The 57671-nt window shown below is 63.7% G+C and carries 51 protein-coding genes, 1 tRNA gene and 1 pseudogene (2 of these 53 cut by a window edge); 31 read left to right on the top strand and 22 right to left on the bottom strand.

The genetic code is table 11. The features are described 5' to 3' along the window. On the bottom strand, nt 1-1565 hold the 5' portion of the coding sequence (locus CK227_RS22300) for an amidohydrolase (RefSeq protein ID WP_245318011.1). The gene continues 76 nt to the left of window position 1, outside the view; 1565 of the gene's 1641 nt are visible here — the first part of the coding sequence; the start codon lies at nt 1563-1565; the stop codon falls past the left edge of the window. A 75-nt stretch (nt 1566-1640) separates the two neighbouring features. On the opposite strand from CK227_RS22300, the gene CK227_RS22295 reads away from it, so the two are divergent. From CK227_RS22295 to CK227_RS22200, 20 genes are all read left to right on the top strand, one after another. Continuing rightward, nucleotides 1641-2528 (top strand): LysR substrate-binding domain-containing protein, encoded by an 888-nt coding sequence (locus CK227_RS22295; RefSeq protein WP_095770769.1) that lies wholly within the window; start codon nt 1641-1643, stop codon nt 2526-2528. A gap of 150 nt (nt 2529-2678) precedes the next feature. Continuing rightward, a complete protein-coding gene (locus tag CK227_RS22290; protein ID WP_095770768.1) occupies nt 2679-3773 on the top strand; it encodes an ABC transporter ATP-binding protein in 1095 nt (364 codons plus the stop codon). Between the two features lie 70 nt (nt 3774-3843). Next, nucleotides 3844-4956 carry an ABC transporter substrate-binding protein gene (locus CK227_RS22285; protein ID WP_095770767.1) on the top strand — a complete coding sequence of 371 codons (1113 nt, stop codon included), beginning with the start codon at nt 3844-3846 and terminating at the stop codon, nt 4954-4956. Nucleotides 4957-4975: 19 nt separating this feature from the next. Further along, nucleotides 4976-5809: an ABC transporter permease gene (locus CK227_RS22280; RefSeq protein WP_095770766.1), complete on the top strand. Its 834-nt coding sequence runs from the start codon at nt 4976-4978 to the stop codon at nt 5807-5809. Then, on the top strand, nt 5809-6615 hold the full coding sequence (locus CK227_RS22275) for an ABC transporter permease (RefSeq protein WP_095770765.1): 807 nt from the start codon (nt 5809-5811) through the stop codon (nt 6613-6615). The genes CK227_RS22280 and CK227_RS22275 overlap by 1 nt, the downstream gene beginning before the upstream one ends. Before the next feature lie 102 nt (nt 6616-6717). Continuing rightward, a complete protein-coding gene (locus CK227_RS22270) occupies nt 6718-7437 on the top strand; it encodes an SDR family NAD(P)-dependent oxidoreductase (RefSeq protein WP_245318009.1) in 720 nt (239 codons plus the stop codon). A 168-nt stretch (nt 7438-7605) separates the two neighbouring features. Further along, a complete protein-coding gene (locus CK227_RS22265; protein WP_095770763.1) occupies nt 7606-8013 on the top strand; it encodes a DUF3168 domain-containing protein in 408 nt (135 codons plus the stop codon). A 173-nt stretch (nt 8014-8186) separates the two neighbouring features. Then, a complete protein-coding gene (locus tag CK227_RS22260; RefSeq protein ID WP_095770762.1) occupies nt 8187-8486 on the top strand; it encodes a hypothetical protein in 300 nt (99 codons plus the stop codon). 70 nt (nt 8487-8556) lie between these two features. Next, a complete protein-coding gene (locus tag CK227_RS22255) occupies nt 8557-9222 on the top strand; it encodes a response regulator transcription factor (RefSeq protein WP_019857144.1) in 666 nt (221 codons plus the stop codon). A 40-nt stretch (nt 9223-9262) separates the two neighbouring features. Beyond that, on the top strand, nt 9263-10633 hold the full coding sequence (locus CK227_RS22250; RefSeq protein ID WP_179296344.1) for an ATP-binding protein: 1371 nt from the start codon (nt 9263-9265) through the stop codon (nt 10631-10633). A 208-nt stretch (nt 10634-10841) separates the two neighbouring features. Further along, the gene (locus CK227_RS22245; RefSeq protein ID WP_095770945.1) at nt 10842-11279 is read left to right on the top strand and encodes a hypothetical protein; all 438 of its coding nucleotides are present in this window, start codon (nt 10842-10844) and stop codon (nt 11277-11279) included. A gap of 186 nt (nt 11280-11465) precedes the next feature. Further along, complete coding sequence (gene ccmI, locus CK227_RS22240) at nt 11466-12605, top strand: c-type cytochrome biogenesis protein CcmI (RefSeq protein WP_095770760.1); 1140 nt, start codon at nt 11466-11468, stop codon at nt 12603-12605. 7 nt (nt 12606-12612) lie between these two features. Continuing rightward, nucleotides 12613-13056, top strand: a complete 444-nt coding sequence (gene ccmE / locus CK227_RS22235; RefSeq protein WP_010915048.1) for a cytochrome c maturation protein CcmE — start codon at nt 12613-12615, stop codon at nt 13054-13056. A gap of 5 nt (nt 13057-13061) precedes the next feature. Then, the gene (locus tag CK227_RS22230; protein WP_095770759.1) at nt 13062-15053 is read left to right on the top strand and encodes a heme lyase CcmF/NrfE family subunit; all 1992 of its coding nucleotides are present in this window, start codon (nt 13062-13064) and stop codon (nt 15051-15053) included. Next, a complete protein-coding gene (locus CK227_RS22225) occupies nt 15050-15517 on the top strand; it encodes a cytochrome c-type biogenesis protein (RefSeq protein ID WP_095770758.1) in 468 nt (155 codons plus the stop codon). Before CK227_RS22230 ends, CK227_RS22225 begins: the two co-directional genes overlap by 4 nt. 132 nt (nt 15518-15649) lie before the next feature. Beyond that, nucleotides 15650-17200, top strand: a complete 1551-nt coding sequence (locus tag CK227_RS22220; RefSeq protein WP_095770757.1) for a Do family serine endopeptidase — start codon at nt 15650-15652, stop codon at nt 17198-17200. Nucleotides 17201-17555: 355 nt separating this feature from the next. Next, nucleotides 17556-18230 carry a response regulator transcription factor gene (locus CK227_RS22215; protein WP_027046649.1) on the top strand — a complete coding sequence of 225 codons (675 nt, stop codon included), beginning with the start codon at nt 17556-17558 and terminating at the stop codon, nt 18228-18230. A 131-nt stretch (nt 18231-18361) separates the two neighbouring features. Further along, nucleotides 18362-19843 carry a HAMP domain-containing sensor histidine kinase gene (locus CK227_RS22210; protein ID WP_095770755.1) on the top strand — a complete coding sequence of 494 codons (1482 nt, stop codon included), beginning with the start codon at nt 18362-18364 and terminating at the stop codon, nt 19841-19843. After that, nucleotides 19843-22803, top strand: a complete 2961-nt coding sequence (locus CK227_RS22205) for a bifunctional [glutamine synthetase] adenylyltransferase/[glutamine synthetase]-adenylyl-L-tyrosine phosphorylase (RefSeq protein WP_095770754.1) — start codon at nt 19843-19845, stop codon at nt 22801-22803. The genes CK227_RS22210 and CK227_RS22205 overlap by 1 nt, the downstream gene beginning before the upstream one ends. Before the next feature lie 139 nt (nt 22804-22942). After that, the gene (locus CK227_RS22200; protein WP_095770944.1) at nt 22943-23413 is read left to right on the top strand and encodes a hypothetical protein; all 471 of its coding nucleotides are present in this window, start codon (nt 22943-22945) and stop codon (nt 23411-23413) included. 45 nt (nt 23414-23458) lie between these two features. On the opposite strand, the gene CK227_RS22195 is transcribed toward CK227_RS22200, so the two are convergent. Continuing rightward, nucleotides 23459-25780 carry a PAS domain-containing sensor histidine kinase gene (locus CK227_RS22195; RefSeq protein ID WP_095770753.1) on the bottom strand — a complete coding sequence of 774 codons (2322 nt, stop codon included), beginning with the start codon at nt 25778-25780 and terminating at the stop codon, nt 23459-23461. Nucleotides 25781-25977: 197 nt separating this feature from the next. Then, entirely contained in the window at nt 25978-28620 is a 2643-nt protein-coding gene (pepN, locus tag CK227_RS22190; RefSeq protein WP_095770752.1) for an aminopeptidase N, read from the bottom strand. 151 nt (nt 28621-28771) lie between these two features. On the opposite strand from pepN, the gene CK227_RS22185 reads away from it, so the two are divergent. Both CK227_RS22185 and CK227_RS22180 read left to right on the top strand, forming a co-directional pair. Beyond that, nucleotides 28772-31078, top strand: coding sequence for a xanthine dehydrogenase family protein molybdopterin-binding subunit (locus CK227_RS22185; RefSeq protein ID WP_095770943.1), 2307 nt, complete (start codon nt 28772-28774; stop codon nt 31076-31078). Next, nucleotides 31075-32034 (top strand): DMT family transporter, encoded by a 960-nt coding sequence (locus CK227_RS22180; RefSeq protein WP_095770942.1) that lies wholly within the window; start codon nt 31075-31077, stop codon nt 32032-32034. Before CK227_RS22185 ends, CK227_RS22180 begins: the two co-directional genes overlap by 4 nt. Here CK227_RS22180 and CK227_RS22175 read toward each other — a convergent pair whose 3' ends face one another. The 3 genes from CK227_RS22175 to CK227_RS22165 are packed head-to-tail and all read right to left on the bottom strand — an operon-like array spanning nt 32035 to nt 34477. Further along, nucleotides 32035-32847: a helix-turn-helix transcriptional regulator gene (locus tag CK227_RS22175; RefSeq protein ID WP_095770751.1), complete on the bottom strand. Its 813-nt coding sequence runs from the start codon at nt 32845-32847 to the stop codon at nt 32035-32037. A 58-nt stretch (nt 32848-32905) separates the two neighbouring features. Continuing rightward, entirely contained in the window at nt 32906-33781 is an 876-nt protein-coding gene (locus tag CK227_RS22170; RefSeq protein WP_179296330.1) for a uracil-DNA glycosylase, read from the bottom strand. 51 nt (nt 33782-33832) lie between these two features. Continuing rightward, the gene (locus tag CK227_RS22165; protein WP_095770750.1) at nt 33833-34477 is read right to left on the bottom strand and encodes a hypothetical protein; all 645 of its coding nucleotides are present in this window, start codon (nt 34475-34477) and stop codon (nt 33833-33835) included. Between CK227_RS22165 and CK227_RS36815 the strand changes: the two genes are divergently transcribed. From CK227_RS36815 to CK227_RS22155, 3 genes are all read left to right on the top strand, one after another. After that, complete coding sequence (locus CK227_RS36815; protein ID WP_179295755.1) at nt 34476-34634, top strand: hypothetical protein; 159 nt, start codon at nt 34476-34478, stop codon at nt 34632-34634. The genes CK227_RS22165 and CK227_RS36815 overlap by 2 nt on opposite strands. A 63-nt stretch (nt 34635-34697) precedes the next feature. Beyond that, nucleotides 34698-36377: an electron transfer flavoprotein-ubiquinone oxidoreductase gene (locus tag CK227_RS22160; RefSeq protein WP_095770940.1), complete on the top strand. Its 1680-nt coding sequence runs from the start codon at nt 34698-34700 to the stop codon at nt 36375-36377. Between the two features lie 137 nt (nt 36378-36514). Next, the gene (locus tag CK227_RS22155; protein ID WP_095770749.1) at nt 36515-37111 is read left to right on the top strand and encodes a DUF922 domain-containing protein; all 597 of its coding nucleotides are present in this window, start codon (nt 36515-36517) and stop codon (nt 37109-37111) included. A gap of 141 nt (nt 37112-37252) precedes the next feature. Here the strand turns inward: CK227_RS22155 and CK227_RS22150 are convergent, their stop codons facing one another. The 5 genes from CK227_RS22150 to CK227_RS22135 all read right to left on the bottom strand — a co-directional run bounded on the left by CK227_RS22150 (nt 37253) and on the right by CK227_RS22135 (nt 40925). Then, on the bottom strand, nt 37253-38329 hold the full coding sequence (locus CK227_RS22150) for an endonuclease/exonuclease/phosphatase family protein (RefSeq protein ID WP_245318006.1): 1077 nt from the start codon (nt 38327-38329) through the stop codon (nt 37253-37255). Between the two features lie 66 nt (nt 38330-38395). Then, complete coding sequence (locus CK227_RS22145) at nt 38396-39859, bottom strand: AMP nucleosidase (RefSeq protein WP_245318004.1); 1464 nt, start codon at nt 39857-39859, stop codon at nt 38396-38398. Between the two features lie 116 nt (nt 39860-39975). Further along, entirely contained in the window at nt 39976-40170 is a 195-nt protein-coding gene (locus CK227_RS22140) for a hypothetical protein (protein ID WP_095770747.1), read from the bottom strand. A 35-nt stretch (nt 40171-40205) separates the two neighbouring features. Then, entirely contained in the window at nt 40206-40361 is a 156-nt protein-coding gene (locus tag CK227_RS36810; protein ID WP_167514750.1) for a hypothetical protein, read from the bottom strand. A gap of 222 nt (nt 40362-40583) precedes the next feature. Beyond that, nucleotides 40584-40925: a DUF2147 domain-containing protein gene (locus CK227_RS22135; RefSeq protein WP_095770746.1), complete on the bottom strand. Its 342-nt coding sequence runs from the start codon at nt 40923-40925 to the stop codon at nt 40584-40586. A gap of 438 nt (nt 40926-41363) precedes the next feature. On the opposite strand from CK227_RS22135, the gene CK227_RS22130 reads away from it, so the two are divergent. Continuing rightward, entirely contained in the window at nt 41364-41630 is a 267-nt protein-coding gene (locus CK227_RS22130; RefSeq protein ID WP_010915070.1) for a sel1 repeat family protein, read from the top strand. 428 nt (nt 41631-42058) lie between these two features. Beyond that, a complete protein-coding gene (locus CK227_RS22125; RefSeq protein WP_095770745.1) occupies nt 42059-43180 on the top strand; it encodes a branched-chain amino acid ABC transporter substrate-binding protein in 1122 nt (373 codons plus the stop codon). 80 nt (nt 43181-43260) lie between these two features. Here CK227_RS22125 and CK227_RS22120 read toward each other — a convergent pair whose 3' ends face one another. From CK227_RS22120 to CK227_RS22090, 7 genes are all read right to left on the bottom strand, one after another. After that, nucleotides 43261-45246: an acetyl/propionyl/methylcrotonyl-CoA carboxylase subunit alpha gene (locus CK227_RS22120; RefSeq protein ID WP_095770744.1), complete on the bottom strand. Its 1986-nt coding sequence runs from the start codon at nt 45244-45246 to the stop codon at nt 43261-43263. Nucleotides 45247-45421: 175 nt separating this feature from the next. Next, nucleotides 45422-45790, bottom strand: coding sequence for a hypothetical protein (locus CK227_RS22115; RefSeq protein ID WP_095770743.1), 369 nt, complete (start codon nt 45788-45790; stop codon nt 45422-45424). 120 nt (nt 45791-45910) lie between these two features. Next, the gene (locus CK227_RS22110; RefSeq protein WP_095770742.1) at nt 45911-46441 is read right to left on the bottom strand and encodes an O-acetyl-ADP-ribose deacetylase; all 531 of its coding nucleotides are present in this window, start codon (nt 46439-46441) and stop codon (nt 45911-45913) included. Nucleotide 46442: 1 nt separating this feature from the next. Further along, nucleotides 46443-48050 (bottom strand): carboxyl transferase domain-containing protein, encoded by a 1608-nt coding sequence (locus tag CK227_RS22105; RefSeq protein WP_095770741.1) that lies wholly within the window; start codon nt 48048-48050, stop codon nt 46443-46445. Between the two features lie 2 nt (nt 48051-48052). Continuing rightward, the gene (locus CK227_RS22100) at nt 48053-49216 is read right to left on the bottom strand and encodes an isovaleryl-CoA dehydrogenase (protein ID WP_095770740.1); all 1164 of its coding nucleotides are present in this window, start codon (nt 49214-49216) and stop codon (nt 48053-48055) included. Between the two features lie 73 nt (nt 49217-49289). Beyond that, a complete protein-coding gene (locus CK227_RS22095; protein ID WP_095770739.1) occupies nt 49290-49931 on the bottom strand; it encodes a TetR/AcrR family transcriptional regulator in 642 nt (213 codons plus the stop codon). Between the two features lie 83 nt (nt 49932-50014). Next, on the bottom strand, nt 50015-50299 hold the full coding sequence (locus CK227_RS22090; protein ID WP_095770738.1) for an acylphosphatase: 285 nt from the start codon (nt 50297-50299) through the stop codon (nt 50015-50017). Nucleotides 50300-50479: 180 nt separating this feature from the next. On the opposite strand from CK227_RS22090, the gene CK227_RS22085 reads away from it, so the two are divergent. After that, the gene (locus CK227_RS22085; RefSeq protein WP_095770737.1) at nt 50480-51001 is read left to right on the top strand and encodes a MarR family winged helix-turn-helix transcriptional regulator; all 522 of its coding nucleotides are present in this window, start codon (nt 50480-50482) and stop codon (nt 50999-51001) included. A gap of 5 nt (nt 51002-51006) precedes the next feature. On the opposite strand, the gene CK227_RS22080 is transcribed toward CK227_RS22085, so the two are convergent. Continuing rightward, the gene (locus CK227_RS22080; protein WP_095770736.1) at nt 51007-52119 is read right to left on the bottom strand and encodes a pyridoxal phosphate-dependent aminotransferase; all 1113 of its coding nucleotides are present in this window, start codon (nt 52117-52119) and stop codon (nt 51007-51009) included. A 505-nt stretch (nt 52120-52624) separates the two neighbouring features. Between CK227_RS22080 and CK227_RS37345 the strand changes: the two genes are divergently transcribed. Continuing rightward, nucleotides 52625-52789: a hypothetical protein gene (locus CK227_RS37345; protein ID WP_245318002.1), complete on the top strand. Its 165-nt coding sequence runs from the start codon at nt 52625-52627 to the stop codon at nt 52787-52789. 28 nt (nt 52790-52817) lie between these two features. Here CK227_RS37345 and CK227_RS22070 read toward each other — a convergent pair. Next, nucleotides 52818-52908 (bottom strand) — tRNA-Ser (locus CK227_RS22070). A 319-nt stretch (nt 52909-53227) separates the two neighbouring features. On the opposite strand from CK227_RS22070, the pseudogene CK227_RS22065 reads away from it, so the two are divergent. Next, a pseudogene (locus CK227_RS22065) lies at nt 53228-53416 on the top strand (site-specific integrase); the annotation flags it as partial. Nucleotides 53417-53528: 112 nt separating this feature from the next. On the opposite strand, the gene CK227_RS22060 reads toward CK227_RS22065, so the two are convergent. Further along, a complete protein-coding gene (locus CK227_RS22060) occupies nt 53529-54428 on the bottom strand; it encodes an alpha/beta hydrolase (protein WP_095770735.1) in 900 nt (299 codons plus the stop codon). Nucleotides 54429-54533: 105 nt separating this feature from the next. Further along, complete coding sequence (locus CK227_RS22055) at nt 54534-56564, bottom strand: lytic transglycosylase domain-containing protein (protein ID WP_095770938.1); 2031 nt, start codon at nt 56562-56564, stop codon at nt 54534-54536. A gap of 301 nt (nt 56565-56865) precedes the next feature. Between CK227_RS22055 and dapA the strand changes: the two genes are divergently transcribed. Next, nucleotides 56866-57671 carry the 5' portion of a 4-hydroxy-tetrahydrodipicolinate synthase gene (dapA, locus tag CK227_RS22050; protein ID WP_095770937.1) on the top strand. Its footprint extends 76 nt past the window's final position, so 806 of the gene's 882 nt are visible here — the first part of the coding sequence; the start codon lies at nt 56866-56868; the stop codon falls past the right edge of the window.

The following is a 57671-nucleotide window of genomic DNA, read 5'->3' as shown; positions in this document are numbered from 1 at the left end:
CAGTCGCGGCCGCGCGCCGTGGTGACATATTCCGGCCAGCGGAAGTTGATCGGCGGTTCGTAGTCGCAGAGCGGCGCGATCCAGTTTGTGCCGCCAATTCCGCCGCCGGTGCGGGTGACGAACTCGTCCATCGCCGCATCGCGGGCCTTTCCGTCCTCGAGCATGCGCAGCGCCGCCAGCGCGACCGTTTTGGCCGCACAGGCAACCATCGGATCGATCGTCGCTGAAATGCCGCCCAGCGCATTCATCACCCAGGAGGGATAGGCATGGCCGTTGGCCGAACGCAGCGCCGGACGGGCGACGTAAAAGCGTGCGGTCGGCGCATGCCAGCTCATGTCGGTGTAGTCGTCGGAGGTCGAATTCAGCTGCGAAGGCGGCAGGTCGCGGCGCAGGATCGCTTCCGCCTCCTGTGGTGCGATCAGCCGCTCCAGCTCGTCGATGAACGGGTTCTCGGTCGCGGTACCACCGGCATTGACCTGGATTTCGCGCCCGATCGCCCTGGCGGCCTCGTCCCAGCGTGGCGGCCCGACCGTCGACAGCGCTTCATAGGCGATCTCGGCCATGGCGTGATTGGCCAGCCCGGGCCGCGACTTCGATACCCAGTGGCGCTCATAACGGCAGCCGCCGATCGCGGCGGCCGCCGCCGCATTTCGGTCCAGCACGGCGGTGACCTGCTCGGCCATCCGAAGCGTCGGCACGCGGATCATGTACTGGATCTCGGCCAGCCCTGCCGGCAGATTGTCGGCCGTGGCCTGGCCCGCCGTCAGGATCGCCTCGCTGATCGACCAGCCGCCCTGATGCGGCAGCATGGAATCGCGCAGCGCCTTGGACGCCATGTACATCGTCATCAGCGCGTCGTTGGCGCCCGGCGCGCGGACCGCCGAATGCGCCTGCGGGATCGGTGCGCCATCGCCTGCGCGAACCCAGTTTTCGGGTTCGTCGCAAACAAAGCGGTAGATCATGGCGTAGGCTGCTCCACAATGCGTGTCCCAGCGCGCGGTGTTGCAGAGCGGCAGCATGTAGAAGGGGTGGAAGGAGATCATGCCGGCAAGGCCGTCATAATAACCCTTGGCCGCATGGATAGGTTTCGAGCCGCGCACCTTTTCGGCCGGCTCGCCGGTAAAGCGCAACGTGCCTGGAATGCCATGGTGCTGCATCGCCGCCTTGGTGGCCAGCAGGCCGCCGAGGCTTGCCATGCCGAGCCCCGAATGCGGGTCGGTGTGGCCGCCGGCCTCGACGCCAAGGCCGGGCCGCGGCTGCTTGACCGTGACCGCGTCCTGGCAGTTGCCGGGAACCGCGTCATATTCGGCATATAGGCCGACCGTCGGCCCGGCGCCATTCGTCCAGTGGGCGCAGAAGGCGGTCGGCATGCCGCCGGAACCTTCCTCGACGGCAAAGCCTTCCCGCTTCAGTCGCTCCACATACCACGCGGCGGACTGATACTCGCGCCAGGCGGTCTCGCCGAAATCGAAGATGGTGCGCGTCCACGCCGACAGCAGCGGCTGGATGCCGTCGAGGCAGGCAAGGGCGGTCTCTTGCGCCGATGTCGTCACCGGTTTGTCCATGCATCAAAGAAAGCAGTGAAGCGGCTCGCCAAAAAGTGATATGTTTTCCCGGTTCATGCAAATTCGGTTCACCTCTTGAGAATTCCATCCACACAGGCGCTGCGCGCCCTCGACAGTTTCGCCCGCCACGGCAGCGTCTGGCGTGCCGCCGACGAACTGCACCTTACCCGCAGCGCGGTAAGCCACCAGCTGCGGCTTTTGGAACGCGATCTCGGCTTCGATCTGCTGCAGCGCATCGGCAAGGGGGTGGCGCTGACGCCGCGTGGCCAGCGCTACGCAGCCGATGTTAGGAAGGCGCTGACCGTGCTCGGCGACGCGGGAGCGCAGACGAACGGCGCCGGCGTCGGCGGCTCCTTTGCCATCTCCTGTCCGCCCGGCTTCGCCTCCATGTTCCTGTGCACCCATATCGGCGAGTTCCAGCAGATGTACCCTGACGTGGCGCTCTCGGTGCTGACGCCGCGCCGGCTCGATGACGTCTCGAACCCGGACGCCGACGCCTTCATCGCCTTCGGCGTCGGCAACTGGCCGAACCGGGTGGTGGAGCTGCTCTGCGAAGTCCACTTCACGCCGCTCTGCAGCCCGACATTGCTCAACAAGGTCGGCGGCTTTTCCAAACCGGCGGACGTCCTGCGCGCCAACCTGCTGCATCTCTCCGACACCGAGGACTGGGCGCGCTGGCTGGCGCTGTCCAAGGTGGAAAACCCGGATACCGAAGGCGGTATCTTCTTTTCCGACATGAACCTCGTCTTCTCGGCGGCGGTCGCCGGCCAGGGAATTGCCATGGGCGACGAGCTGACCGGCCGCCGGGCGCTGAGCGAAGGCCGGCTGGTCAAGCCGTTTGAAGCGTCAGTGCCCTCGCCACGCTCCTATTTCCTTGTTTTCGAGCACGCCAAGGCCGGTCATCCCGTGCTCAACGCCTTCAGCGACTGGCTCAGGGCGAAGCTGTCGGAGAACAGACTCTGATCTGTCCCTCTTAAGGGACCCTCGATGCGGAGATTTGGCGCGTCCCGACTGCCAGACGTGAATCAAATTTGCCGATCAGGCGAAAACTATTCGGTTGCGGTGAGCCGCCAGCCTGCCTACGATTTCACCTGGGACTGAGGAAGAGGCAGGATGCAGCAACCCGGCCGGGCCGCAGAGATCAAGGCAATTGGAATCGGCAAGAGCTTCGGCTCGTTCCGTGCGTTGGACAATCTGTCGCTCAATATCGGCCGCGGCGAATTCCTGACGCTGCTCGGCCCTTCCGGTTCGGGCAAGACCACCTTCCTGATGATCCTGGCCGGCTTCGTGCAGCCGACAGACGGCAAGCTTTTCAGCGACGGCACCGACATCACCGACCGCCCGGCCGAGCAGCGCGCCGCCGGCATGGTGTTCCAGGGCTATGCGCTGTTCCCGCATATGAGCGTCGAGGCCAACATCGCCTTCCCGCTCAAAGTGCGCAAGAAATCGGCCGCAGACATCAAGAAGCGCGTCGGCGAGATGATCGAGCGCGTCGGCCTGATCGGCCATGAGAAGAAACTGCCCTCGCAGCTCTCCGGTGGCCAGCAGCAACGCGTGGCGCTCGCGCGCGCACTGGTGTTCGAGCCGGGGGTGCTTCTGCTCGACGAGCCGTTCTCGGCGCTGGACAAGAGCCTGCGCGGCCAGATGCAGGCCGAGATGAAGCGCCTGCACCAGGAAACCGGCACCACTTTCGTCTTCGTCACCCACGACCAGAGCGAGGCGCTGGCGCTGTCTTCCCGCGTCGCCATCTTCAACCACGGCAAATTGCTGCAGGTCGGGGCGCCGAATGAGGTCTACGACCGGCCGGACAACCGCTTCGTCGCCGAATTCCTTGGCGAGATCAACATGCTGCCGCTGAAGGGGGTCAAGCCTGCCGACAATGGCTCGACGGGCCTTTGCGAAGACCGCGCGGTCAATATGCACTGCAAGGCCGAGAAGGTCCGTGGCGACGCCATCCTGGCGATCCGGCCCGAGCATATGTCGATCGCGCGCGAAGCGGCCGCCGGCGAAAACGGCATCGCGGCGACCGCCATTGCCTCGACTTATCTGGGCGCCGCCACAAAGCTCGATCTGACCACGCGCCAAGGCGCGAAGGTGACCGTCTCGGTGCCGAACGAGGTTGCCGCTGCGGCACTGAGCAAAGGCAATTCCGTCTGGCTGACCTGGCCGGCGGAAAAGGGTTTCCTCCTTCCGGACGGAGGACAATGAGCACCGGCGCGGCCTGATCCGCCGCACCGGCTTCCGGACTGAAATCAACGAAAAACAAAGGGGAACTGACATGAACGACACCAAGAAACACGCCATCGAGACGCTGTCCGAAAGGACCAGACGCGGCGAGATCTCGCGCCGCCAGTTCACGCAGCTGGCAGCCCTCGTGCTTGCCGGCACGCCGATGCTGCTGCGCTCGACCGGAGCCTTTGCCGCGGCCAAGGAACTGGTGCTGGTCAATTGGGGTGGCGACGCCATCACCGCCTATGATGCGGCCTATGGTCAGGCTTTCACCAAGGACACCGGCATCACCGTCAAGATGGACGGCTCGGGCCCGACCGAAGGCGCCATTTCGGCGCAGTTCAAGAGCGGCGCGCCGACCTGGGACCTGGTCGACGTCGATCCGTTCTCGGCAATCACCCTCGGCGCCCAGGGTGCGCTCGAGCCGATCGACTACAACATTGTCGACAAGAAGAAGATGCGCCCCGGCTTCGGCTGGGAATATGCCGCCTCGACCTATTTCTTCTCCTACGTCATCGCCTATGATTCCGAGAAATACGGCAAGGACGCCCCGACCGGCATGGCCGATTTCTTCGACGTGAAGAAGTTCCCCGGCAAGCGCTCGCTCTACAAATGGGGCGTGTCGAGCTGGGAAGCGGCGCTTTTGGCCGACGGCATCGCGCCGGCTTCGCTCTACCCGCTCGACCTCAAGCGGGCGCATGACAAGATCGCCGCCTTCAAGGAAAACGTCGTCGCCTACTGGGGTGGCGGCGCCGAGAGCCAGAGCGTGCTGCTCAACGGCGAAGCTTCGATGGCCATCGTCTGGTCAACCCGCGCGTCGCTGATCGAGCAGGATTCCGGCGGCAAGATCAAGTTCATCTGGGACCAGGGCCTGATCTCGCCCGGTGCGCTGGCCGTGCTCAAGAACAATCCCGGCGGCAAGGACGCGGCGATGAAGTTCATCGCCAGCGCGCAGGATCCGCAAAAGCAGCTCGTCATGTTCGACAAGCTCGGCCAGGGTCCGGCCAATCCGGCGGCCGACGCGCTGATCCCCGCCGACAAGAAGCGCATCAACCCTGTCGATCCCGAAAACATGAAGAAGCAGATCGCGCTCGACATGGACTGGTACGCCAAGAACTACGGCGCGGCGCTCGACGAATACACCAAGATCATCTCCGCCTGATCGGCAGCGATGATCTGAGATGAGAGGCGTTCTCTCCGACAGGATTGGCGCGGCGCTGTTGATGGCGCCGCTGCTCCTGTTCCTCGTCCTGGCCTATGCCTGGCCATTTCTCGGCGTGGTGAAGTGGAGCTTTACCCTGCCGACGCCGGGGCTTGGCCAGTATGATGCCTTGCTTACCGACGATCTGGTGCAGTCGGTGTTCATCCGCACGCTGCGCATCGCGGCGATCGTCACGGTTGTGTCGGTCGCCGCCGCCTACGCCATCACAGTCGTCTGGGTGCGCGGCAGCCCGGCGCAGCGTCTCATCGCCGAATTCTGCATCCTGGTCCCGTTCTGGATCTCTGTGCTGACGCGCGCCTTCGGCTGGGTGGCGCTTTTGTCCAATCGCGGCCTGATCAACACCTGGCTGCAGTCGATCGGTTTCATTTCCGAACCGCTGACCCTGGTGCGCAATGAGTTCGGCGTCGTCGTCGGCATGACGCATTTCCTCATTCCTTTCGCGGTCTTTCCGCTGGCGTCCGCCATGCGCAGTCTCGACGACCGCGTGCTGCTTGCGGCGCGTGGGCTTGGCTCCAGCCGCACGCGCACATTCTGGACGGTGTTCGTGCCGATGACACGCTCCGGCATCATCGGTTCGGCGCTGATCGTGTTCGTCTTCTCGCTCGGCTTCTTCGTCACGCCGGCGATCCTTGGCGGCGGCCGCAGCGTGATGATCGCCGAACTGATCTATCTCAGGATCTTCCAGAGCCCGGACTGGGGGCTGGGAGCTGCGATCAGCGTCGTGCTGGTGGTGTTCGTCGGCGCGCTGATGGGGTTGCTGTTCCGCTACGTCAGACCGAAGCAGTTGATCTGATGCCGACCTACCGCCCCGGACCCGTCTCGCTGATCCTCGCCGCCCTTGTGGCGCTGTTCCTGCTGATGCCGCTGCTTGCGGTCATCCCGGTGTCGCTGACGCCGAGCCGCATGCTGGCGATGCCGACAGGCGAACTGTCGCTGCGCCACTATCGCTCGCTGATCGAGGATCCTCGCTGGCTCCAGTCGATCCTGTTGTCGATCCGCATCGGTATCGTCAGCAGCGCGATTTCCACGGTGCTGGCGCTTTGCTTCAGCCTCGGTGTCTGGATGTTCCAACCGCGCTTTACCGCAGCACTGGTCGGTTTCGTGCTGTTGCCGATGGTTGTGCCGCCGGTGGTCTCGGCGATCACGCTTTACTTCCTGCTGACCTCGATCTCCGGCTTCAGCTCGTTCTTCGGCTACGACACCTGGCTCGGCGTCGCCATGGCCCATTCGGTCATGACGGTGCCTTTCGCCACGGTGCTGATCCTGGTCTCGCTCAGCCAGCTCGACCGCCGCATCGACCTTGCCGCGCGCGGCCTTGGCGCAACTGTCTGGGAGCGCGCCACCCGCATCATCATGCCCAACATCAAGTTCGGCATCATCACAGCAGCGCTTTTGTCCTTCGTGCTGTCATGGGAAGAAATCGGCGTCACCCTGTTCATCACCTCGGTCAACGCCATCACGCTGCCCCGCCTGATGTGGATGGGCCTGCGCGACAATATCGACCCGGCGATCGCCGCCCTCTCGGTGATCCTGATCATCATCACGGTGCTGGTGCTGGCGGTGCGCAGTGTGATGACCAGGCAGAGTGCAGGGCACTAGACAAACCGCACTGAGGCGCAGCCGAGCCTGGCTCGTCTCCTCGACTTCATTCACGATGCGGCGCTAAAAATACAAAGCACTGGCGTTTCATGGGAGGTGATGATGTCGGTGACGTATGATTTTGCGGGCCGAACAGCAATCGTCACAGGCGGCGCCCGTGGTATCGGCCGAGCGATAGCCCACAAGCTCACTTTGAGTGGAGCGGACGTCTGGATCTGGGATATTGAGCCCGTCGAGCTTGAAGGCACACGCTCTCTTTCAGTGGACGTGACGAAACGCGAGAGCATCATCCAAGCGCTGACCATCATGGGTGAAGTCGGGGTCGACATTCTCGTCAACAATGCGGGGTGGCTGGGTGGCTATAAGCCGTTCGAGGAATTCGAACCGGCGGAATGGCAGAGAATCCTGCAGGTCAACCTTCTTGGTACGTTCGAGGTAACGCATTGCGTGCTCCCGCTTATGCGACAAGCGGGCAAGGGTCGTATCGTCAACATGGGATCCCTTGCCGGGAAAGAGGGACTGCCGAGCCTTGCGGCCTATTCCGCGGCCAGTGCCGGTGTCATCGCTTTTACCAAAGCACTGTCGCGAGAGGTCAGCGATACCGATATTCGCGTGAACTGCATCGCCCCGGGTCCGATCGATACGCGCCTTATCCGGAACCTCGGCAATGAGACCGTCGATGCGATGATATCGGCAAGTCCGCTGAAGCGGCTCGGCGATCCGAACGAGGTAGCGGCGCTCGTGGTGTGGCTTTGCTCGGATGCCTGTGTGTTCAACACCGGCGCTGTTTTCGATATGTCGGGCGGCCGAGCTCGATACTGACAGAGATTGCGGAAATCAAAGTCTTATTTTCGAGATCATCGGCGTTCATCATCGCGCCGGGGCGAATCGTGCGATATGGCGCAGGCTTGACGAGCGGGTACGCCTCGCGTGAATTTGCCAGTATGACGAAACGCTTGCACAAGGCATGACAGGCGAGGGGGACGATAAATGACCGCGCCCGGCGATTTGCTGCAGGCACTTTTTCTAAGGCTCAAAAGCGATAAGGCACTGTCTGCGCTGCTTGGTGGCGCCGGGCTGCTCGAACGGGCGACGGAAAATGCCGCTTTTCCCTACGTGACTTTTGGTCAGACCACCGCCTTCGACTGGGACACCGGCGCCGAGAACGACGACGATCAGTTGATTACGCTGCATGTCTGGTCGAAAGCCCATGGTGACGACGAAACCCTTGCCATCATGGCCGCCATCAAGGCCCGCCTTGCCAACGCCGCACTGGTGGTCGGCCGGCGCGGCAAGACGCGGCTGTCGCTTGAATTCACCGAGGCCCGGTACGACGAGGAACTCCTCGTGCATCACGGGCTGCTGCGGTTTCGCGCGCTGACGCAGGATAATGCCTGACACGCTTCCAATCCGGCCGAAACGGAGTCTAGACTGGCGTCTGCGGGATTTCGTCGCGTCGGGGCGTCGAAATCACGGTCGGTCGTTTCGCGTTCATGGGGTGTAGCGGGCATGGTTTTCGCATCGATCACCGTTCATTTCACGTTCAGCACCGATGCGTTACAACGCGGACCATGAAAACGCTTCGCTCCCACTTTCGAACCGCGACCCTGGCGCTCTGTGCCGCCGGGCTGTTTGCGTCGCAGGCGACGGCGATGTCGGTGATCGCGCCCGAACAGTCCAGCCCGATCGTCCTGGCCGCATCCGACTGCTACGCGATCGGCCAGCAGGTGGCCGAGCAGAATGGCGGGACGTTGGCCAAGGCCTCGCAGTCGACACGCGGTGGCCAGCCGGTCTGTGTCATCGTCGTGCTGGTGCCTGGCAAGGACGGGCAGCGTCCGCGCCGTTCCGAAATCGTCGTTCCGCAGAACTGACCCACCGTTTCCCAGGCTGCCGGAATCGGCCTATATCTGAACAAGTCCTTCAAAAGGTATCGATCTCCGCATGCGCGTACTCGTCGTCGAGGATGACAAGGATCTCAACCGGCAGATAGCGGACGCGCTGGTCGACGCCGGTTATGTCGTCGACCGTGCCTTCGACGGCGAGGAAGGCCATTTCCTCGGCGACACCGAACCCTACGACGCCGTCGTGCTCGATATCGGCCTGCCGCAGATGGACGGCATCAGCGTGGTCGAGCGCTGGCGCCGCGGTGGCCGCAAGATGCCGGTGCTGATCCTGACGGCGCGCGACCGCTGGAGCGACAAGGTCTCCGGCATCGATGCCGGCGCCGACGACTATGTCACCAAGCCGTTCCACATCGAGGAAGTGCTGGCGCGGCTCAGGGCGCTGATCCGCCGCGCCGCCGGCCATGCCTCGTCGGAACTCACCTGCGGGCCGCTGCGCCTCGACACCAAGGCCTCGAAGGCCGATGTCGACGGCGTGCCGCTGAAGCTGACGTCACACGAATTCCGCCTGCTTGCCTATCTGATGCACCATATGGGCGAGGTGGTCTCGCGCACCGAACTGGTCGAGCATCTCTACGACCAGGATTTCGACCGCGATTCCAACACCATCGAGGTCTTTGTCGGGCGGCTGCGCAAGAAGATGGGCATCGACATGATCGAAACCGTGCGTGGCATGGGCTACCGCATGCGCGAGCCGGAGGCGTAACTCGGAACCGCTCAAACCAACCGCAAGGGCGCCGCTTTCGCTGCGTTTGTGGCCGCGTTCGCTGACGTTCCGCGTGATCGCCTTTTCCACTGTGTGGGCGATCCTGACCCTTGTCGTCATTTTCACCCTGATCACCACGCTCTACCGCCAGGCCAGCGAGCGCGGCTTCGACAGCCTGCTTTCAGCGCATCTGTTCAACCTGATCGGGTCCGTTGGCATTTCCGACACGGGTGCGCTTACCGGCGCCCCGGACCTTGGCGACCTCCGCTTCTCCGAGCCGAATTCCGGTTGGTACTGGTCGGTCGAGCCTGCCTCGGAGGGCGTGCATGGTGACCTTCATTCGTCGTCGATGACGAGCAAAATTCCGTCGCCAAGCGTCGCCGAGGTGCCCTTCAATGCCAGCTTCCAGCGCAGCTATTCGGCCGAAGGCATAGACGGCGAGCAGCTCGAAGTGTTCGAGAGCGAATTCGTGCTCGATGCCAAGAACCGCGCCGCGCGTTTTCGGGTGATGGGCAACCAGAGCGAACTCGAACAGGAAATCGCCACCTTCCAGCGCCGCCTGCTGACTTATCTGAGCCTGTTCGGCGTCGGCATGATCGCCATCAACGCCATTGCCATCCTGCTCGGACTGCAGCCGCTGCGCCGGGTGCGCAACGCCCTTGCCATGGTGCGCGAAGGCACCGCGCAGCGGCTCGACGGCCGCTTTCCTGCCGAGATCGAGCCATTAGCCAACGAAACCAACGCCTTGATCGAAAACAACAAACGCATCGTCGAGCGCTCGCGGACCCAGGTCGGCAATCTCGCCCATTCGCTGAAGACGCCGCTTGCGGTGCTGCTCAACGAAGGCAGGGCGCTTGGCGGCGCCAAGGGACAATTGATCGCCGAGCAGGCCGCCTCGATGCAGAAGCAGGTCGACCATTATTTGCAGCGCGCCCGCGTCGCGGCGCAGCGCGACAGCGTCGTCTACCGTACGCCGGTGGCGCCGCTGGTGCAGCGCATGGTGCGGGTCCTGCAGAAGCTCAATCCGCAGACCAGCCTGTCGCTGTCCCTGCCGGCCACCGAGATCGTCTTTGCCGGAGAGCGCGAGGACCTCGAGGAACTGCTCGGCAATCTTCTCGAAAATGCGATGAAATGGGCAAAAAGCGCGGTCTCGGTCTCGGTGGCCCCCCTGGCCGGCAAGGACGACAATCTTTTCGAGATCAGCATCGACGACGACGGTCCCGGCATTCCCGAGGACAAGGCGCGCGACGCGCTGAAGCGTGGAAGGCGCCTGGACGAGACAAAACCGGGAACAGGTCTGGGACTTGCCATTGTCGCCGACCTCGTCAACGAGTATGGAGGCGTTCTCGCGCTCGAACGGTCCGGCCTGGGTGGATTGAAGGCAGTGGTGCGCTTGCGGAGCCTTCAGTGACGCTTCCCCGGACCAACCGACAGCGATGGAAGGCGTTTGTTATGGCGGCATATGGATTGATCCCGGAGCAACGCCGATTGCTCTCGAACTTGCCGGCAGCGGCCAAATTTCCGACAAATATCAATACTATGGCCACGCCTACTTCTCCGATGACGCGGCCCCCGGCGCATCCATGGCAGGCTCCAACTCAAGAAAACCGGTTGTTGGCATGAAGATTCGCGTCGCGCTCGTTTCCGCATTGCTGGCCGTCTCCGGCTGCACCACCTTGAGCGGCAAAGGTCCCACCGTGACGCCGACACCCGCCTCGACGCCTCCGACAAGCGGTAAGGTCACCAAGTCGATCATTTCGGCAATGGACGGCGGCCTCGTCGGCGGCTCGATCGGCAATGGCCTCAGCGACGCCGAGAAGCACAGCGCGCTCGAGGCTGAATACAAGGCGCTCGAATATACGACGAGCGGTCAGAAGGTGGCGTGGAAGGGCGATCAGGCTTCGCACTATGGCGAGGTGGTTCCGGCCCAGCCTTATCGCGTCGGTTCGCAGGACTGCCGCCAGTACACGCAGACGGTGTTCACCGGCGGCGCCGGGGTGACGGCGCGCGGAACCGCTTGCCGCAATGCCGATGGCAGCTGGACGCCGCTGACCTGACAGCTCGCATGTCGCCCAAACTGCGCAGCGGTTTTGGGACAACGACATGCACAAACAAAGACCGAACCGGCTTCGATTGGAATCCGGCCGGTTGATGTCGATCAAGGACGTCAGGCGCGCTGACCGTCAAAGCGTCGCAGGATGCCTGTGTTGGCAGGGCAGGGCTCTGTCGTTATTGGAAGAACCATGCTGTTCTGGGTCATAGCCGCGATACTGACGCTCGGCGCGAGCCTGGCGGTGCTGCTGCCGCTGGCCGCGGGAGCCAAGGGCGCGTCATCGAGTGGCGATCACGATCTGGAAGTCTATCGCGACCAGTTGTCCGAGCTTGACCGCGACGCCGGGCGCGGCTTGATCCAGCCGGCCGAAGCAGCCGAGGCGCGCGCTGAAATCGCGCGCCGCATCCTGCGCCTCGACAATGCCGATACGGCCGGCAAGGCATCGGCGCGGCAGGCGTCGGTCACAGCGCGGCTTGTCGCGACCGTGGCCGTGCTGGCGGTGCCGTTGGTCAGCTGGGGTGTTTACAGCCAGATTGGCTCGCCTGACTTGCCGGCGCAGCCGCTCAGCCAACGGCTGGCCAAGAACCCGGCCGACAGTTCGGTCGACGAATTGGTTGCACGGGCCGAGGCTCATCTTGCCGCCAACCCGTCCGACGGCAGGGGATGGGACGTGCTGGCCCCGGTCTATCTGCGCATGCAGCGCTTCTCCGACGCGGTCGCCGCGTACCGCAATGCCATCCGCCTCGACGGCGACAGCGCTGTTCGCCAGGCCGGCCTCGGCGAGGCGATTGCCGGTGCGGCGGGCGGCATTGTCTCCGCCGATGCGCAGGATGCCTTCGAGGCGGCGCTGAAGCTCGATCCCGCCAACGCAAAAGCCAGCTTCTACCTGGCCATGGCCTTGGCGCAGGAGGGACGCAACAAGGACGCGACCACGGCCTGGCAGGCGATGCTGGGCACTTTGCCGCCGGATTCGCCATGGCGCAGCGCCGTCGAGCAGGCACTGGCCAAATCCGCCAATCCCGAAGTCGCTTCCGGTGCGGCCGCGAAGGGCCCCGATGCCGCGGATATCGACGCCGCATCCTCCATGTCGCCGCAGGATCGCGAAGCCATGATCAACACCATGGTCGCGGCTCTCGACGAAAAACTGCGGCAAAATCCGCGCGACGCGGAAGGATGGATGCGGCTCGTTCGTTCCTATGTCGTGCTGGGCAAGGCCGATCAGGCGCGCGAGGCGCTCGGTCGCGCCATTGCCGTCTTTGGCCCGGGCAGCGACGAAGCCAAGAAATTCACCGCCCTTGCCGCCTCGCTCGGCCTGACGGCGACGGAGTAAACGTGTCATGACACGCAAGCAGAAGCGATTGTCGGTCATCGTGGGCGGATTGGCCTTCCTGGGTGCCGCCACCGGGCTGACCTTCTACGCGCTTGGCCAGAAGGCTTCCTATTTCTACATGCCGGCCGACCTCACCACGGCGAGTGTCCAGCCCGGCCAGCGCATCAGGCTCGGCGGTTTGGTCGAGAAAGGCACCATCCAGCGCGGGCAGGGCGCGACGGTCGCCTTTTCGGTCACCGACACGCACAAATCGGTCAAGGTCACCTACACCGGCATCCTGCCCGACCTCTTTCGCGAGGAGCAGGGCGTCATCACCGAAGGCAGTTTCGGTCCGGACGGCGTCTTTGTTGCCGACAGCGTGCTTGCCAAGCATGATGAGCGCTACATGCCCAAGGAAGTGGCCGACGGGCTGAAGGCCAAAGGTGTCTGGCAGGAGAGCAAAAGTGAGTGAGGGGCATGGTTGAAACTGGACATTTCGCCCTAGTCCTGGCGTTCGCGCTTTCGCTGGTGCAGACGATCGTGCCGCTGTTCGGCGCGCGCCTCGACAACCAGCGCCTGATGGCTGTCGGCGGTCCTGTCGCCGTGACTGGTTTCGCCTTGACGGCGCTGTCCTTTGTCGCTTTGGCGAGCGCCTATGCGAACTCCGATTTCTCCGTGGCGAGCGTCTGGGAAAACTCGCATTCGCTGCAGCCGATGATCTACAAGATCACCGGAACCTGGGGCAATCACGAAGGCTCGATGCTGCTCTGGGTGCTGATCCTGACCTTCTTTGGCGCGCTTGTCGCCGCTTTCGGCTCCAATCTGCCGGCGACCCTGCGCGCCAATGTGCTGGCCGTGCAGGGCGCCATCGGCGCTGCCTTCTTTCTGTTCATCCTGGCGACGTCCAATCCTTTCATCCGGCTCAACCCGGCGCCGATCGAGGGCCGCGACCTCAATCCGGTCCTGCAGGATCTCGGCCTCGCCATTCATCCGCCGCTGCTCTATCTCGGCTATGTCGGCTTCTCGATCTGTTTTTCCTTCTCGGTCGCCGCCCTTATCGAGGGGCGCATCGACGCCTCCTGGGCGCGCTGGGTGCGGCCATGGACGCTGGTCGCCTGGATGTTTCTGACTGGCGGCATCGCCATGGGGTCGTACTGGGCCTATTACGAACTCGGCTGGGGTGGCTTCTGGTTCTGGGATCCGGTCGAGAACGCCTCCTTCATGCCGTGGCTGGCGGGCACCGCGCTGCTGCATTCGGCGATCGTCATGGAAAAGCGCTCGGCGCTGAAGATCTGGACGCTGCTGCTCGCCATCCTCACCTTTTCGCTGTCGCTGCTCGGCACCTTCCTGGTCCGCTCGGGCGTGCTCACCTCGGTGCATGCCTTCGCCACCGACCCGGCGCGGGGCGTCTTCATCCTGTGCATCCTGACGCTGTTCATCGGCGGCTCGCTGGCGCTGTTTGCGCTGCGCGCCTCGCGACTGACGGCCGGCGGCCTGTTCCATCCAATCTCGCGCGAAGGTGCGCTCGTTCTCAACAATCTGTTCCTGACCACGGCGACCGCCACGGTGCTCGTCGGCACGCTCTATCCGCTGGCGCTGGAGGCGCTCACCGGCGACAAGATCTCGGTCGGGGCGCCGTTCTTCGACCTGACCTTCGGCCCGTTGATGCTGCCGCTTCTGGTCCTCGTGCCGTTCGGCCCGCTGCTGGCCTGGAAGCGCGGCGACGTCATCGCCGCGTCGCAGCGCCTGATGGCGGCCTTTGCCACGGCGCTGGCGGCAATGCTTGTCACCGGCCTGTTTATCGACGGCGCGTCGGTGTTCGCGGCCCTCGGTATCGGCCTGGCTGTCTGGCTGGTCGCCGGTGCGCTGACCGACCTTGCCGTCAAGTCCGGCGTCGGATCGGTCGCGCCTTCCGTCATGCTCAGGCGCTTCGCCGGACTGCCGCGCTCGGTCTTCGGCACGGCCCTGGCCCATCTCGGCCTTGGCCTGACCTTGCTCGGCATCGTCGCCACGCTCTCTTTCGGTACCGAGAAGATCCTCACCATGCGCGCCGGCGAGACGGTGGAATTGTCTGGCCATACGCTGCGTTTCGTCGGGCTCTATCCGGCGCAGGGGCCAAACTACAGCGAGGACCGTGGCCGCTTCGAGCTGATCGGTGTCAGCGGCAGTCCTGTCGGCGAAATCAGTTCCGCCAAGCGTTTCTATCCAGTGCGGCAGACGACGACGACGGAGTCCGGCATCAAGACCCTTGGTCTTTCCCAACTCTACATCTCGCTTGGCGACGAAGCCAAGGACGGCTCGGTCGTGGTGCGCTTGTGGTGGAAACCGCTGGTGACACTGATCTGGGGCGGCGGTCTGGTGATGATGGCGGGTGCGGCCATGTCGCTGATGGACAGGCGTCTGCGTGTCGGCGCGCCGTCGCGTCGGCGCAAGCAGGCGAGCGCAGAGGCGCCCGCGGTCCTGCCATGAAGGCCAGGTTCTCCGCCGCGTTGCTCGTCCTGATGCTGGCGCTCGGCTTTGCCGGCACGGCACTGGCGGTGAAGCCTGACGAGATGCTGGCCGATCCGGCGCTCGAGGCGCGGGCGCGGGCGCTGTCGGAAGGCCTGCGCTGCATGGTCTGCCAGAACCAGTCGATCGACGAATCCGACGCCGACCTTGCCCGCGACCTGCGCATCCTGGTGCGCCAGCGCCTCGTCGCCGGCGATACCGACCAGCAGGTCATGGACTATGTGGTTTCGCGCTACGGCGAATTCGTGCTGCTGAGGCCGCGCTTCGACCTGCGCAACGCGCTGCTTTGGGGCACGCCTGTGCTGTTGCTGCTGGTCGGAGGCGTGTTCATCGTGCTGACCGCGCGCTCGCGCCGGACCCTGGCAACAAAGACCCTGTCGGCCGACGAGCAGGCGGCATTGGACGCTATCCTGCACCGCGACTGACGGCTGCCGTCGCCGCCAACATTACCAAAGTTTCATGTGTCGGAAATGGCGCGGTAATGTGCGTCGCTCTAATTCTCCTTGCCTGAGGATGCCGATCAAGGCGCGTCCCTTTGAAAGAGGATACGAGACCCCATGAATATTGCCCCCAATTCATATTCCCGCACCCGCAAGCGTCTCCTGGCTGCCGCCGCTTCCGTCGCCGTTGCCGGCGTGATCGGCGTTGGCGCGCTGACCAGCGGAACCAGCCCCGTTCTGGCCGATGCCGTACGCGTCGAGGCGCCGCAGGTGCAGGGTTTCGCCGATGTCGTCGAGCGCGTTTCGCCCGCCGTGGTCAGCGTCAAGGTGAAGGCCAAGATCCAGCCGACCGCCGATGATGGCTCCGATGGCCAGGACGGCTTCGACAATCTGCCCAACAATCCGCAACTGCGCCGCTTCTTCAAGGAATTCCGCGGCTTTGGCGACCAGGGCGGCCAGGATGACGAAGGCCATCGCCGCTTCGGTCACCGCGACCGCGGCAATGACCAGCCGCGCCCGGTGGCGCAGGGCTCCGGCTTCTTCATTTCCGAGGACGGCTACCTCGTCACCAACAACCACGTCGTCGAAGAAGGCACCGCCTTCACCGTGGTGACCAATGACGGCAAGGAACTCGACGCCAAGCTGGTCGGCACCGACCCGCGCACCGATCTCGCCGTCCTCAAGGTCGAAGGCGGTGGCAAGTTCACCTATGTCGACTTCGCCGATGATTCCAAGGTCCGCGTCGGCGACTGGGTCGTTGCCGTCGGCAATCCGTTCGGCCTCGGCGGCACCGTCACCGCCGGCATCGTGTCGGCGCGCGGCCGTGATATCGGCGCCGGCCCCTACGACGATTTCCTGCAGATCGACGCCTCGGTCAACCGCGGCAATTCGGGTGGCCCGACCTTCAACCTCAATGGCCAGGTCGTAGGCATCAACACGGCGATCTTCTCGCCCTCGGGCGGCAGTGTCGGCATCGCCTTCGACATCCCTGCCTCGACCGCCAAGCAGGTTGTCGAGGACCTGATGAAGAGCGGCGCGGTGCAGCGCGGCTGGCTCGGCGTCGAAATCCAGCCGGTCACCTCCGACATCGCCGAATCGCTCGGGCTGAAGTCCAACAATGGTGCGTTGGTGTCGAGCGCCCAGGACGATGGCCCCGGCAAGAGAGCCGGCATCACGGCTGGCGACGTCATCACCCAGGTCGACGGCAAGGATGTTGCCTCGCCGAAGGAACTCGCCCGCCTGATCGGCGCCTATTCGCCCGGCAAGTCGGTTGATGTCACCGTCTGGCGCGACGGCAAGAGCCAGGCGATCAAGGTCGATCTCGGCAAGCTGCCGGCGAGCGACAAGCAGGCCTCGAACGACCAGCAGCAGCAGCCCGCGGCTCCGGCAAAGCCTGATACGCTGGCCGATCTCGGCCTCACCGTCACCAAGTCCGAAAACGGCAAGGGCCTTGTGGTGACCGATGTCGATCCCGACAGCGCCGCGGCCGACCGCGGCATCCAGCCGGGAGACATCATCACCGCGGTCAATTCGAACGAAGTGAATGGCACCGAGGATGTCACCAAGGCGATGACCGACGCGGTGAAGTCCGGCCGCAAGGCGGTGCTGATGCAGGTCACCCGCGACAACAACAACCGTTTCGTCGCGCTGCCCGTCGCCAAGGGCTGACAACGACTTTTCCGGTGCGGCGGTGTCAAACACCCCCGAGTCGCCGCATGGGAAAGCATGGAGCCGGGTACGTTAGTCAGTCATCGTGCTCTCCTCCAGCGGCAGCGGGCCTCCCATCGCCCGCTGCCGCACATTTTGAAAGCCGCCCGAAAACGCTGCCTCGGGCATGGGCCGTGAGAATGTGATGATTTGCCCGATCATGCCCCGAAGCAGGCATGTTCGGGATGAAGACAACCAGAGAACAAGATTTTATCGCGCGAGACCTCGATCATCTTGATCGCGGCGCGCTTTGGCAAAGGCTAAAATGCAGATGCCGGCTACTCAACCTTCCAGCGAAATCGCGTATAACGGCCCCATGAAGATTCTCGTCATAGAAGACGATCGCGAGGCTGCCGATTATCTGCAGAAAGCCTTCACCGAGGCTGGTCATACCGCTCATGTCGCTGGTGACGGCGAGACCGGTTTCGCGCTTGCGGATGCCGGCGACTATGATGTGATGGTCATCGACCGGATGATGCCGCGCCGCGACGGTTTGTCTGTGATTGCCGGTCTTCGCTCACGGGGCAACACCACGCCCGTGCTGATCCTGTCGGCGCTGGGCGAGGTGGATGACCGGGTCACCGGCCTGCGCGCCGGCGGCGACGACTATCTGACCAAGCCCTATGCGTTTTCCGAACTTCTGGCTCGCGTCGAGGTGTTGAACCGCCGTGCTAGTGCCAAGGAAGCCGAAACCGTCTACCGGGTTGGCGACCTTGAACTCGACAGGCTGTCGCATTCGGTGCGCCGGGCGGCGCGCGAGATCACCCTGCAGCCGCGCGAGTTCCGCTTGCTCGAATATCTGATGCGCCATGCCGGCCAGGTGGTGACGCGCACCATGCTGCTTGAAAATGTCTGGGATTATCATTTCGACCCGCAGACCAATGTCATCGACGTCCACGTCTCGCGGTTGCGCGGCAAGATCGAAAAGGGCTTCGACAAGCCGATCCTGCATACGGTTCGCGGCGCGGGCTACATGTTGAAGGGCGGCTAGAGCATGATCCCGAAAAGTGGGAACCGGTGTTCTCGGACAAACGGTTTCCGTTTGTCCAGAGATCATGCTCCAACAAAGAGCTGGATCAGCATGACGATTCGACCAATCGTCACGCTGATCTAGGCGACAGCATGGCTCTTTCCGTGCCGGCCATCATGAAGACGACGGCAGCGCGACTTTCGGCGCTCTACCTTCTGCTCTTTGCGCTCTGCGCCGTGCTGCTTGTCTTCTATATGACCTCGCTGTCGGCGCGCATGCTGACGGCGCAGACGCAGGAGACCATCAACGACGAAGTGCTGGGCCTCGCCCGCGCCTATCAGCGCGGCGGCCTGCCCGTGCTGGTGCGCGTGGTCGAAAACCGCTCCCGCCAGCCCGGTGCCAACCTCTATCTTATCGCCGATGCCAACGGCCAGATCCTGACCGGCAACGTGCAGAGCCTCGAACCGGGGGTGATCGACACGGAGGGCTGGACGACAGAGCCGTTCTCCTACAAGCGCTTCGGAGAAGGCGAGCTTGACCGCCTGCGCAGCGGAACGTCCGACCAGACGACAGCTCCTGCAACTGGCGACAACGCGGCACGGCAATCCGAAGGCGAGCAAGGCCACAACGCCATTGCGCTGGTGCTGCGGCTGCCCAACCAGATGATCATGCTGGTCGGCCGCGATCTTGGCGAACCGGAGCGCTTTCGTGCCGTCATCCGCCGTGCGCTGACGCTGGCGCTCGGCATGATGGGGCTCGGCGGACTGCTAATCTGGTTCTTTGTCGGCCGCGCCGCGCTGAAGCGCATCGACAGCGTGTCGGAGGCCAGCCGCCGCATCATGGGCGGCGATCTCTCGGGCCGGCTGCCGGTGACCGGAGCCGGCGACGAATTCGACCGGCTTTCGGAAAATCTCAACTCCATGCTGGCCAGGATCGCCACGCTCAACGAAGGCCTGAAGCAGGTTTCCGACAACATCGCGCATGATCTGAAGACGCCGCTGACCCGGCTGCGCAACCGCGCCGAAGCGACACTTTCGGGCAAGCACAAGCCCGTCGATTACCGCCAGGCACTGGAAGGCACCATCGCCGAGTCCGACCAGCTCATAAAGACCTTCAACGCCATCCTGATGATCTCCAGGCTCGAGGCTGGATATTCGTCAGAGCACACCAACCGCGTCGATCTGGCGGCGGCCGTGCGTGATGTCGCCGAGCTCTACGACCCGGTGGCGGAAGAGGCCGGCGTTTCGCTCCAAGCCGAAGTGAATGGTGCTTTTCTCGTCGACGGCAACCGCGAGCTGATCGGCCAGGCGCTGTCCAACATCGTCGACAACGCGATCAAATATTCGACGGACTCCACGTCCAAGCCGGCCGTTCGCGTGACGCTCGAGCGGACCCATGGCGAGATCAGGCTTTGTGTCGCCGACAACGGCCAGGGCATTCCGGACGATGCCGACCGGGCCCGGGCGACCGAACGTTTCGTTCGACTGGAGAAAAGCCGTTCTCAGCCGGGCTCCGGCCTTGGCCTCAGCCTCGCCAAGGCAGTCATGACTTTCCACTATGGGCGGCTTGATCTCCTGCCTGGCAATCCGGGACTATCCGTGGTCATGAGTTTCCCCGCACGGGAGGATCACTGATGGCTGCGGTTGCGAAACGGACGGTCACGGACTGGTTATTGAAGCCGGTGGTTGGGCTCGCCCCTCTCGACGAAGGCCGGTCGCGGCGGGAACTGGCCGAAATCGCCGCGGCGGCACGCGAAGAAGAGTTGACGCGGCTGGCCAAATTCCTGGCCGGCAAGGGGGAGGGGCAGGATTTCCTGGCCGCCGTCTTCGACCTCTCGCCGTTTTTGCGCGACACGGCGCGCCGCAGGCCTCGTATCCTGGATGCTCTTTTCGAACAACCGGTCGAGGCGCGCCTGGAGGCGATCACCGCCGCGATCGAACAGGCGCCGTTGGCCGACACGGTCTCCGAATCCAGCGTGATGATGGAGCTGCGCCAGTGCAAGGCCGAGGCACATTTCCTGATCGCGCTGGCCGATCTCGCCGGTGAAGCGGAAACGTCGCTGACCGTGCGGCGGCTGAGCGATCTTGCCGATGCCTGCACGCGTGCGGCCGTCGACTTCCTGCTGCGCGACTCGCATGGCCAGGGCAAGCTCAAACTGCGGGATCTCGACAACCCGTCGCTGCAATCGGGCTGGATCCTGCTCGGCATGGGCAAGCTTGGCGCGCATGAGCTGAATTTCTCCTCCGACATCGATCTTGTCGTCTTCTTCGATCCGGATGCGCCCGCCGTGGTCGACCCCCTCGACGCCACGGAGCTGTTCTCGCGGCTGACGCGCCGTTTGGTGCGCATCCTGCAGGACCGCACCGAGCACGGCTATGTCTTCCGCACCGATCTCCGGCTGCGTCCCGATCCCGGTTCGACGCCGCTGGCGATCCCGGTTGAAGCGGCTCTGCGCTATTACGAAGCGCGCGGCCAGAACTGGGAACGCGCGGCGATGATCAAGGCGCGTCCGGTGGCCGGCGATCTCGCCGCGGGCGCCGCCTTTCTCAAGGAATTGCAGCCCTATATCTGGCGAAAATACATGGACTACGCGGCGATTGCCGACGTCCATTCGATCAAGCGCCAGATCCACGCCCACAAGGGCCATGGCGAGATCGCCGTGAAGGGCCACAACGTCAAGCTCGGCCGTGGCGGCATCCGCGAAATCGAGTTCTTCGTCCAGACCCAGCAGCTCATCGCCGGCGGCCGCTTCCCCGAACTGCGCGGCCGCGAGACCGTGCCGATGCTCGGCCAGCTCGCCGCGCGCGGCTGGATCACCGCCGATGCGCGTGACGCACTCGCCCGCCAATATTGGTTCCTGCGCCGCGTCGAGCATGCCGTTCAGATGGTGGCGGACGAGCAGACGCACACGCTGCCGGAAGACGATGAAGGGCTGGAGCGGATCGCCCGCATGCTTGGCTTTGCCGATGCGGCGGCGCTTTCCCTGGCATTCCGCGCCTCGCTGCAGCAGGTCGAGCGCCATTATGCAGCGCTGTTCGAAACGGCCCCGGAGCTTTCGGCGGGCATCGGCAATCTGGTCTTCACCGGCGATGTCGATGACCCCAACACGCTGCAGACCTTGCACGGCCTCGGCTTCCAGCGGCCGAGCGACATCTGCCGCGTCATCCGCGGCTGGCATTTCGGCCGCTATCGCGTCACCCAGTCGGCGGAGGCGCGTGAGCGGCTGACGGAGTTGACGCCGGCGCTGCTCAAGGCCTTCGGCCAGACGCGCCGGGCGGACGAAGCCTTGATCCGTTTCGACGAATTCCTTGCTGGCCTGCCTGCCGGCATCCAGCTGTTCTCGCTGCTGCAGTCCAACCCGGCGCTGCTCAAGCTGATGGCGACGATCATGGGCGCCGCGCCCCGGCTGGCGGCGATCATCACGCGCCGGCCGCATGTTTTCGACGGCCTGCTCGACCCGGCCTTGCTGACTGAACTCCCCGACCGCGCCTATCTCTCGGCACGGCTTTCCGCCTTCCTGGAAGGCGACAGGGCCTATGAGGAGGTGCTCGACCGGCTGCGCATCTTTGCCTCTGAGCAAAAGTTTCTGATCGGCGTGCGGCTGCTTGCCGGTTCGATCGATCCGGCCCGCGCCGGCCGCGCCTTTTCCGATCTCGCCGATCTCACCATCGAGGCGGCGCTGCAAGCCGTGACCGCCGAATTCGCGGCGCGCCACGGCATGATCGCCGGCGGCGTGGTTTCGCTGCTCGGCATGGGCAAGCTCGGCAGCCGCGAATTGACCGCGGGGTCGGACGTCGATCTCATCCTGCTTTACGACCATGACGCGGACGCCGAAGACTCCGACGGCGACAAGCCGCTGGCGCCTTCCCACTACTACACCCGCATGACGCAGCGGCTGATCTCGGCCGTATCGGCGCCGACGGCGGAGGGAGTGCTCTACGAACTCGACCTGCGGCTTAGGCCGTCCGGCAACAAGGGGCCGGTGGCCACCCACATCGATGCCTTCAAGAAATACCAGCGCCAGGAGGCCTGGACCTGGGAACACATGGCGCTGTCGCGGGCGCGCGCCATTGGCGGCGATGCCGGCCTGTGCGCCGAGGTCGAAGCGGAAGTCGCAGCCGTGCTTGGCCAGCCGCGCGACGCGGCAAAGGTCAAGACCGAGGCTTCGGACATGCGCGCCATGGTCGAGAAGGAAAAGCCGCCGCGCGATCTCTGGGACATCAAGCTGATCCCCGGCGGGCTGATCGACCTTGAGTTCATCGCCCAGGTGGCTGTCATCACCGGGCAGGCCGAGGCCGGGCCGCGTGTCACCGGTACGGCCGAGATTTTGTCCCGCCTCGCGCCTGGCTTCGCTGGTGCCGACGTCAGGCAGGAGCTTGGTGCCGCCTTCGCACTCTATCTGGCGCTGACCCAGATGACCCGGCTGTGCCTCACCGGCCCGTTCGAGCGCGACGACGTTCCGCCTGGGCTTTCGGATTTACTTCTGGCGGTCACCGACCTGCCGGATTTCGGTGTACTGGAAGCACATCTCAAGGAGACGTCGCAAAAGGTCAGGAAGGACTTTGATCTTTTGCTTCGTGCCGGACGACCATGAAACAGCTGTCGAAGCATCGGACCCAAAAGTGGAAGCCGGTTTTGGGAAAATCCGATCCTCGAACAAAGAGATAGAGCGGCAACAGGATCGAAGATCCGCCGCTCTCGCATCGGGGGTGACGATGCAACAGGAGAAGACCATGAGAAAGTCAACCAAGCTTGCCCTTGCCTTCGCAGCACTTGCCGGCGCCGTCGGCACCACCGCCTATGCCGAAAACAATGCCAGCGCGAAAATGCGCGACGGCATGATGGCCCGCCTCGACAAGGCAATGACCGCGTCAGACGGCGCCATCACCTTCGACCAGTTTTCCGACGCCATGAACGCGCGGCTGAAGAAGCTCGTTGCCGACAATGGCGGCAAGCTGACCGTCGCCCAACTCGCCGACGCACTGGAGAAGGCGCGCTTCGAGCGGATGGCCAGGCGCATCATCGCCCGCTATGACACCAAGGGCGACGGCACGCTGACCACGGATGACATCACCGGTCGCGAGAAGAAGGTGTTCGCCATGCTCGACAAGAACAATGACGGCAAGATCGAGAAGAGCGAACTGCCGAAGGGCCATCGCTTTGGCCATCACCGCCAACCGGATGATGACGACAGCGTCCAATAAGATTGTTTGATCCAGGCTCCGGCGATATCGCTCGGGGCCTGCCGCTCAAGCGGCCGCCTTGACCGCCGGCGGCGCCTTCTTCACCGGAATGCGCACCGACACGATCGTGCCGACACCTTCGGTCGAACGGATCTTCAGCGCGCCGCCCTGGAGCTCGGCCAGCGAGCGTGAGATGGCAAGGCCGAGGCCTGATCCGGCATGGTTCTTGGAGAACTGGTTCTGAACCTGTTCGAAGGGTCGGCCGAGCTTGCCCAGCGCCTCTTTCGGGATGCCGCAGCCATTGTCCTCAATGGTCAGCACCAGCGCGCCGGACGTGTTGCGGGCCCTGACCGATATATGGCCGCCCTGGCCGGTGAACTTCACCGCATTGGACAGGAGGTTGATGACGATCTGCTTGATCGCCCGGCGATCGGCGAACAGACTCAGCGCGTCGGCGATGCGCGTTTCCACGGTGATCGCCTTTTGCGCGGCCTGCAGCGAGACGACGCGCACCGTCTCGCTGATCAGCGGACCGAGGTCGATCTGCTCCTGGTCCAGCGAGAATTGGCCGGCCTCGATCTTGGACATGTCGAGAATATCGTTGATGACGCCGAGCAGGTATTTGCCGCTGCTGTTGATATCCGTGGCGTACTCCTCGTAGCGCGACGAGCCCAGCGGGCCGAACAACCCCTGTTCCATCAGCTCGGAAAAGCCGATGATGGCGTTCAATGGCGTGCGCAGTTCATGCGACATGTTGGCCAGGAATTCGGATTTGGCCCGGTTCGCCGCCTCGGCGCGCTCGGTTTCCTTCATGTATTTGCGATTGAGATCGACCAGTTCGCGCGACCGTTCCTCTTCGGCCCGCCGCGCGAGGCTGAGATCATGGATCGTCGCCATCAGCCGGCGCTCGCTGTCGACCAGCTTCTCCTGGTGCAGCTTGATCTGGGTGATGTCGGAGCCGACCGAGACGATGCCACCATCCCTTGTCTTGAGTTCATTGACCTGCAGCCAGCGGCCGTCGGACAGCTGCCGCTCGAAAGTGGCGCCGCCTTGCGGACCATTGGTGTTGGCAAGCCGGCGTTCGGACGCAAAGGCCAGCATCCGCCCTTCCAGCGAAGCGCGTGTCATACCCGGCATCACGTCGCGATCCGACAGCCCGTTGTCCTGCTGGTATTTGGAGTTGCACATGATCAGCCGCTGCGCCGAATCCCACAGCACGAAGGATTCGTTGATGTTCTCGATCGCCGTCCTGAGGCGAAGGTCGGCAGCCTCGGACCGCAGCGCCAGATGGCGCTGCTCGGTGACGTCGACGGCGATGCCGATCAGCTGGATTTCCGGCGCCTCCGGATCCATGACCTGCGCGCGAGCACGCATCCACACCCATTGGCCATCGGCATGCCGCATCCGGAACACCTGGTCGATGTGGTCGATTTCGCGGGCGACAATTCTGTTGGCGAGCTCGAACAGGTCGCCGTCTTCGGGATGGATGATCTCGTCGACCTCGCCGAAGGACAGCATCGTATCGCAGGGCTCGTAGCCCAGCATATCGTACATGGAACGCGACCAGTACATCTTGCCGCGCACCATATCCCAGTCCCACAGGCCGCAGCGGCCGCGCACCAGCGCCATATCGATGCGCTGATGCGCCTCGAGGTAGATGCGGTCGGCGGCCTGGGCGCGCGCCGCCTGTCCGAAATAGGCGTAGAGGATGATGATCAGCACGCCCGCCGTCAGCACGAACAGGGTGACGTTGAGCGAGACAGTCTTGCGCCACGTGTCGAACACTGCCTCCTGCGGCACCAGCGCCGCCGCGGCTCCCTTCCGATCCCTGGCCACGCTGACCGCGGCGTACCAGTCCCGGCCGCCGATGTTGACCTCCATGACGCCGGCGCGGTCGCCGAACATGAACAGCGGCTGGCCGCCCTGGACGAGGCCGTCGAGCGAATGGCCTTGCCAGGGCATCGAGCGCGGCGTCACCGCGGTGATCCTGAAGGCGCTGTCGGTGATGACGAGCACATGGCTGCGGCCCATCGCGCCCTGGCGGCTGGTGGTCTCCAGCAGGTCCTGGACGGCGCCGGGCACGGTGTCCGAGGTGGTGGCCAACGAACTGGCCAGTTGACCCGCCGCCAGCGTCAGGATCGCCTTGGCGTCGCGTTCGACATCGTCACGCTCATTCATGAGCGACAGCACGCGCAGCGCCGCGATGACGAGCAGGAAGATGATGATCAGGGCCGGTATCGACCGGCGCAGCAGCGGTTCGGCGGCCAGAAGCCGCTTGTAGGCCGGTTCGGCAATGAGCCGCGTATTCCCGGCAAGGCCGTCGCTGCGCGCCTCGCGACGCGCAAAAACCATCCCACCGGGCGCGCCCCACGCGTCCGCCTTTGCCATAAATGGCACTCCCCGAATTTGCCTATGCTGCTTTGTGATCCGGCAAACGCCGCACTTCCGAATCGTCAGTAAAGAATCAAACGTGATTCGCCTTGTCCAGTGGCCCGGCGAAAAAAGATTAAAAATCGACTAAAATAATGCGCGTCTGGAGGTGCGGCGGCTGTACCTTCTCCCACACGGGAGAAGGTAAGGCGCGTTTAGGCCAGCGTACGCTCGACAATATCGCGCAGGTCCGCCGACAGGTTTTCGGCATTGGCGATCGAAAGCAGCGCTTCCCTGGCCTTGGCCTGCCGGCCCGGTTCGAGCGAACGCCACGACCGCAATGCCGTCGCCAGCCTTGCCGCCACTTGCGGATTGCGCTTCTCGACCTCGAGCACCGTCTGCGCGAAGAACCTATAACCCTTGCCGTCGGCGCGGTGGAAGCCGGTCTGGTTGGCGCTGGAGAATGTGCCGATCAGCGAACGCACCCGGTTCGGATTGGCCATCGAGAAGGCAGGATGGGCGGTTAGCGCGCGGACCGTGTCCACAGCCTGCGGCCCTGGCACGCTGGCCTGGATCTGGAACCATTTGTCCATGACCAGCGGGTCGGACGCATAGGTCTTTTCAAAAGCCGCCAGCGCCTTGTTTGCCTCCGGCGAAGCATGGTGGCGATGCGCGAGCACGGCAAGGGCGGCCGCGCGGTCGGTCATGTTGGTCGCGGACTGGAAATGCCTGGCCGCCAACGCCGCTCCGCCTTGCAGCAGCGAGAGATAGTCCAGCAAAATGTTGCGCAGGGCGCGTCGTCCTGCGCTCGCCGCGTCGGGACTGAAGGCCGCCTTATCGGCGAGCCTGTGGTAGAGGCTGGAAAACGCCTCGGCATTGGTCGTGGCGATCGCCAGCGCAAAGCCCTGCCGGGCTGCATGAATGGCATCGGGGTCGATGTTCTTGCCGATGTCGCGGGCGATGTCGGCATCGCCCGGCAGTGCCAGCGCAAGCGCCCGGTAGGCAGGCTCCAGCGTCTCGTCGCCGGCGATGCTGCCGGCGAGTTCGGTCAGCCGTGTGGCGAAGACCGGCTGCCTGCCGCCAAGGAACTCGCGGAAGGCAGCGATCAGCGCATCGGTGAGCAGCGTGTTGAAGGCTTGCCAGCGCGAGAAGGCATCGCTGTCATGGCGGGCAAGGAAGAACTGGTCGTCGGCCTTCTGCTCAACCGACAGCGTCACCGGCGCCGAAAAGCCGCGGTTGAGCGACACCGCCGGACGCTCAATCACACCCGAAAAGCGCACCATATGGCGGCGCTTGCGCAGATGGATGACGCCGTCCTCGACGCTGGCGCCCTCGACGCCGCTATAAGCGACAGGCTTGCCGCCGGCGCCGATCAGCCCGAAGGCGAGCGGAATATGCATCAGCCGCTTGCGGCTTTCGGAGGGTGTCGGCGGCACCGACTGCTCGATTTCGAGCGTGAATTCCTGCGCAGACTGATTGTGCGTCGAACTGACCGTCAGATTGGGCGTGCCAGCCTGATGATACCAGAGCGCGAACTGCGACAGGTCGCGGCCCGAGGCATCCTCGAACACTTTGATGAAATCCTCGATGGTCGCCGCTTCGCCGTCATGCCGTTCGAAATAGAGGTCCATGCCGGCGCGGAAGGCATCTGCCCCCAGGATGGTGCGGATCATGCGCACCACTTCGGAGCCCTTTTCGTAGACCGTCGCCGTGTAGAAATTGTTGATCTCGCGGTAGCGGCGCGGCCGCACCGGATGCGCCAGCGGACCCTGGTCCTCGGGAAACTGGTGGGCGCGCAGCGTGCGCACCTCGGCAATGCGCTTGACCGCGCGCGAGCGTTGGTCGGCGGAGAATTCATGGTCGCGGAACACAGTCAGGCCTTCCTTCAGGCAAAGCTGGAACCAGTCGCGGCAAGTGATTCTGTTGCCTGTCCAATTGTGGAAATACTCATGCGCGATGATCGCCTCGATATTGGCGAAATCGGCGTCCGTCGCCGTCTCCTCGTCGGCCAGCACATATTTGTCGTTGAAGATGTTGAGGCCCTTGTTCTCCATCGCGCCCATGTTGAAGTCGGACACGGCGACGATGTTGAAGACGTCGAGGTCGTATTCGCGGCCAAACGCCTCCTCGTCCCATCGCATCGACCGCTTCAGCGCGTCCATGGCGTAGCCGGCCAGCTTCTCCTTGCCGCGCTCGACATAGATGCCGAGTTCGACCTTGCGGCCGGACATTGTGACGAAACTGTCGGCGACCCGACCGAGATTGCCGGCCACCAGCGCGAACAGGTAGGATGGCTTGGGGAAGGGGTCATGCCAGACGGCATAGTGCCAGCCGTCCCCGATATTGCCTTTGTCCCCCGGATTGCCATTGGACAGGAGCAGCGGCGCCTCGTCGCGCAGCGCCTCGATCCGCACGGTGTAGACGGACAGGATGTCCGGGCGATCGAGGAAATAGGTGATGCGGCGGAAGCCCTCGGCCTCGCATTGCGTGCAATAGACATTGTTCGAGCGATAGAGACCCATCAGGGCCTCGTTGCCCGCCGGGGCCAGTTCGGTCTCGATCAGCAGTTGGAAGCGGCGCGCGGGCGGCTTGAGAATGGTGAGCTGGTCAGGTGTCACCAGCAGGTCCGCCGGTTTTGCCTTCTTGCCGTCGATCTCGACGCGCTTGAGCGTCAGCCCGTCGCCGTCGAGCACCAATGGCGCCGCCGCGGCTACGCCGTCGCGACGCTCGACAGTCAGTGTCGCGGTGACGATCGTGGCCTCGGGCGAAAGGCGGAAGGTGAGGTTGGTCCGCGGAATGAGATAATCGTTGGGGCGATAGTCTTCGAGCTTGAAGACCTGGCCGGTGTCCGTGCGCATTCCGTTGTTTTTCCTGTCGATTGCGTTGGACGCGGAGTTCCCGCTGGTCCAAGAAATTTGAAGTCCGCGCTCTTTACACGAAATGGTCCCTCGACAAAACTCGGCCGATGCCTATTTCAGGCATTCGTTCTCCATATCCCGCGAGGCAGCCATGACCGTCGTCACACCGAAATTCGGCATGGGCGCTTCCGTGCTGCGGGGCGAGGATACCGCCTTCATCCAGGGCCAGGGCCGCTACACCGACGATATCCAGCCAGACGGCGTCCTACACGGCTATGTCCTGCGCTCGCCGATCGCCAAGGCGAGCTTCACCATTGGTTCGACCGCGGCGGCGAAGGCGGCTCCTGGCGTCCATCTGGTGCTGACCGGCAAGGATCTCACCCATCTGCGCGATCTAAAGTCCGGCGTCATGCAGGTACAACCGGACGGCACCAAAGCGCCGACGCGCGACATTCCGATCCTGTGCCGGGATCGAGTCAATTATGTCGGCGATGCGGTTGCCTTTGTCGTCGCCGACAGCCGCGCCTTGGCGCAGGATGCCGCCGAACTGATCGAGGTCGATTATGACGGCGAGGACGCTGCCTCCGGCACCGCGACGGCGCTTGCCGAGGGCACGCCGCTGGTCTGGCCGGAACTCGGCTCCAACCGTGCCTTCACCTATCATATCGGCGACAAGAAGAAGACGGACGCGGCTTTCGCGGGGGCCGCTCACGTCACGCGCATCGAATTCGTCAACAATCGGCTGGTCTGCAACTACATGGAGCCGCGCTCGGCGATCGGCGAATGGAATGTCGGGGAAAACCGCTTCGTGCTGACCACAGGGTCGCAGGGCGTGCATTCCATGCAGTACATCCTGGCCAGCGTGTTCAAGATCAAAAAGGACCAGCTGCGCGTCATCACGCCCGATGTTGGCGGCGGTTTCGGGCCGAAGAGCTTCGTCTACCGCGAATATCCGCTGGTGCTCGAGGCGGCGAAGCGGCTCGGCCGTCCGGTGAAATGGGCCAGCGACCGCACGGAACATTTCCTCACCGACGCCCAAGGCCGCGACAATGCGGTGACGGCCGAGATGGCGCTCGACAAGGATGGCCGCTTCCTCGGAATGCGGGTCGACCTGCTTGCCAATATCGGCGCCTATGTCTCGCAATATGGCCCTTTCATCCCCTATATCGGCGTCACCATGTCGACCGGCGTCTATGATATCAGGGCGCTCGATGTCTCGGTGACCGGCCTCTACACCAACACCTGCCCGGTCGACGCCTATCGCGGCGCCGGGCGACCCGAGGCTGCGTTCCTGTTGGAAAAGCTGGTCGATGCCTGCGCGCATGATCTTGGCCGGCCCGTCGAAGAGATCCGCCGCCGCAATTTCATCCGGCCCGAGCAGTTTCCTTATCGCACGCAGACAGGCCGGCTCTACGACAATGGCGAATTCGAAGGGCATATGGACCGCGCCATCGAACGGTCGCAGTGGAAGGCGTTTCCGCAGCGGCTGGAACAGTCCAAAGCCGGTGGCAAGATCCGCGGCATCGGCATGGCGACCTATATCGAGGCCTGCGCCTTTCCGGGCTCCGAACCGGCCTTTGTCGAGCTCAATGGCGACGGCACGGTGACGCTGAAGATCGGCACCCAGACCAACGGCCAGGGGCATGCTACCGCCTATGCGCAGTTCCTGTCGGAAAAACTCAATCTCGACATCGACAAGATCCATGTCCGCCAGGGCGACACCGACGAATTGAAGGCGGGCGGCGGCACCGGCGGCTCGCGGTCCATTCCGCTGGGAGGTGTGTCAGCTTCCCGCGCGGGCGAGGATCTGGCCAACAAGATCAAGCGCATCGCCGCCGACGAGCTTGAGGCCTCGGCCGGCGATATCGAATTGTCCGATGGCGTTGCGCGCATCGTCGGCACAGACCGGAGCATCGATTTCTCGAGCATCGCCAAGGCCGCGAAGACGCCGGATGACCTTAAGGGGTTCGGCGAGTTCGTGCAGGACGAGTGCACCTATCCGAACGGCACCCACATCTGCGAGGTCGAGATCGATCCCGACACCGGCGCGACCGAGATCGTCCGCTACACCATCGTCGACGATTTCGGCGTCACCGTTAATCCGATCCTGCTCGCCGGCCAGGTCCATGGCGGCGTCGTGCAAGGCATCGGCCAGGCGCTGACTGAGAACACCATCCATGGCGAGGATGGGCAGCTCTTGACGGCGAGCTTCATGGACTACGCAATGCCGCGCGCCGACAATTTTCCGTTCTTTCATTTCGAGACCCGCAACGTGCCTTCGACCACCAATGCGCTGGGCATCAAGGGCGCGGGCGAGGCCGGCACGATCGGCTCGACACCGGCGGCGCTCAATGCCGTCACCGATGCGCTGTGGCGCGCCTATGGCATCAGGCATATCGAGATGCCGGCGACGCCGGCGCGGATCTGGGCCGCGATCAGGGGCGCATCGCCGACGTGACATCAGGGGCGGAACCAGGAACGACGGCAGGCCACGGCACGCTGAGGGGCATCGCGCTGAAGATCGTGTCCGTCGCGGTCTTTGTCGGCATGCAAACCTGCATCAAGGCGGCCGGCGACGTGCCGGCCGGGCAGATCGTCTTCTTCCGCTCCTTCTTCGCCATCTTCCCGATCATCGCCTTCCTGGCGGTGAAGGGACAGCTGCCGACGGCATTCGTCACCAAACGCCCCTTCAACCACGTCGCGCGCGGCGTCGTCGGCGTTGGCGCCATGGGGCTGGGCTTCTTCGCGCTCACCAGGCTGCCGTTGCCGGAGGCGATCACTCTGAACTATGCGCAGCCGCTGCTGGTCGTGGTGTTCTCCTCGGTCTTCCTTGGCGAGTCGATCCGCGTCTATCGCTGGAGCGCGGTCGCCGTTGGTCTTGTCGGCGTGCTCATCATTTCCTGGCCGGAGCTGACGCTGCTCAACTCGGATGAAGGGCTCGACGACCAGGAGGTCCTGGGCGTCATGGCCGCGCTGGTGGCCGCGGCGATCTCGGCGGTCGCCATGCTGCTCGTGCGCAATCTCGTGCAGACGGAGAAGACGGCGACCATCGTCCTGTGGTTCTCGTCGACCGCCAGCGTGCTCTCGCTGCTGACACTGCCTTTCGGCTGGCAAGCTCTGACGCCGACGCAAGCCGCGCTGCTCGTCATGGCCGGCTTCTGCGGCGGCCTCGGCCAGATCCTGATGACCTCGGCCTATCGCCATGCCGAGGCCTCGGTGGTTGCGCCCTTCGAATACACCTCGATGATCCTCGGCGTTGTCGTCGGCTATTTCATTTTCGGCGACGTGACCTCGCTCAACACGCTGATTGGCGGTGCGATCGTGGTGGCCGCCGGCATCTTCATCATCTGGCGCGAGCGGCAACTGGGCCTGGAGCGCGCGCGAACGCGCAAGGCGGCGCTGCCGCAGGGGTGATCAGGACCGTTCCGACCGCTCCTTCGCCAGCCGCACCAGTACCGCACGAGTCTGCTCGTCGGCGGGGAAGAAGGACTCGATCGCCAGTTCCGATAAGGTCACGTCGAGCGGCGTGCCGAAAACGGTGATTGTGCTGATGAACGACAGCACCTGATCGCCATGCGCGAGGCGCAGCGGATGCACGATGGCATTCGGCTCGACGGGCGTTGGCCTGCTGCCCTTCAGCCCGGACGGATAGGCGCGCAGTTCGCCCTCCAGTTCGACCAGCACCGGATCGCCGCTGGCATCGTTCTGGTGCTTGAGACGCTCAAGCAGGTGCGTGCGCCATTCCGCGAGATTGACGATGCGCGGTGCGATGCCGCCGGGATGCAGGGAAAGGCGAAGGACGTTGACCGGTGGCGCCAGCAGCGAAGCCTCGGTGATATCGGCGAGGAAGGGAGCAATCGCGGCATTCGCCGAAACCAGGTTCCAGTGCCGGTCCACGGCCAGCGCCGGGAAGGGCTCATGCCCCTTGAGCACGATCTCGATCGCCGCCATCGCTGGCGCCAGCGTCGTGTCGCTGAGCGGCCGTTCGCTGAAGCTCGGTGCAAAGCCAGCAGCGAGCAGCAGCTGGTTGCGCTGCCTTAGCGGGATCGAAAGCTGCTCTGCAAGATGCAGCACCATGTCGCGCGAGGGCGCGGCGCGGCCGCTCTCGACAAAACTCAGATGCCGCTGGGAGATTTCGGCCTCCATGGCGAGATCGAGCTGGCTCATGCGGCGGCGCGTGCGCCATTCGCGGATCAGACTGCCGGCGGAGGTTTGGGCTGATGTCATGGCAGGATGGTTAGGCTGACAGGGGCGGCATTTCAATTACCTGCGAGGTTATGGCGATCTACGAGAGTGCCCGCAGCTTCGCCTTCACCTCGAGAAAATCCCGCCATGCCAGCTTCTTGTGCGCCGGCGTGCGCAGGAGATAGGCCGGATGCAGCGTCGGCATGGCCGGGATGGCGATGCCGGAGGCCGTGGTGTGGACGCGCCAGTTGCCGCGCAGCCGCAAAATGCCCTCCGAGGTGTTGAGCAAGGTCTTGGCCGACGGGCCGCCGAGGTTGACCAGCACCTTGGGATTGACCAGTTCAATTTGCCGCTCGATGAACGGCCGGCAGATCTCGGTCTCGTGCGGCGTCGGCGTGCGGTTGCCCGGCGGCCGCCACGGGATGACATTGGCAATGTAGACCGAAGTGCGGTCGAGCCCGATTGCGGCCAGCATGCGGTCGAGCAGCCGGCCCGAGCGGCCGACGAAGGGCAGCCCCTCGATGTCCTCGTCGCGGCCCGGCGCTTCGCCCACCAGCATCACCTCGGCGTCCGGGTTTCCGTCGGCGAAGACCAGGTTCTTGGCGGTGGCCTTGAGGTTGCAGCCGTCGAAGGCAGCCATGTGCTGGCGCAACTCCTCCAGGGTTGTTGCCGTTGTCGCCAACTGGCGCGCAAGCGCCGCCTGGGCTTCGTCTGGCACCGCGGCGACCGATGAACGCGCCGGGGGCGCATCAGGCACCTTGCTTGCATCCAGTCTGGGCGGTGCCGCTGGCCGCTCCGGCGCCTTCTCTTCGGGAGGTGGCGCCACCAGCGCCGGCGCGCGCTCGACAGGTCTCGGCGCCGCCTCGGCGAAGCGATTTACCGGGCCGTCTTCCAGCGCCTCGTCGACACCGGCGCTGGCATAGAAGGCCAAAATGTCGGCAATATCGGTCGGGCTGTTGGGGGACGCGGCAGTCATGGCGCGCACATTCGTCCGCATGACTGCATTTTGCAAGACCGGCCGCTTGCCCTATCCGGTCGGGATGCGCGGATCCTGCACCAGATAGAAGGTCCATCGCGGCGTGTAATCGGTCATCAGGAACTCGAAGCTGACGGTCTTCAGCGGGTCGACCTTGCCGTCCTTGAACAGCAGCCGGTCGTAAGGCTCGAACTCCCGGTCGAAATCGGCGAAATTGCTCGACCAGATATTGTCCGGCGTCTTGTTGCGTTGGTCGAAGGAAAGCCCGTCTCCAAACACGCTCGGCTGATCCAATACCTCCTGGAGCTCGAACTGGAATTCGATCCAGGCCTGGCCGCTGTTGTTGAGCACGTTGATGCGCATATACATGATGCCATTGGCGAATTCGCCCGCCTTGCCGAATGTCTGGATCGGCTTTGTCGTGCGGATGGTCAGCGTCACCGGTGTTGCCGAATTCAGCTCTTCGGTGATGACCAGCGGATCGTCCTTGGTTCCGATGCCGGAAGCTCCGGTGATGCGGAAGCCGCCGAGCTCGTCGGAGAAGGAATAGGCGCCTGTCGCCCAGACCTTCACCTCGTTCGCGGCGGCGTGACCCGGTGCCGCCACCAGAAGGGCCAGAAGAATCGCCCGGCGGACCCGGCCGGGCGGGAAAAGAAAGCGCGTCGAAGAAAAGCCCGCTGGCCCAGGAATGCGCATGGCCGGAAGTATGGCCGATAAGCAAGCCGCCGAACAATCAAAAAACGCAGGCGTGGCCGGTCTCGCCGGGCGCAAATGGCTGCCCTGCCGCAAGATGCGCGACTTTTTGGCCAAATCCGCATTGTCACGTCTGCGCCGGTTTCCTGTCGCCAATTGATGCGCTATGCAGCGCAAGAGCCAGCAAGATACGCGACAGCGGCAAGCCAGTGCGGAGGGGTTGATGAGCGATATCGAACGCGAAAGCATGGAATTCGACGTGGTCATCGTCGGTGCCGGTCCGGCCGGCCTTGCCGCCGCCATCCGCCTCAAGCAGGTCAATCCCGAGCTTTCCGTCGTCGTGCTGGAAAAGGGCGGCGAGGTCGGCGCCCATATCCTCTCCGGCGCCGTCGTCGATCCGATCGGCATCGACCGGCTGCTGCCCGGTTGGCGCGAGGAAGAAGGTCACCCGTTCAAGACGCCGGTCACTGCGGATCATTTCCTGGTGCTCGGCCCTGCCGGCTCGTTCCGCCTGCCCAACATATTGATGCCGCCGCTGATGAACAATCACGGCAACTACATCGTCTCGCTCGGCAATGTCTGCCGCTGGCTGGCTGGCAAGGCCGAGGCGCTCGGCGTCGAGATCTATCCGGGCTTTGCCGCTGCCGGCCTGCTCTACAATGAGGAGGGCGCCGTCACCGGCGTCGTCACCGGCGACATGGGCGTCGAGAAGGACGGCACGCATGGCCCGGGCTTCGCGCCGGGCATGGCGCTGATGGGCAAGTACGTGCTGATCGGCGAAGGCGCGCGCGGCTCGCTCGCCAAGCGGTTGATCGCCAAGTACAAGCTTTCCGACGGCCGCGAGCCAGGCAAATACGGCATCGGTCTCAAGGAACTCTGGCAGGTCAAGCCGGAGAACCATCGGCCGGGCCTGGTCCAGCATTCCTTCGGCTGGCCGCTCGACATGAAGACCGGCGGTGGCTCCTTCCTCTACCATCTCGAGGACAACCAGGTGGCGGTCGGCTTCGTCCTCCACCTCAACTACAAGAACCCGTACCTGTCGCCCTTCGAGGAATTCCAGCGTTTCAAGACCCATCCGGCGATCGCGGGCACGTTCGAGGGCGCCAAGCGGATCGGCTATGGCGCGCGCGCCATCACCGAGGGCGGCTGGCAGTCGGTGCCGAAACTGTCCTTCCCGGGCGGCGCGCTGATGGGTTGCGCTGCCGGTTTCGTCAACGTGCCGCGCATCAAGGGCTCCCACAATGCAGTCCTGTCGGGCATGCTGGCGGCCGATCATGTCGCCGAGGCGATCGGCGCCGGCCGTGCCAATGACGAGCTCACTTCCTACGAGCAAGCCTGGCGCGCGACCGATATCGGCAAGGATTTGAAGAAGGTTCGCAACGTCAAGCCGCTGTGGTCGCGCTTCGGCACCATCGTCGGCGTCGGTCTTGGCGGCCTCGACATGTGGCTGAACACGCTGTTCGGCATCTCGCCCTTCGGCACGCTGAAGCACGGCAAGGCCGACTATGCCACGCTCGAGCCCGCCGCCCAGCACAAGAAGATCGCCTATCCGAAGCCCGACGGCGTGCTGACCTTCGACCGCTTGTCCTCGGTGTTCCTGTCCAACACCAACCACGAAGAGAACGAGCCGGTCCATCTGCTGGTCGGCGATATGGAACTGCAGAAGCGGTCCGAGCACGATGTCTTCGCCGGGCCTTCGACACGCTATTGCCCGGCCGGCGTCTATGAATGGGTCGACAAGGACGGCAACGCCGCCGCCGATCCGGCGGCGAAAGACGTCCGCTTCGTCATCAACGCGCAGAACTGCGTCCACTGCAAGACTTGCGATATCAAGGATCCGAACCAGAACATCAACTGGGTGCCGCCGCAAGGCGGCGAGGGTCCGGTCTACCAGGGCATGTGACGTCGCGCGGCCGGCGGTTTCGGCCTCGGCGGCAGAAAATGTGGGTGGGGGCCGGCTGCGAGGGCATGCAGGTCAGCAGAACCGTTGAAACGGCCGCCGGTCTATGGTTCCCTTCTCCGGGGATAGGGAGAAGGCCGATGCGCCGCATAGTTCTGACATGCCTCGTCGCCATTGGGACGCTGTGTGCGCCTCAGGCCTCGGCCGGCACCAGGGCAGTCGTCCAGACGCGGACCTACGACGTCACGGGAGGCTCGGGCGCCGCCCTCATCGACGCGATGGACAGACAAGGCCCCCGGCACGGCTTCATGACGCACGCCATCGCCACAACCTCCTATACCGTCGACTGGGATCTCGACGCCGGCCAGGGCAACGGCTTCTGTCGGATGCGAGGGGGCAATGGCACGCTGAATCTTTCCTACACCTTCCCGCGCCTTGCCTCGCCCGCGACGCCGGCCCTGAGGAGGCGCTGGTACAGGTTTTTCGCAGGTGTTCGCGCCCATGAGGAAACACATGGGCGCATCGCCAGGGAGATGATGCGCGCTACGGAAAGGTCGATAACCGGCCTGCGGGTCGCCAACGACCCGTCCTGCCACAAGACGCGCCGCGAGGCGCGGCTGCGCATCCAGGCGATCTATGCCGAATATGAGGCCAAACAAATCGCCTTCGATCGGCGTGAACACCGCAATGGCGGCCATGTCGAGCATCTGATCGCTGCCTTGACCGGAAAACCTTGAACCAGGGCAATTCCAGGAAAAGTGTAAAGCGGTTTTCCCGGGAAAGCGCCGCAGCGGTTTCCCTTCGGAATTGCGTTGGAACAAGGGACCAGAGCCCTCGCCATCGCGGGACCTTGCCGCCAGCCCCGCTCGATTGGCGTGTCAGCTTTGCGGCTTCACCGACAAGTCGCTCGCCGCGAGCGCGGTGGCGTGGTCATTCTCAGGCTGCTTGTCGTCTGGCCTTAGCGTGAACTCGACAAGCACCGGCAGATGATCGGAGCCGGTGTCCTCCAGCCGCTTCGAAGACAGGATCGTCAAGCCGCCCTTGCTGAACACCTGGTCGATCGGCAGGCCCGCATAGCGGCGCAGGACGTCGGGCAGTGTCCGGTGGATCCAGGTCGGCCCGGCCGAAGGCATAAGAGTCAGCCCGCCGAAAGCCGCGACCCGCCGCACCGCCGCACTCCACGGCACGGCGTTGCAATCGCCGGCCATGATCGCGGTCTCGCCCAACCCGGCCAATGTCTGCGCCAGTTCGCCGATCTGCCAGTATTGCTCCTTCGGCCACGGCCAGCTCAAATGGATCGCGGCGACATCGACGTCGATCCCGCCGAAGTCGATGGTGGCGGTTGCCATCGCGCCGCGCGGCTCGCAGCGCGGTGTGGTGCCGGCCACGAACGGCCGGCGCGACAGCAACGCCACCCCGAACATGCCGTTCGGGTAGGGGCACAGGATACGGTAGGGATAGGCGCTGGCGATGTAGCCAAGCTCGGTCGTCCACATCTGCGACACCTCATCGAGGGTGATCACGTCCGGGTTGGCGCGGCCGATCAGGGAGAGCACTTTCTTCGGCGTCGGGTTGTTGAAGCGCAAATTCATCTGCAGCAGGCTGTAGACAGCCTGATCGGCGGGCTTGGCAACCGCCGGCTGCGGCCAGAGCCTCGGCAGGGCGCTTGCCGTCGTGGCCAGGCAGGCGATGGCAAACAGCAGCCCCGCTGCCGCTTGCAGCCGAAACGAGCTGGCAAGCAGCGGCAGTGCCAGAAGCGCCATGAGCACGCTGAAGTGAATGCGGAAATGCGAGAAGGAATCGAAGGCCGGATGCAGCGTGCCGAAGAATCCGGCCAACAGCGCGGCCGATAGCGCGGTCATCGCCAGGAATGCCAACCCAGCCATCATTTTCAAGCGCGCGCCTGTCATCATCGAGGTCGTGTCTGCCGAATGCCGCCTGACGATCCGTTCCATCTGCTTATCGGCCCAATTGTCGCCCGGGCAAGACGACGAAATGCATCGCCCAGGCGCTGCGGCGGCCTATTGGAACGCTGTCTCCGAAAAGCTCCGGAGCTTGCGCGAATGCAGCCGCTCCATCGGCATCTCGGCCAGCTTCTCCATCGCCCTGATGCCGATGGTAAGGTGCTGCGCCACCTGGCGCTTGTAGAACTCGGTCGCCATGCCAGGCAGCTTCAACTCGCCATGCAGCGGTTTGTCGGAAACGCACAGCAGCGTGCCATAGGGGACGCGGAAGCGGAAGCCATTGGCGGCGATCGTCGCCGATTCCATGTCGAGCGCGATGGCGCGCGACTGCGACAGGCGCTGCACCGGTCCACGCTGGTCGCGCAGTTCCCAGTTGCGGTTGTCGATGGTGGCGACCGTGCCGGTGCGCATGATGCGCTTCAGATCGTAGCCGGACAGGCCGGTGACTTCGGCGACCGCTTCCTGCAGGGCAACCTGGATTTCCGCCAACGGCGGAATCGGAACCCAGACCGGAAGGTCGTCGTCCAGCACGTGATCTTCGCGCACATAGGCATGCGCCAGCACATAGTCGCCGAGCGCCTGGGTGTTGCGCAGCCCGGCGCAATGGCCAAGCATCACCCAGGCATGCGGCCGCAGCACGGCGATATGGTCGGTGATCGTCTTGGCATTGGAAGGGCCGACGCCGATGTTGACCATTGTGATGCCGCCATGGTTCGGCTTTTTCAGGTGATAGGCCGGCATTTGCGGCAGGCGCTGCGGCCCAACGCCTTCGCTGGGCGCGTTCTGCCCGGCTTTGGTCACGACATTGCCCGGCTCGACGAATTCCGCGTAACCGCCGCCGCCCTTCTCCATCAGGTCGCGGGCGCGGGCGACGAACTCGTCGATGTAGAACTGGTAGTTGGTGAACAGCACGAAGTTCTGGAAATGCTGCGGGCTGGTGGCCGTATAGTGGGTCATGCGGTGCAGCGAATAGTCGATGCGCTGCGCCGTGAACGGCGCCAGCGGCCTTGGTTCGCCGAAGGCCACTTCGAACGTGCCGTTGGCGATCTGGTCGTCGGTGCCGTCGAGATCCGGCACGTCGAACAGGTCGCGGATCGGCCGCTCGATGCGCTCCGCGGCGGCTCCGTCGACGTAAGTTCCCTCCAGGAAGGCGAAATGCAGCGGAATGGGCGTGGTCGATTCCGAGACCGTGACCGAGACACCGTGGTTGCGCATGATCAGGCGCAGCTGTTCGACCAGATAGCTCTCGAACAGGTGCGGCTGCGTGATCGTGGTGGCGAAATGGCCGGGTGTCGGCATATGGCCGTAGGCTTGGCGCGAGTCGACCTGGGTAAAGGAACTCGTGGTGACGCCGATCTCGGGATAGAAGGCGCGGTAGCGCTTGCTGCTGTCGCCGCCGGCGGCCGCCAGGGCCGCGAAGGCGTCGCGCAGGAACTTGGTGTTGCGGTCGTAAAGCAGCTGCAGTGCGGCAACTGCTTTTTCGGCGCTGTCGAAGCTTTGCCGGCCAAAAGGCTCCGGCATGACGACAGATTCGATGGCTTGGGGGTAGATTCGCTTTTCCATGGCTCAATATAGAGACTTGGACGAGCGGTTGGGAGGGGTGTCGCTGCCGAAGGCGCTCAAAGCGGAATTTTTCTTTATCCCCGCTGCAGGCTGACCAGCAGAACGAAACCCACGCCGGACTTCCTCAGGGCCGGCGCCTCGATCGTCGAGCCGGTGCCGCTACGCATCATCGGCACCGCCAGGACCGGCGCGGCCAGGAGCACCAGGATAAGCGCCGCCCGCGGCAGGAGCCGAAGGGTCTTGAGAGTGTTGGCGGCGATGCGGGTCATGATGTCTGAGCTTTCGAGGTCCGGGTTTCTTTGTTTCAGTGGCGAAGGTTGGTCGGGCAGGCGAGGCGGCATAGTCTGGTGGCTTCATCCCAGGAGCGGGGCGAACGGCCCGCTTCGGCGACGAGGATGGCGAAGAACATTCCAAACAGGCTCATCAGCAGGCAGACGATGGTGAAGCGGCGAGCAAGCATTGGGTCGTGTCTCCTTCAACGCGCTGGAGAATGCCCCAATGCCTCTGAACCGGCTCTGATGCCGGTGTTCATCTGCGGTTCAAATTGATTGACGGGATCTGGGCGGGTCGCCGGCGTGCGCGGCTACCGGCAGCGGGGGGCAAGAGCCCCAAGGCTTGACGTGCCGGTGAAACGAAAACGGGGCCCGCCGGGCCCCGTCAGGATGTCACAAGGATAGGCTGATCAGAGCCTGTGCCAGGTCTGGCTCTTGCAGATCAGTCCGCCAAGCACGCAGCCGCTCATCTTGAGCGCGGTGCCCGACAATGTCGCCTTGCCCGAATAGGTCTTGTCGTTTGCAGGATCGGTGATGCTGCCGGCATATTTGTTGTCGCCCGCCGCCTTGAGCGAGCCGATCGTCTTGCCGGCATATTTGCCCGATTTGAGCGTGATGGAAAACGAGTCGCTGCCTGAAATGGCAGCGGTATCCCCGGCTTGCGTTTTCCAATTGCCCTCGATCGGATCGGCCGACGCCGCACCCGCCATGATCAATGTGGCTGCAAGAGCCAGGCTCACTTTTCGAAACATATCTTGCTCCCTTTGGATAGCCGGCCGAATTCTCCGCCTCGCCGGTCTGCCGCTTACGCAAACGTAAGCTAATCCAGCTCCTGGCAAAACAAAAGCGGTGCCGCTGCGGAAGATCTTGGCATTTCAAAGCCCCCTGAATTGACGCCGTCGGCGAGGAAATGAAAACGACCGGCGCGTCCTGTTTGTTTCCCGTGGTTAGCGGAGTGTTGATCGAGGCTCGGAAAATTTTCGTCGAATTTGACGAAAATCGGCTGAATTGCTGGCTTCGTATCCTTAACGAATTTCCACGTTTACCTATTGTTTTAGCTTTGTTTTCCTCAAATTAAGCACGCCATTTAACGGCGGATTCAAGCCTGATCGGCATTCTCGAAAGCATCGAAAGAGCGGCCCGGACAAGACGAACGGAGGCAGCTCTCGGGAGCCAGACAGGGGACTAAAATGGCACGTTTTGAAATGCTTGAAGCAGGTTTCGGCGCCATGGGGGCAACTGCCCAGGCCGACATTCTTTTCGAACTGGGCATGATGTATGCGACCGGTCGCGATTGCGAAACCGACGTGGTTGCCGCCCACAAATGGTTCAACATCGCCGCCATCAAGGGCTCGGCCCGTGCCGCGGAACTGCGCTCGGAACTGTCGGCCGCCATGTCGAAGGTCGAGATCGCCAAGGCGCTGCGCGAAGCCCGCGAATGGATGACCATGCACTAGATTTCCGGCAGACGGGGATGCTCCGGCCAAGACCGCTCCAAGACGGTCGGGCCAAAACAGGGATAAGGCTGCGCAGACAGCCAGACCACAGGCCATGAACGACAAGAATGCGGCAGCCGGACAGGCCCAAGCCGTGCGACGGACCATGATCCCGAAAAGAATCCGTTTCTTCGGATCATGGCAGGGACGACAGGGAAGGCCACGTTGGGGTTCGCGGCGCGGGGGCGCTGGGGAAACAGCCCGATAGGCAAACAGCCACGACCAGCCGGAACAAGGCTGGCGTGGCTTTTTGCGTCGATGAGGGCTCGCAGGCCCAATCGAGTGGCGCCAATGCGCCTAGACAGGCCCAATGAAGGATGAAATTGTCCCGCCTCTCTGGAAGAAGCGCGGCCGGGGCGGCCGCGCGTGAGTGGAGGAGTTCTATTGCCATGAAAAAAATGTGTATTTTGAGCGCGGCCATTTTCGGCCTGATGATGAGTGCGCCAGTGGCATTCGCGGACGACATCACCGTTTCGGTGGTCGGCCCGATGACCGGACAGCTCGCCACCATCGGCGACCAGTTCAAGCAGGGCGCACAGGCCGCCGCCGACGCCATCAACGCCGCCGGCGGCGTCAACGGCTCGATGATCAAGCTCGACATCGAGGACGACCAGTGCGATCCCAAGCAGGCCGTGTCGGTCGCCAACCGCATCGTCGCCAACGGCGTCAAGTTCATCGACGGCCATGCCTGCTCGGGCTCGAGCATTCCCGCTTCGGCCGTCTATGCCGAGGCCGGTGCGCTGATGATGAGCCCGGCTTCCTCGAACCCGGTGCTGACCGACGCGGCCGCCAAGGCCGGCTGGCCGACCATCATGCGCCTCTATACGCGTGACGATGCACAGGGCGCCTTCATCGGCCCGTGGATCGCCAAGAAATATGCCGGCAAGAATGTCGTCATCCTGCACGACAAGAGCGCTTACGGTCAGGGCGTGGCCGATGCCGTCAGGGCGACCATGAACACTGGCGGCCTCAAGGAAGTCTATTATGACGCCATCAATCCCGGCGAGAAGGACTATTCGGCGCTCGTCACCAAGCTGAAGGATCTCAAGGCCGACGTCGTTTATTTCGGCGGCTACCATCCGGAAGCCGGCCTGATCCTGCGTCAGTCGGCCGAACAAAACCTGAAGTTCCAGCTGATCATGCCGGACTCCATCGCCTCGCCGGAATTCTGGCAGGTTGCCGGCCCGGCTGGGGAAGGCACCATGTTCGTCTTCCCGTCGGACCCGCAGGCAAAGCCGGAAGCCAAGGCCGCTGTAGAAAAGATCAAGGCCGGCGGCTTCGTGCCGGAAGGCTTCACGCTGTTCTCCTACGCCGTGGTCCAGGCTTTCGCCGAAGGCATCAAGCGCGCCGGCAGCGACGATCCGGCCAAGGTTGCCGAAGCGTTGAAGAACGGCACGCCGATCAGCACCGTTGTCGGCGACGTCACCTTCGACGAGAAGGGCGACCTCAAGAACGCCAGCTACGACATCAACCAGTGGCATGACGGCAAGTACGCGCCGATCGCGCAGTAATCTCGGGTAGTGATGTAATTCAAGGAAATGGCCGGGATTTCACCCCGGCCATTTTGTTTGCCGTTCGCGAAGCGTTCCGCTCATCGGCCCGCGGCAGCGGTCTGGGCGCTCTGTTCCTCTACGAACCGCACCAGCACAGTCCCGTCGGTGACCTGCGCCCCTTCCGCGGCGATCTCGGCAACCACCGCGTCATGCGGGGCGGCAATGGTGTGCTCCATCTTCATCGCCTCGAGGATCAGCAACGGTTGCCCCTTGATCACCGCGTCGCCCTTAGCCACGCGCACCAGCTTGACCAGACCCGGCATCGGCGCGCGCAGGCTGCCGGAAGCGGCGGCCGCGTCATCGCTCCGTGCCAACGGGTCCGTCACCGCGAATGTGTAGCCGACGGCGCCTTCGAACACCGTGATGTGGCCAGGCCAGCGGGCAAGGCGCGGAGCGGCGCGAAAATCATGCGAATTGGTGCTGTCATAGGGCGCATCGAGCGCCACCTGGAAGCGCCCGTCCGGCCGCACTGAAACCTTTGCCAGTATATCGGCCTCGCCGAACTTCAGCCGCGTGCGCCGCGCCACGCCGTGGAAATGCGCGTAGCCGGAAAGCGACGACCATGGGTCGTTCGATGGCGGCAAGGCTGCTGCGCCGGAGGCGGCAAGGGCTGCTGCCGAGACGATTTCGCCGGTCGGCGGCGCGACGCCGGTCAGTGCCGCCTGATGTCTGCCGATCAGGCCGGTGTCGACGTCACCAGCACAAAAGTCGGGATCGGCGGCAAGGGCGGCAAGGAAGCCGGTGTTGACGGTGGAACCGGCGATTTCGGTCCGCGACAGCGCCGCGCCGAGCGCTTCCAACGCTGCTTGCCTGTCCTTTGCATGAACCACCAGCTTGGCGATCATCGGATCGTAATAGGGGGAGATGGCATCGCCGGCCCGCACGCCGGTTTCGACGCGCATCGTGGCGCCCTCGCAGGCCGCCTCAGGGAACTTCAGATGATGCAGCGTGCCCGTTGCGGGCAGGAACCCCTTTGCCGCATCCTCGGCATAGATGCGCGCCTCCAGGGCATGGCCGGTCAGCGCGATCTCGCTCTGCGTCTTCGGCAACTTTTCGCCGCTGGCAACCCGCAGCTGCCACTCGACCAGATCGGTGCCGGTGACCATTTCGGTGACGGGGTGCTCGACCTGCAGGCGGGTGTTCATCTCCATGAACCAGAAGCGGTCGGGCTTGAGGCCTTGCGAGGCATCGACGATGAACTCGATGGTGCCGGCGCCTGAGTAGCCGATCGCCTTTGCGGCCTTCACGGCGGCTTCCGTCATCGCCTTGCGCAGCGCCGGCGTCATGCCGGGGGCAGGGGCTTCCTCGATCACCTTCTGGTGGCGGCGCTGCGCCGAGCAGTCGCGTTCGTAGAGATGCACCGCGTTGCCGAAATTGTCGCCGAACACCTGCACTTCTATGTGCCGTGGCTTGTCGACATATTTTTCGACAAGCACGCGGTCGTCGCCGAAAGCAGCCTTTGCCTCGCGCCGGGCGCCGGACAGCGCCTCGGAGAAATCATCGGGATGTTCGACGCGCCGCATGCCCTTGCCGCCGCCGCCGGCGCGCGCCTTGATCAGCACGGGATAGCCGATCTCGCGTGCCTTGGAGGCAAGCAGCACGATCTCCTGCGCTTCGCCATGATAGCCTGGAACGACGGGAACGCCGGCTTTCTCCATCAGCCGCTTGGCGGCGTCCTTCAGCCCCATGGCGCGGATCGAGGCCGCCGATGGGCCGATGAAGGTGAGCCCCGCCGCCACCACCTGGTCGACGAAATCAGGATTTTCCGACAGGAAGCCGTAACCGGGATGGATGGCTTGCGTCCCCGTCGAAAGCGCCGCCGCGACAATCCGGTCCCCCCGCAAGTAACTCTCACCGACCGGCGAGGGGCCGATGTGAACGGCCTCGTCGGCCATCTCGACATGCAGGGATTTCGCGTCGGCGTCAGAATAGACGGCGACGGTGTGCACGCCCATCTTGCGGGCCGTGCGGATGACACGGGAGGCGATCTCGCCGCGATTGGCGATCAGGATCTTGCTGAACATGGAGCCTCCGTAGCCAGGCCTTGCTGAAAGCGACGCAGGCGTTCCTTCGCGCCCCCTCTGGGTCGCAAACCTATATGGATAGGCTTTCCGTTTGCCGGATGCTGCCTTGCAGTTCGGCACTTGATATAGAGCGCCCCCTTACCAAGGGAGCGCTCTACGAGCGAAGCGCATGTGCCTATTTCGATGCCGAGATCGCGCAGCCGCCACTTGCGGTCTTTAGCTTCCAACGCGTCAATCCAGCCTGGCAGTTGCGCAGCGCCATCTCCTCCGCGGCCTTCTGGGAAGGTGCGTTGAGCTTCGTCCCGCAGATGATGTAGAGGTCGACGACTCGCGAATAAAAGGTCGTGGCGTAGGCCGAATGACCGCTCGCCGCAACGTAGCCCTTGTAGGCAACGTTGCATTCGCCCGAGCCCACGGTCGGCGGAAAACGCACGTCTCCCTTGCTTCCTGCGAGTGATCCGGCCTGGCCGGCGCCAGCTGTGGTGAATATTAGTATGGATGCAAGTATCGAGGCAGCCATCCCCCGGCAATATTTCAGTTCCATTCCCACCCTGTCCCCATTGCATTGCACGGGACAAGCAGTAGCGAATATTTTGTCTCGACGCCAGTTCGCCAGCGGAGATTCGACGCTGCCTATGCTGATGAATCGATTGGTCCATACAGTTCAACCCTCCCGGAGCGCAGCAACGGTTCGCCGGTATAGTTCCGCCGTATGCTCGTCGAAGCAGCAGAAGATGACGGTTTCGGGCATGGGTTTCTCTTCAATGATCATGCTGACAGTGCCGACGGCGATTTCGGTCGCCTCAGCCCTGGGGTAGCGGTAAACACCGGTCGAGATCGCGGGAAACGCCACCGAACGGCAATCATTGGCGGTCGCGAGTTCCAGCGACCTGCGATAGCAAGAGGCCAGCAGTTCGGCTTCGCCCTTGCCGCCGCCCTGCCAGACCGGCCCGACAGTGTGGATGATATGTCGAGCCGGCAGCTTGTAACCCTTGGTGATCTTGGCGTCGCCGACCCTGCATCCGTTCAACATCCGGCATTCGACCTCGAGCTCACGACCCGCCGCGCGGTGGATGGCGCCATCGACTCCACCGCCGCCGAGAAGCGAGGTGTTGGCGGCATTGACGATGGCGTCGACATCCAGCTTCGTGATGTCCCCGGTGTGAATGCGGATCCTGTCCAACGCCTTGCTCATCTCACATCCTGAACACGCCGAAGCGCGTGTCCTCGATCTCGGCGTTGAGCGACGCGGAAAGGCTGAGCGCCAGCACCTCGCGCGTCTTCGCCGGATCGATGATGCCGTCGTCCCAGAGGCGGGCCGACGAGTAGAGCGGATGGCCCTCATGCTCGTATTTCATCAGGATCGGCTTCTTGAATTTCGCTTCCTCCTCGGCGCTCCACTCGCCGCCCTTGCGCTCGATGCCTTCGCGCTTGACCATGGCGAGCACGGTTGCCGCCTGTTCGCCGCCCATCACCGAGATGCGCGCATTCGGCCACATCCACAGGAAGCGCGGCGAGTAAGCGCGGCCGCACATGCCGTAATTGCCGGCGCCGAACGAGCCGCCGATGATCACGGTCACCTTCGGCACCCTGGCGGTGGCAACCGCCATCACCAGCTTGGCGCCATCCTTGGCAATGCCGCCGGCCTCGTATTTCCGGCCGACCATGAAGCCGGTGATGTTCTGCAGAAAGACCAGCGGGATCCCGCGCTGGCAGCACAGCTCGATGAAATGCGCGCCCTTCAGCGCGCTTTCGGAAAACAGCACGCCATTGTTGGCGATGATGCCGACCGGCATGCCGTGGAGATGGGCAAAACCGGTGATCAGCGTCGTGCCGTAATTCTGCTTGAACTCGTCGAACTCGGAACCGTCGACGAGGCGCGCGATCACCTCGCGCACGTCATAGGGCTGGCGCAAATCGGTCGGCACGACGCCGTAGAGTTCATCCGCCGGATGAAGCGGCGGAATCGATCTCTGTAAGTTTAGGCTTACGGTCTTGTTCCGATTCAGGTTTTTGACTATGCGCCGGCAGATGGCGAGCGCATGTTCGTCGTCCATCGCATAGTGGTCGGCAACGCCGGAGAGCCGCGTATGCACATCCGCGCCCCCCAGATCCTCGGCGCTGACGTCCTCGCCGGTGGCCGCCTTCACCAGCGGTGGGCCGCCGAGAAAAATGGTTGCCTGGTTGCGCACCATGATCGTCTCGTCCGACATCGCCGGCACATAGGCGCCTCCCGCCGTGCAGGACCCCATGACACAGGCGATCTGCGGGATGCCGGCCGCCGACATGTTGGCCTGGTTGTAGAAGATGCGGCCGAAATGCTCGCGGTCGGGAAACACCTCGTCCTGGTTGGGCAGATTGGCGCCGCCGCTGTCGACCAGATAGATGCAGGGCAGATTGTTCTGCAGCGCGATTTCCTGCGCGCGCAGATGCTTTTTCACCGTCAATGGATAGTAGGTGCCGCCCTTCACCGTGGCATCGTTGACGACGACCATCACCTCGGTGCCCTCGACCCGGCCGACGCCGGCGATCATGCCGGCCGAGGAAATCTCCTCGCCATACATCGACCACGCCGCGAACTGGCCGATCTCGAGGAAGGGCGAACCAGTGTCGAGCAATTGTGCCAGGCGTTCGCGCGGCAGCAGCTTTCCACGCGAAATATGGCGCTCGCGCGCCTCCTCCGAGCCGCCGCGCTCGACGGTCGCGGCCTTTTCGGCGATGTCGGCGACCAGCGCGCGCATGCGATCGGCATTGGCGCGGAAGATGTCGGAGGAGGGGGAGATCTGAGTCTGCAGGACGGCCATGCTCACACCCCCTCCGCCATGATCTCGCGGCCGATGAGCCAGCGCCGGATTTCGCTGGTGCCGGCGCCGATCTCGTAAAGCTTGGCGTCGCGCAGCAGCCGGCCGGTCGGATAATCGTTGATGTAGCCGTTGCCGCCCAGCAGCTGGATGGCGTCCAACGCCATCTGCGTCGCCTTTTCGGCGGCGAACAAAACACAGCCGGCGGCGTCCTTGCGGGTGGTCTGGCCGCGGTCGCAGGCGGCCGCGACGGCGTAGACGTAGGCGCGCGCGGCGTTCATCACCGTGTACATGTCGGCAAGCTTGCCTTGCACCAGCTGAAACTCGCCGATCGGCTGGCCGAACTGCTTGCGTTCGTGCACATAGGGAATCACCACGTCGAGGCAGGCTGCCATCAGGCCGATCGGGCCGCCGGCGAGCACCGTGCGCTCATAGTCTAGGCCCGACATCAGCACCTCGACGCCGCGTCCTTCCTCATGCAGCAAATTGTCGAACGGTACCTCGACATTTTCAAACACCAGTTCGCCGGTGCTGGAGCCGCGCATGCCGAGTTTGTCGAGTTTCTGCGCCACGGAGAATCCCGTCATGGCCTTCTCGACGATGAAGGCGGTGATGCCGCGCGATTTCCGCTCCGGGTCGGTCTTGGCATAGACGACAAGCGTATCGGCGTCCGGGCCGTTGGTGATCCACATCTTGGTGCCGTTGAGCACATAGCGGTCATTGCGCTTTTCGGCGCGCAGCTTGAGCGAGACGACGTCCGAGCCGGCGCCGGATTCAGACATCGCCAGCGCGCCGACACGCTCGCCCGAACACAGCGGCGGCAGGAACTTTTCCTTCTGCGCCGGCGTCGCCCAGCGGTTGATCTGGTTGACGCAGAGGTTGGAGTGGGCGCCGTAGGAAAGACCGACCGAAGCCGACGCGCGGGAGATTTCCTCCACCGCAATCACATGGGCGAGATAACCCATGCCGCTGCCGCCGAACTCGGGATCGGCGGTGATGCCGAGCAGGCCGAGTTCGCCGAGCTCGCGCCACAGATGCGCCGGAAATTCGTTCTGGCGGTCGATATCGCCGGCGATCGGGGCGATCCTGTCCTGGGCGAAGCGCCGCACCATATCGCGCAGCGCCTCGATGTCCTCGTCATACCCGAAGCTGAGCGTGTTGGTGTACATGGCGTTCCTCCCGCCGCATGACCCCGAAAATCGACTTCGATTTTCGGAAAGGATCATGCGCAAAATTCAAGTGCTACAGCGTCCTTTGCACGTCCGAGGGACGTGCGGCGCTGCAGGTATCCATCCTCGCGCCAACCAGGCGCATTGTCATCGAAAGATATGTCGCCGTCACTTCAGAGACCGACAGCCGCTCGCCCGGGCGAAACCAGACGATGACGCCGGTCATCATCTGGATCAGCGCCATGGCCGTCAGACCGGTGTCCTCGATGCTGAAGTCGCCGGCCTCGGCGCCTTCGCGCAAGATGCTGCGCAGTTCCTTTTCGTAGGCTGTGCGCATGCGCAGGATCTGGGTCAGCCTGTCGGGCGACAGGCTGCGCAGTTCCATGTTCGACACATGCGTGGCATGCCGGCGCTCGATGTGGAAAGCGATGTGGTTGCGCACATAGGCCGCAAGCTGCTCCGCCGGATCTGCATCGGTTGGCCTCGTGTGTTCCCAGGCCTGGCGAAGCCCCTCCATGTGCTCGCGCATCAGAGTGAACAGCAGGTCTTCCTTGGTCGGGAAATAGCGATAGAGCGCGGCCGCCTGCACGCCGACCTCGGCCGCCAGCCGGCGCATCGACATCGCCTCGTAGCCATAGCGTGCGATCAGGTTGACCGCCGCTTCGCGGACTGCCGCCTCGGTTCGCTCGCCGTCGGATCCCGTGGTGCGCGCCATGATCGCCTCGTTAGGCTGACAAAAATAAAACGAACGTTCAATTAATTCAAGAGTGCCAGTCTAGTCAAATGATGCGCATGCGCCTATGCGACGATTCTGAAATCTCCAGGCGCGGTCCAGGTCTCGATCTCCTCGACATCGACTCGGGAGACTGAAGCGCCCGCCGGGCCCTGCCGAAGCCGTTCGATCATGGACGAAACAGCCGTTTCGGCGCCGGCGAGCCATGCCGTTACCGTGCCGTCTCTTTCGTTGCGCACCCAGCCCACCAGCCCAAGCCCTGCCGCTTCGCCTCTCGCCCAGATCCTGTAGCCGACGCCTTGCACCCTGCCGTGTACGCGGGCCTGCACGGCCCTTTTCCGATCGTTCATCGTGCGCTCCCTTGCATAGAGTCTGGCGCAGGATCGAGCGAAGGCAACTGGCTTGAAGGGACTATCGAACGGAAGCCGAGGCTTGCTCGTAAGATGGATGACTTGATCCAATAAAAAGTTGACTTGATCAACTTTTACGCAATGATCCACCGATGTGGAATCTCAGGGAAGGCGCATGACATGCCAGCCGATCGGAGTGCCTTGGTCCGCGATCTCAGATGCTTCAACCGGTTCTATACCGGCCTGGTCGGGCTGCTCGACGAAACCTTGACGCACAGCGCCTTTACGCTGACCGAGGCGCGGGTGCTGTTCGAACTGGGCCGTCGACCTGGCCGTATTGCTGCCGCCCCTGGCGGCAAGGCAGGCTTTCTGGCACGGGCGTTTCAAACCGATTTCGGGCCAGCAGCGTCCGGCATTGCCAGGGAACTCCAACTGGATCCGGCCTATGTCACGAGAATCCTTAGAAAACTCTTTGCCGCGGGCTTGACCGAAATGCGCACCGGCCCTGGGGCTCTGCGCGGTCGCGTCCTCTCGCTCACCGTTCGCGGCCAGGCCGCGCTTGCCACACTCCAGGCAGCCGCGGATCGCGATCTCACCCGCCTGACCGTGGACCTGGGCGACGAGGAAGCGGCCGAGTTGTCGGATATATTGGCACGCGTCAGGCATCTGCTAAGCGCAGCGCCAGCATCCGAACGCAGCTGAATTGCCTAGTTCCCCCGCGCCGCCGCCAGCGCGCCCGGCAATTCCTCGGCAAAGATATCCAGTTCGTGGTCGAGGCCGACGCTGACGCGAATGCAGCGGTCGAGTCCTGGCGCCATCGGCTTGCGGATGAACACATCACGTGACAGCAGACCTTGCAGCACTTTCAGCGCGAAGGGGCCGTCATGGCCGCAGTCGATGGTGACGAAATTGGTCGCCGAGGCCAGCGGCTTCAACCCGTTCTGCTCGGCGATATCAGCGATGCGCCGGCGCCCGGCAGACACCCGCGCCACCACCGTCTCGAGATAGGGCTGGTCGGCGAGTGCCTCGACGCCGGCGATCTGCGCCATGCGGCTGACGCCGTAATGGTTGCGGATCTTCTCGAAGTCGCGGATCACCTGCGCCTCCGCAATCGCATAGCCGCAGCGTATCCCGGCAAGCCCATAAGCCTTTGAAAAGGTTCGCATGCGGATGACATTTGGTCGCGAGATATCGATCGGCGGCAGGGCCGAGGCCGGCCCCAATTCGCCATAGGCCTCGTCGAGCACCAGCATGGTGGTCTCAGGCAATGCCTCGATGAAGCGGATCACCTCGTCCGCTTCCCACCAACTGCCCATCGGATTGTCCGGGTTGGACAGATAGACCAGCGGGGCCTTCTCCTTGACGACCGCCTTAAGCAAACCATCCAGGCTTTCGCGGTCGTTCTCGTAACGGACTGTCACCAGCCGCCCGCCGACGCCGGCAATATGGAAGTTGAAGGTTGGATAAGCGCCGAGCGAGGTGACCACGGCATCGCCAGCCGCCACATACATGCGCGCCACCAGGCTGAGCAGCCCGTCGATGCCTTCGCCGACAACGACGTTCTCGATCGCCACGTCATGATGCGCGGCAGCCGCGACCTTCAGCTCGTAATTGTCGGGATCGCAATACATCCACTGATCGCGCGCCACGCGCTCCATGCGGGCGATGACGCGTGGCGATGGGCCAAAACTGCTCTCATTGGCGCCGATGCGGGCACGAAAAGCCCGCCCGCGTTCACGCTCCTGCGCTTCCGGGCCGACAAAAGGCACGGTCGAGGGAAGTGCTGCGATAAGCGGCGAAAGGGCAGGGCGCAGACGCATGGGGGAAGCTCGCTTGGAAAGGGCCTCCTTGCTAGCGTGACCAGCCTGGCCGTGCAAGCACCCTGCGATCTGCAGCCGTAACGCCGGATTCCGGCGCCTCTTTTTGCTAGCGAAGGACCATGAACAATCGTCTGCCGCCCGCCTGGTCGAAGCATCAGAAAATTTCGTCCGGACCGAAATCACCCATCCGAAAGCAAGCCCACTATCCCGTGCACAGGCTGATGATGCATTGCTCAGGCAGGCTGTCGAATTGCATCGGGCAAATCGGTTGCTGGATGCGGAGGCACTTTGTCAGCGCGTATTGGCTCATAAACTGGACATCCTTTGCGCTCGGCCTAGACCAAATGGCCATTCGGTTTGTTGAGCGAGTGGTAAAAGAGGTCCCTCAAAATCTGCACTACCATTTGACACTGGGTGAGACCTATTTGAAGGTCGGCGAGCATGTGCATGCGATGAGGCATTTTGAACGTGCTTGCGAGCTGAATGCCGACTGGGTTGAGGCGCTTTGCGCGCTGGTCGAGCCTACGCCGAATTCGGCAAGGCCGACATCGTGGCGCCGCCTTATGAGAAAGCGCTCAAGATCGACGGCGGCCGTCCCGCTATCCGGATGGGGCTGGCCAATGCGCTTGTGAGTCTCGGCCGGATGGTTGAGGCGACATGGCCTGATTGATGTGATTCGAAGTCTGCAGGGCATAGGGTGGCGGAGAGGATGGGATTCGAACCCACGAGAAGCTTTTGACCTCTACTCCCTTAGCAGGGGAGCGCCTTCGACCACTCGGCCACCTCTCCGTTGCGCCGCTGGATAAAGAAAAGCGCCGGCACAATCAACAAGCCCCGGCCATTATCTCGGAAAAAGAAGTCATTCTGTCGAAAAATAATCGCATGCCGCGCCGTGGCTTTCCCAGCGGCGGCGGTTCTGCGGCGAATCCCTGGCACGTGATTCGTCGCCTCGCCTTGATTCCGTCAGCCGGTTGCCGGATGTGCCCGTGAATATGGGGGTTAGGGCGGCCCTGATGGTTAACGAGTGCTTTCTGAGTTGGGCCAAGTCGCGTCATTTGTGCAACAACGCTGGGGGATAGCAGCCGAACAGCCCTTTCGTCCGTAGGCCAGGCTGTTCGCCGCCATCAGGAGCCGCAGCGAGGATGCCTACAGGCTTTCAGTCTTCCTGGTCGACAGCGGCTGCCGTCTCGGCGGGGCGCTCGGACTGATCTTGAACGACATCCAGGAACATCGCGTTTCCTTCTGGATCACCAAATCCGGCCTCAGCCGCGCCATTCCGATGACCGAACGGGGTCAGGCGGGCGCGGCGAAGCCAGCGAAAGCGTCAGGGAAAAGCTCAAAGGCCAAATAGTTCCAAAGGCCTGTATATACTGTCATGGTGACCTCAGGGCCAGATCTGGTCTTAGGGTTTACTTTGTTTGGTGTCTGCGCTCAGCCCGATCAAGGAAGGTCGCTATATCGCCGGGCAAGCTGCCAGTTTCGAGGAAAGGGGCGTGGCCCTGGCCCTCGACCGCGATCGCTTCCATCATCGGATGGCGCTGGCGCATCTGCTCCAGAGTTTCAGGCGACAACAGCCTGGAATTGGCGCCACGGATAGCGAGCAGGGGAATGGCTGCCAACGCCTCGAACTGCGGCCACAGCGCCGGCAATGGCTGTGACAGGTCAAGATTGGCGACCATATCGACCAGTTTCGGATCAAAATCCGGCAACAGCCCTTGATCCGTCTCACGGTAGAGCGCTCCCACCATCCGCGTCCAGTCGGCGTCGGTGAGCTTGGAAAAATCCTTGCCGTGAACGCTGCGCTGGGCATCCATCGCCTCGGTGAAGGTTTTCGGCTTCGACGTGCGTTCGAGATAGGACTGGATGTGGGCGAGGCCGGCCGGCTCGATCACCGGCCCGATGTCGTTGAAAACAATGGCTTTCAGCACGGCCGGGCGCAGCGCGCCAAGCACATGGATGATCAGCCCGCCGCGTGAGGTGCCGATGAAGGCCGCCCCCTCAATGCCAAGCGCGGCCAGCCCGGCAAGGATGTCGCTGGCCTCGACGCCGACATTGTAGTGGCTGACATCGGGATCGTAGGCTGACTGTCCGCGTCCGCGATAGTCGAAGGCAACCACTTGGCGCGGTACCGGCGATCGCGTCGAAAGATAAAGTGCCAGCTCATGAAAATCCCGCGCGTTGCGGGTCAGGCCGGGCAGGCAGATGACCGGCCAATGTCCGGGCTTCGCTTCGCCATAGAGGCGGGCATGAAGTCTCAGCCCGTCTGGCGCTACGTAGAAGAAGTCGGGAAAACCTCCGGTGCTCGACATCTGAAAGGACTCCCTGTCTGGATCGTCTGCGACTGCTACAGACGAGGGCAGGGATGGTCAAATAGAAGGAGCGACGCTCGGTCGCCTCTCAAGCCGTCAGCGTCCTCAGTTGCGCCCGTTCACGAGGTCGCCGACAATGTCGTATTTGCCGGAAATACGCATCTTGTAGACCTCGTAATTCTCCATCACGCGCTGCACGTAACTTCTTGTTTCCGTGTAGGGAATCCGCTCGATCCAGTCCACCACCGCATCGATGTCCTTGCCGCGCGGGTCGCCGTATTTCGCCACCCACTGGCTGGCCCGGTTGGGGCCGGCATTGTAGCCGGCGAAGGTCAGCACGTAGGAGCCGTTGAAGCGATCGAGCTGCTCGCCGAGGAAGGCCGAGCCGAGTGTGGCGTTGTAGCCGGCGTCGGTGGTCAGCCGTGCCTGCGAAAACTGCAACCCGGCCTTCTTCGCCAGTTGCTTGGCGGTTCCCGGCATCAGCTGCAGCAGCCCGCGCGCGCCGGCGCTGGATACGGCACCGATGTTGAATTCGCTCTCCTGGCGGGCAATCGCATAGGCAAGCGCCTTGCCCGAGCCGGAAATATTGGCCGAATCAGGAATGACGCCGAGCGGATGCGACAGCGCGCCGACATCGATGCTGCGCGCGCCGGCGATCTTGCCGACCTTCAGCGCCATGAAATGGTTGCCCTGCTTCTCGGCAAGGACAGCAAGCAGCGCCAGTTCGCCTGGGCTGGTCAACTGGCCGGCGAGGTCGCGATAGAGCGTTTCGGCATAGCGATCATAGCCTGCCTCCTGCAGCCGCTTGATCGCGCTGACCGCCTCGCGGCCGGCAAAATTCTGCCGGTCGGCGGCACTGGGCATGGGATAGACGATGTTAAGCGCCTGCCGGCCGACACGTTCGGCGGCAAGCTGCCCGTAAAAGGTCGTCCCATAATTGGCGGCGCGCCCAAAATAGTCCTTGGCGCTGCCGGGACCGCCGACTTCCGCGGCACGGCCGAGCCAGTAATAGGCGCGCGACAGGGTCATCGGCCCTTGGGCAAGGTCGGCGATGCGCGAAAAATGCGTCGCGGCAAGCTTGGGGTCGTTGAGGCCACGCAGCGCATACCAGCCGGCATGGAACTCGGCCTCGGCCGCATTGGCTGCACTTTCGGCGGCATGCGTGGCGACAATCGTGTACGCCGTCTTCATGTCGCCTTGGTCAACCAGTTCGCGCGACAGCACCCGGCGCTCGACCCACCAGGCGTCCGGGTCGACCAGAGCCTCGCGGTCCGTCGGCGCCTTCATCACCACGGCGGCGGCGCCAGCAAAATCCTCCTGCTTGCGCAGATACTCGGCCTGCGCGAAGAAATAGTCGGCAGAACGCTGGGATGCCGGGACCGCCTTCAACAGCTTCAACGCATTCCTGTCGCCTCTGTCGGCCGCGGCCCAGGCCTCGGCAAACTGCTGGGCGCCGGCAAGACCGGCAATGCGCAGCGCGGAATTCACCCGGTCGGCATAAAACATACGGTCCATGCGAAAACGGTGGTCGGCGGCAGGGATAAGACCGCCGAATTCCTTGATCAGCGACGTCTCGTCCTTGGCTTCCAGGACCGTGGTGCGCCAAAACGGCGACAGCACCGAGCGTGCCGCCTTGAGATTGCCCGTCGCCACATAGGCGCGGGCGAGAACCATGACGCCTTCGAATGTCTGCGGCTGGCTGCCATCGAACGCCGCAATGACGATGTCGGGAGCGGGGTTTTCTCGATAGAGCGCCCGCTCGCTGTTCTTGCGCAAGGCAATGGTGCCCGGCCAGTTGGGCAGCATCTTCGCGGCGGCGGCGATGTCGCCGCTCGGAACCTTGTCGCCGCCGTAAAGTGCGATCGCCCAGGCCAGTATGTGCTGGTCGAGCGATTGGGCGGGAAGCCCATCGCGCACACGACGAGCGCCGGGAATATCACCGGCCGCCAGCGCGTCCAGCCCGCTCTTCAGCAGCAAGACGCCGGTCGAGGGGGCCTGCGGCGCGCTGTCCTGCGGGCTCGGCATCGGGATCGCCGCGGTGGCCCGCGCATCCACGCTGCCGCTGATCGCCACACCGGGCATCAGCGCGGCGATGGCGCCAAGCAGCGCGAAGAGGTGAGGCCGACGGGTCGGCATGGTCTCGTGTCTTCCTTGGTTCAGCATTCTACCAGCAGGCGAAGATACCTCGAAGCCTAGACTTAGGTCGTGAAGGGCTCGTAAACAAAGAGTTATCAAGGCTGTTCGAATTGCGCTTGCTGGCACCATGGCAATGCTTGCCGCGCAACCATGTCGAGACTATGGTGCGCCGCTTCGCTTTCGGTTAGAAGGCGCGCACGACAAACTGATCGACAAACACCGATGCATGTCGCCCAAAAGTGGATACCGGTTTTGGGACAGCGACATGCATCGACAAACAAGTCCCAAGGAGTTGGACGACATGCTGAGAGGCTCGCTTACTGCGCTCGTGACACCGTTCGAAAAGAGCGGGCGTTTCGACGAGAAAGCCTTTCGCGCCTTTGTCGAATGGCAGCTCGCGGAAGGCACGACCGGTCTGGTTCCCGTTGGCACCACTGGCGAGTCGCCGACACTGTCGCACGATGAGCATCGCCATGTCGTCAAGGTCTGCATCGAGGTGGCCAAGGGCCGCGCTCCGGTCGTCGCCGGCGCCGGTTCCAACAACACGGCGGAAGCCGTCGGCCTCGTGCAATATGCCGAAAAGGTTGGCGCCGATGCCGCCCTGGTCGTCACGCCCTATTACAACAAGCCGACGCAGCGCGGCCTCTACGAGCATTTCGCCGCCGTCGCCAGGGCGACCAAGCTGCCGATCATCATCTACAACATCCCGCCGCGTTCGGTGATCGACATGATGCCGGAGACGATGGGGCGGCTGGCTCACGACTTCAAGAACATCGTCGGCGTCAAGGACGCGACCGGCAAGGTCGAGCGTGTGTCCGAGCAGCGCATGACCTGCGGCAAGGATTTCATCCAGCTTTCCGGCGAGGACGCCTCGGCGCTCGGCTTCAACGCCCATGGCGGTGTCGGCTGCATTTCGGTGACTTCGAACGTCGCGCCGCGGCTGTGCGCCGAATTCCAGGAGGCGACGCTTTCCGGCGACAGCGCCAAGGCGCTGGAATTGCAGGATCGTCTCTTGCCCCTGCACAAGGCGATCTTCCTGGAGCCCGGCGTGTCCGGCGCCAAATACGCGCTGTCGAAGCTGGGCAAGGTCGAGAATGTGCTGCGGTC

Source organism: Mesorhizobium sp. WSM4308 (assembly GCF_002294905.1).
Lineage (GTDB): Bacteria > Pseudomonadota > Alphaproteobacteria > Rhizobiales > Rhizobiaceae > Mesorhizobium.
Note: the sequence above shows the minus strand (reverse complement) of the source record. Positions and strands in the feature narration are given on the sequence as shown.

Coding starts and splice junctions, on each gene's coding strand:
- CK227_RS22290 (WP_095770768.1), top strand. CDS start 2,679: ATGCAGCAACCCGGCCGGGCCGCAGAGATCAAGGCAATTGGAATCGGC.
- CK227_RS22285 (WP_095770767.1), top strand. CDS start 3,844: ATGAACGACACCAAGAAACACGCCATCGAGACGCTGTCCGAAAGGACC.
- CK227_RS22280 (WP_095770766.1), top strand. CDS start 4,976: ATGAGAGGCGTTCTCTCCGACAGGATTGGCGCGGCGCTGTTGATGGCG.
- CK227_RS22275 (WP_095770765.1), top strand. CDS start 5,809: ATGCCGACCTACCGCCCCGGACCCGTCTCGCTGATCCTCGCCGCCCTT.
- CK227_RS22270 (WP_245318009.1), top strand. CDS start 6,718: ATGTCGGTGACGTATGATTTTGCGGGCCGAACAGCAATCGTCACAGGC.
- CK227_RS22265 (WP_095770763.1), top strand. CDS start 7,606: ATGACCGCGCCCGGCGATTTGCTGCAGGCACTTTTTCTAAGGCTCAAA.
- CK227_RS22260 (WP_095770762.1), top strand. CDS start 8,187: ATGAAAACGCTTCGCTCCCACTTTCGAACCGCGACCCTGGCGCTCTGT.
- CK227_RS22255 (WP_019857144.1), top strand. CDS start 8,557: ATGCGCGTACTCGTCGTCGAGGATGACAAGGATCTCAACCGGCAGATA.
- CK227_RS22245 (WP_095770945.1), top strand. CDS start 10,842: ATGAAGATTCGCGTCGCGCTCGTTTCCGCATTGCTGGCCGTCTCCGGC.
- ccmI (WP_095770760.1), top strand. CDS start 11,466: ATGCTGTTCTGGGTCATAGCCGCGATACTGACGCTCGGCGCGAGCCTG.
- ccmE (WP_010915048.1), top strand. CDS start 12,613: ATGACACGCAAGCAGAAGCGATTGTCGGTCATCGTGGGCGGATTGGCC.
- CK227_RS22230 (WP_095770759.1), top strand. CDS start 13,062: ATGGTTGAAACTGGACATTTCGCCCTAGTCCTGGCGTTCGCGCTTTCG.
- CK227_RS22225 (WP_095770758.1), top strand. CDS start 15,050: ATGAAGGCCAGGTTCTCCGCCGCGTTGCTCGTCCTGATGCTGGCGCTC.
- CK227_RS22220 (WP_095770757.1), top strand. CDS start 15,650: ATGAATATTGCCCCCAATTCATATTCCCGCACCCGCAAGCGTCTCCTG.
- CK227_RS22215 (WP_027046649.1), top strand. CDS start 17,556: ATGAAGATTCTCGTCATAGAAGACGATCGCGAGGCTGCCGATTATCTG.
- CK227_RS22210 (WP_095770755.1), top strand. CDS start 18,362: ATGGCTCTTTCCGTGCCGGCCATCATGAAGACGACGGCAGCGCGACTT.
- CK227_RS22205 (WP_095770754.1), top strand. CDS start 19,843: ATGGCTGCGGTTGCGAAACGGACGGTCACGGACTGGTTATTGAAGCCG.
- CK227_RS22200 (WP_095770944.1), top strand. CDS start 22,943: ATGAGAAAGTCAACCAAGCTTGCCCTTGCCTTCGCAGCACTTGCCGGC.
- CK227_RS22195 (WP_095770753.1), bottom strand. CDS start 25,780: ATGGCAAAGGCGGACGCGTGGGGCGCGCCCGGTGGGATGGTTTTTGCG.
- pepN (WP_095770752.1), bottom strand. CDS start 28,620: ATGCGCACGGACACCGGCCAGGTCTTCAAGCTCGAAGACTATCGCCCC.
- CK227_RS22185 (WP_095770943.1), top strand. CDS start 28,772: ATGACCGTCGTCACACCGAAATTCGGCATGGGCGCTTCCGTGCTGCGG.
- CK227_RS22175 (WP_095770751.1), bottom strand. CDS start 32,847: ATGACATCAGCCCAAACCTCCGCCGGCAGTCTGATCCGCGAATGGCGC.
- CK227_RS22170 (WP_179296330.1), bottom strand. CDS start 33,781: ATGACTGCCGCGTCCCCCAACAGCCCGACCGATATTGCCGACATTTTG.
- CK227_RS36815 (WP_179295755.1), top strand. CDS start 34,476: ATGGCCGGAAGTATGGCCGATAAGCAAGCCGCCGAACAATCAAAAAAC.
- CK227_RS22165 (WP_095770750.1), bottom strand. CDS start 34,477: ATGCGCATTCCTGGGCCAGCGGGCTTTTCTTCGACGCGCTTTCTTTTC.
- CK227_RS22160 (WP_095770940.1), top strand. CDS start 34,698: ATGAGCGATATCGAACGCGAAAGCATGGAATTCGACGTGGTCATCGTC.
- CK227_RS22155 (WP_095770749.1), top strand. CDS start 36,515: ATGCGCCGCATAGTTCTGACATGCCTCGTCGCCATTGGGACGCTGTGT.
- CK227_RS22150 (WP_245318006.1), bottom strand. CDS start 38,329: ATGGAACGGATCGTCAGGCGGCATTCGGCAGACACGACCTCGATGATG.
- CK227_RS22145 (WP_245318004.1), bottom strand. CDS start 39,859: ATGCCGGAGCCTTTTGGCCGGCAAAGCTTCGACAGCGCCGAAAAAGCA.
- CK227_RS22140 (WP_095770747.1), bottom strand. CDS start 40,170: ATGACCCGCATCGCCGCCAACACTCTCAAGACCCTTCGGCTCCTGCCG.
- CK227_RS36810 (WP_167514750.1), bottom strand. CDS start 40,361: ATGCTTGCTCGCCGCTTCACCATCGTCTGCCTGCTGATGAGCCTGTTT.
- CK227_RS22135 (WP_095770746.1), bottom strand. CDS start 40,925: ATGTTTCGAAAAGTGAGCCTGGCTCTTGCAGCCACATTGATCATGGCG.
- CK227_RS22130 (WP_010915070.1), top strand. CDS start 41,364: ATGGCACGTTTTGAAATGCTTGAAGCAGGTTTCGGCGCCATGGGGGCA.
- CK227_RS22125 (WP_095770745.1), top strand. CDS start 42,059: ATGAAAAAAATGTGTATTTTGAGCGCGGCCATTTTCGGCCTGATGATG.
- CK227_RS22120 (WP_095770744.1), bottom strand. CDS start 45,246: ATGTTCAGCAAGATCCTGATCGCCAATCGCGGCGAGATCGCCTCCCGT.
- CK227_RS22115 (WP_095770743.1), bottom strand. CDS start 45,790: ATGGAACTGAAATATTGCCGGGGGATGGCTGCCTCGATACTTGCATCC.
- CK227_RS22110 (WP_095770742.1), bottom strand. CDS start 46,441: ATGAGCAAGGCGTTGGACAGGATCCGCATTCACACCGGGGACATCACG.
- CK227_RS22105 (WP_095770741.1), bottom strand. CDS start 48,050: ATGGCCGTCCTGCAGACTCAGATCTCCCCCTCCTCCGACATCTTCCGC.
- CK227_RS22100 (WP_095770740.1), bottom strand. CDS start 49,216: ATGTACACCAACACGCTCAGCTTCGGGTATGACGAGGACATCGAGGCG.
- CK227_RS22095 (WP_095770739.1), bottom strand. CDS start 49,931: ATGGCGCGCACCACGGGATCCGACGGCGAGCGAACCGAGGCGGCAGTC.
- CK227_RS22090 (WP_095770738.1), bottom strand. CDS start 50,299: ATGAACGATCGGAAAAGGGCCGTGCAGGCCCGCGTACACGGCAGGGTG.
- CK227_RS22085 (WP_095770737.1), top strand. CDS start 50,480: ATGCCAGCCGATCGGAGTGCCTTGGTCCGCGATCTCAGATGCTTCAAC.
- CK227_RS22080 (WP_095770736.1), bottom strand. CDS start 52,119: ATGCGTCTGCGCCCTGCCCTTTCGCCGCTTATCGCAGCACTTCCCTCG.
- CK227_RS22060 (WP_095770735.1), bottom strand. CDS start 54,428: ATGTCGAGCACCGGAGGTTTTCCCGACTTCTTCTACGTAGCGCCAGAC.
- CK227_RS22055 (WP_095770938.1), bottom strand. CDS start 56,564: ATGCCGACCCGTCGGCCTCACCTCTTCGCGCTGCTTGGCGCCATCGCC.